This is a genomic window from Mesorhizobium waimense (assembly GCF_003601975.1).
In the GTDB taxonomy this organism is placed as follows: Bacteria; Pseudomonadota; Alphaproteobacteria; order Rhizobiales; family Rhizobiaceae; genus Mesorhizobium; species Mesorhizobium waimense.
This window is the reverse complement of the sequence record NZ_QZWZ01000022.1, coordinates 1-56,952: the sequence shown is the minus strand read 5'-3', so window position 1 is coordinate 56,952 and position 56,952 is coordinate 1. Positions and strand designations below refer to the sequence as shown.

At 63.4% G+C, this 56,952-nt stretch carries 54 protein-coding genes; 25 read left to right on the top strand and 29 right to left on the bottom strand.

Annotation, left to right across the window (positions count from 1 at the left end; genetic code table 11):
- Positions 1–61: 61 nt before the first annotated feature.
- From D3227_RS24855 to D3227_RS24830, 5 genes are all read left to right on the top strand, one after another.
- Positions 62–700, top strand: coding sequence for a TetR/AcrR family transcriptional regulator (locus tag D3227_RS24855; RefSeq protein ID WP_120016914.1), 639 nt, complete (start codon positions 62–64; stop codon positions 698–700).
- 163 nt (positions 701–863) lie between these two features.
- On the top strand, positions 864–3,023 hold the full coding sequence (locus D3227_RS24850; RefSeq protein ID WP_120016913.1) for a transglycosylase domain-containing protein: 2,160 nt from the start codon (positions 864–866) through the stop codon (positions 3,021–3,023).
- Between the two features lie 90 nt (positions 3,024–3,113).
- A complete protein-coding gene (locus tag D3227_RS24845) occupies positions 3,114–3,698 on the top strand; it encodes a DUF1214 domain-containing protein (protein ID WP_120016912.1) in 585 nt (194 codons plus the stop codon).
- Positions 3,691–4,239, top strand: a complete 549-nt coding sequence (locus D3227_RS24840) for a DUF1254 domain-containing protein (protein WP_120016911.1) — start codon at positions 3,691–3,693, stop codon at positions 4,237–4,239. The genes D3227_RS24845 and D3227_RS24840 overlap by 8 nt, the downstream gene beginning before the upstream one ends.
- 394 nt (positions 4,240–4,633) lie before the next feature.
- Entirely contained in the window at positions 4,634–5,653 is a 1,020-nt protein-coding gene (locus D3227_RS24830; protein WP_120016909.1) for a DUF2336 domain-containing protein, read from the top strand.
- Between the two features lie 7 nt (positions 5,654–5,660).
- Here D3227_RS24830 and D3227_RS24825 read toward each other — a convergent pair whose 3' ends face one another.
- From D3227_RS24825 to D3227_RS24815, 3 genes are all read right to left on the bottom strand, one after another.
- Positions 5,661–6,008: a DUF1491 family protein gene (locus D3227_RS24825; RefSeq protein WP_120016908.1), complete on the bottom strand. Its 348-nt coding sequence runs from the start codon at positions 6,006–6,008 to the stop codon at positions 5,661–5,663.
- Between the two features lie 83 nt (positions 6,009–6,091).
- A complete protein-coding gene (locus D3227_RS24820) occupies positions 6,092–6,877 on the bottom strand; it encodes a peptidoglycan-binding domain-containing protein (protein WP_120016907.1) in 786 nt (261 codons plus the stop codon).
- Positions 6,852–8,582, bottom strand: a complete 1,731-nt coding sequence (locus D3227_RS24815; protein ID WP_120016906.1) for a sensor histidine kinase — start codon at positions 8,580–8,582, stop codon at positions 6,852–6,854. Before D3227_RS24815 ends, D3227_RS24820 begins: the two co-directional genes overlap by 26 nt.
- A 532-nt stretch (positions 8,583–9,114) precedes the next feature.
- Between D3227_RS24815 and D3227_RS24810 the strand changes: the two genes are divergently transcribed.
- Positions 9,115–9,498, top strand: coding sequence for a DUF5330 domain-containing protein (locus D3227_RS24810; protein ID WP_120016905.1), 384 nt, complete (start codon positions 9,115–9,117; stop codon positions 9,496–9,498).
- Between the two features lie 117 nt (positions 9,499–9,615).
- On the top strand, positions 9,616–10,044 hold the full coding sequence (locus D3227_RS24805) for a SufE family protein (RefSeq protein ID WP_120016974.1): 429 nt from the start codon (positions 9,616–9,618) through the stop codon (positions 10,042–10,044).
- A gap of 132 nt (positions 10,045–10,176) precedes the next feature.
- Here the strand turns inward: D3227_RS24805 and D3227_RS24800 are convergent, their stop codons facing one another.
- Positions 10,177–10,602, bottom strand: coding sequence for a Ros/MucR family transcriptional regulator (locus D3227_RS24800; RefSeq protein WP_040581861.1), 426 nt, complete (start codon positions 10,600–10,602; stop codon positions 10,177–10,179).
- A 415-nt stretch (positions 10,603–11,017) separates the two neighbouring features.
- Complete coding sequence (locus tag D3227_RS24795) at positions 11,018–11,389, bottom strand: SH3 domain-containing protein (RefSeq protein ID WP_167480825.1); 372 nt, start codon at positions 11,387–11,389, stop codon at positions 11,018–11,020.
- Between the two features lie 111 nt (positions 11,390–11,500).
- Here D3227_RS24795 and D3227_RS24790 point away from each other — a divergent pair, with 111 nt between their 5' ends.
- The 3 genes from D3227_RS24790 (at position 11,501) to D3227_RS24780 (ending at position 14,912) form a co-directional block, all read left to right on the top strand.
- Positions 11,501–13,612, top strand: a complete 2,112-nt coding sequence (locus D3227_RS24790; RefSeq protein ID WP_120016904.1) for a S9 family peptidase — start codon at positions 11,501–11,503, stop codon at positions 13,610–13,612.
- A gap of 81 nt (positions 13,613–13,693) precedes the next feature.
- Positions 13,694–14,320 carry a LysE family translocator gene (locus D3227_RS24785; RefSeq protein WP_120016903.1) on the top strand — a complete coding sequence of 209 codons (627 nt, stop codon included), beginning with the start codon at positions 13,694–13,696 and terminating at the stop codon, positions 14,318–14,320.
- A 202-nt stretch (positions 14,321–14,522) separates the two neighbouring features.
- Positions 14,523–14,912, top strand: a complete 390-nt coding sequence (locus tag D3227_RS24780; protein ID WP_120016972.1) for an SET domain-containing protein — start codon at positions 14,523–14,525, stop codon at positions 14,910–14,912.
- Positions 14,913–14,932: 20 nt separating this feature from the next.
- On the opposite strand, the gene D3227_RS24775 is transcribed toward D3227_RS24780, so the two are convergent.
- A protein-coding gene (locus D3227_RS24775) for an IS5 family transposase (protein WP_425374545.1) occupies positions 14,933–15,690 on the bottom strand; the annotation gives its coding sequence in 2 pieces (ribosomal slippage) (positions 14,933–15,351 and positions 15,351–15,690; 759 coding nt in all).
- Positions 15,691–15,803: 113 nt separating this feature from the next.
- Between D3227_RS24775 and D3227_RS24770 the strand changes: the two genes are divergently transcribed.
- Positions 15,804–16,799, top strand: a complete 996-nt coding sequence (locus tag D3227_RS24770) for an NAD(P)H-dependent flavin oxidoreductase (protein WP_120016901.1) — start codon at positions 15,804–15,806, stop codon at positions 16,797–16,799.
- 53 nt (positions 16,800–16,852) lie between these two features.
- Here D3227_RS24770 and D3227_RS24765 read toward each other — a convergent pair whose 3' ends face one another.
- The 4 genes from D3227_RS24765 to D3227_RS24750 all read right to left on the bottom strand — a co-directional run bounded on the left by D3227_RS24765 (position 16,853) and on the right by D3227_RS24750 (position 20,067).
- Complete coding sequence (locus tag D3227_RS24765; protein WP_120016900.1) at positions 16,853–17,803, bottom strand: c-type cytochrome; 951 nt, start codon at positions 17,801–17,803, stop codon at positions 16,853–16,855.
- Positions 17,804–17,812: 9 nt separating this feature from the next.
- Positions 17,813–18,250: a c-type cytochrome gene (locus D3227_RS24760; protein ID WP_120016899.1), complete on the bottom strand. Its 438-nt coding sequence runs from the start codon at positions 18,248–18,250 to the stop codon at positions 17,813–17,815.
- Between the two features lie 156 nt (positions 18,251–18,406).
- Entirely contained in the window at positions 18,407–19,003 is a 597-nt protein-coding gene (locus D3227_RS24755) for a superoxide dismutase (RefSeq protein WP_120016898.1), read from the bottom strand.
- Positions 19,004–19,188: 185 nt separating this feature from the next.
- Positions 19,189–20,067 carry a branched-chain amino acid aminotransferase gene (locus D3227_RS24750; protein WP_120016971.1) on the bottom strand — a complete coding sequence of 293 codons (879 nt, stop codon included), beginning with the start codon at positions 20,065–20,067 and terminating at the stop codon, positions 19,189–19,191.
- A 151-nt stretch (positions 20,068–20,218) separates the two neighbouring features.
- Here D3227_RS24750 and D3227_RS24745 point away from each other — a divergent pair, with 151 nt between their 5' ends.
- On the top strand, positions 20,219–20,881 hold the full coding sequence (locus D3227_RS24745; RefSeq protein ID WP_120016897.1) for a haloacid dehalogenase type II: 663 nt from the start codon (positions 20,219–20,221) through the stop codon (positions 20,879–20,881).
- Between the two features lie 199 nt (positions 20,882–21,080).
- Positions 21,081–21,884 carry a L,D-transpeptidase gene (locus tag D3227_RS24740; RefSeq protein WP_120016896.1) on the top strand — a complete coding sequence of 268 codons (804 nt, stop codon included), beginning with the start codon at positions 21,081–21,083 and terminating at the stop codon, positions 21,882–21,884.
- A 157-nt stretch (positions 21,885–22,041) separates the two neighbouring features.
- Here the strand turns inward: D3227_RS24740 and D3227_RS24735 are convergent, their stop codons facing one another.
- The 5 genes from D3227_RS24735 to D3227_RS24715 form a co-directional block, all read right to left on the bottom strand.
- On the bottom strand, positions 22,042–22,428 hold the full coding sequence (locus D3227_RS24735) for a RidA family protein (protein ID WP_120016895.1): 387 nt from the start codon (positions 22,426–22,428) through the stop codon (positions 22,042–22,044).
- Between the two features lie 88 nt (positions 22,429–22,516).
- Positions 22,517–23,833: an MFS transporter gene (locus D3227_RS24730; RefSeq protein WP_120016894.1), complete on the bottom strand. Its 1,317-nt coding sequence runs from the start codon at positions 23,831–23,833 to the stop codon at positions 22,517–22,519.
- 36 nt (positions 23,834–23,869) lie between these two features.
- Positions 23,870–24,658: an SDR family oxidoreductase gene (locus D3227_RS24725; protein WP_120016893.1), complete on the bottom strand. Its 789-nt coding sequence runs from the start codon at positions 24,656–24,658 to the stop codon at positions 23,870–23,872.
- 1 nt (position 24,659) lies between these two features.
- Positions 24,660–25,646, bottom strand: a complete 987-nt coding sequence (locus D3227_RS24720) for a D-2-hydroxyacid dehydrogenase family protein (protein WP_245451860.1) — start codon at positions 25,644–25,646, stop codon at positions 24,660–24,662.
- A gap of 16 nt (positions 25,647–25,662) precedes the next feature.
- Positions 25,663–26,409, bottom strand: coding sequence for an RraA family protein (locus D3227_RS24715; protein WP_120016892.1), 747 nt, complete (start codon positions 26,407–26,409; stop codon positions 25,663–25,665).
- A gap of 92 nt (positions 26,410–26,501) precedes the next feature.
- On the opposite strand from D3227_RS24715, the gene D3227_RS24710 reads away from it, so the two are divergent.
- Positions 26,502–27,515 carry a LysR family transcriptional regulator gene (locus D3227_RS24710; protein WP_245451859.1) on the top strand — a complete coding sequence of 338 codons (1,014 nt, stop codon included), beginning with the start codon at positions 26,502–26,504 and terminating at the stop codon, positions 27,513–27,515.
- Positions 27,516–27,592: 77 nt separating this feature from the next.
- On the opposite strand, the gene D3227_RS24705 is transcribed toward D3227_RS24710, so the two are convergent.
- The 8 genes from D3227_RS24705 to D3227_RS24670 all read right to left on the bottom strand — a co-directional run bounded on the left by D3227_RS24705 (position 27,593) and on the right by D3227_RS24670 (position 35,221).
- Positions 27,593–28,600 carry an MBL fold metallo-hydrolase gene (locus D3227_RS24705; RefSeq protein ID WP_245451858.1) on the bottom strand — a complete coding sequence of 336 codons (1,008 nt, stop codon included), beginning with the start codon at positions 28,598–28,600 and terminating at the stop codon, positions 27,593–27,595.
- Positions 28,601–28,855: 255 nt separating this feature from the next.
- Entirely contained in the window at positions 28,856–29,725 is an 870-nt protein-coding gene (locus D3227_RS24700) for an aldose 1-epimerase (protein WP_120016968.1), read from the bottom strand.
- Positions 29,726–29,730: 5 nt separating this feature from the next.
- Entirely contained in the window at positions 29,731–30,486 is a 756-nt protein-coding gene (locus D3227_RS24695) for an SDR family oxidoreductase (RefSeq protein WP_120016890.1), read from the bottom strand.
- Positions 30,487–30,498: 12 nt separating this feature from the next.
- Positions 30,499–31,230: an ATP-binding cassette domain-containing protein gene (locus D3227_RS24690; protein ID WP_120016889.1), complete on the bottom strand. Its 732-nt coding sequence runs from the start codon at positions 31,228–31,230 to the stop codon at positions 30,499–30,501.
- A 3-nt stretch (positions 31,231–31,233) separates the two neighbouring features.
- Positions 31,234–32,211 (bottom strand): ABC transporter permease, encoded by a 978-nt coding sequence (locus D3227_RS24685; protein WP_120016967.1) that lies wholly within the window; start codon positions 32,209–32,211, stop codon positions 31,234–31,236.
- An 86-nt stretch (positions 32,212–32,297) separates the two neighbouring features.
- On the bottom strand, positions 32,298–33,275 hold the full coding sequence (locus tag D3227_RS24680) for a sugar ABC transporter substrate-binding protein (protein ID WP_120016888.1): 978 nt from the start codon (positions 33,273–33,275) through the stop codon (positions 32,298–32,300).
- Positions 33,276–33,297: 22 nt separating this feature from the next.
- The gene (locus D3227_RS24675; protein ID WP_120016887.1) at positions 33,298–34,500 is read right to left on the bottom strand and encodes a mandelate racemase/muconate lactonizing enzyme family protein; all 1,203 of its coding nucleotides are present in this window, start codon (positions 34,498–34,500) and stop codon (positions 33,298–33,300) included.
- 1 nt (position 34,501) lies between these two features.
- Positions 34,502–35,221: a FadR/GntR family transcriptional regulator gene (locus D3227_RS24670; protein WP_120016886.1), complete on the bottom strand. Its 720-nt coding sequence runs from the start codon at positions 35,219–35,221 to the stop codon at positions 34,502–34,504.
- 107 nt (positions 35,222–35,328) lie between these two features.
- On the opposite strand from D3227_RS24670, the gene D3227_RS24665 reads away from it, so the two are divergent.
- Entirely contained in the window at positions 35,329–36,228 is a 900-nt protein-coding gene (locus D3227_RS24665) for an SMP-30/gluconolactonase/LRE family protein (protein ID WP_120016885.1), read from the top strand.
- Positions 36,229–36,276: 48 nt separating this feature from the next.
- Here D3227_RS24665 and D3227_RS24660 read toward each other — a convergent pair whose 3' ends face one another.
- Positions 36,277–37,824 carry a helicase HerA-like C-terminal domain-containing protein gene (locus tag D3227_RS24660; protein ID WP_120016884.1) on the bottom strand — a complete coding sequence of 516 codons (1,548 nt, stop codon included), beginning with the start codon at positions 37,822–37,824 and terminating at the stop codon, positions 36,277–36,279.
- Between the two features lie 244 nt (positions 37,825–38,068).
- Between D3227_RS24660 and D3227_RS24655 the strand changes: the two genes are divergently transcribed.
- From D3227_RS24655 to D3227_RS24645, 3 genes are all read left to right on the top strand, one after another.
- Complete coding sequence (locus D3227_RS24655) at positions 38,069–39,511, top strand: methylmalonyl-CoA mutase subunit beta (protein WP_120016883.1); 1,443 nt, start codon at positions 38,069–38,071, stop codon at positions 39,509–39,511.
- On the top strand, positions 39,508–41,631 hold the full coding sequence (gene scpA / locus D3227_RS24650) for a methylmalonyl-CoA mutase (protein WP_120016882.1): 2,124 nt from the start codon (positions 39,508–39,510) through the stop codon (positions 41,629–41,631). Before D3227_RS24655 ends, scpA begins: the two co-directional genes overlap by 4 nt.
- Before the next feature lie 65 nt (positions 41,632–41,696).
- Positions 41,697–41,921 (top strand): AbrB/MazE/SpoVT family DNA-binding domain-containing protein, encoded by a 225-nt coding sequence (locus D3227_RS24645; RefSeq protein ID WP_120016966.1) that lies wholly within the window; start codon positions 41,697–41,699, stop codon positions 41,919–41,921.
- Positions 41,922–41,936: 15 nt separating this feature from the next.
- Here the strand turns inward: D3227_RS24645 and greA are convergent, their stop codons facing one another.
- The gene (gene greA, locus D3227_RS24640; RefSeq protein WP_120016881.1) at positions 41,937–42,410 is read right to left on the bottom strand and encodes a transcription elongation factor GreA; all 474 of its coding nucleotides are present in this window, start codon (positions 42,408–42,410) and stop codon (positions 41,937–41,939) included.
- Between the two features lie 119 nt (positions 42,411–42,529).
- Between greA and D3227_RS24635 the strand changes: the two genes are divergently transcribed.
- Positions 42,530–43,906 (top strand): TIGR03808 family TAT-translocated repetitive protein, encoded by a 1,377-nt coding sequence (locus tag D3227_RS24635; RefSeq protein ID WP_120016965.1) that lies wholly within the window; start codon positions 42,530–42,532, stop codon positions 43,904–43,906.
- Here D3227_RS24635 and D3227_RS24630 read toward each other — a convergent pair.
- Both D3227_RS24630 and D3227_RS24625 read right to left on the bottom strand, forming a co-directional pair.
- Positions 43,899–44,903, bottom strand: coding sequence for an asparaginase (locus tag D3227_RS24630; protein ID WP_120016880.1), 1,005 nt, complete (start codon positions 44,901–44,903; stop codon positions 43,899–43,901). The two genes, D3227_RS24635 and D3227_RS24630, sit on opposite strands and share 8 nt — an antisense overlap.
- A 28-nt stretch (positions 44,904–44,931) precedes the next feature.
- Positions 44,932–46,098, bottom strand: coding sequence for an acetyl-CoA acetyltransferase (locus tag D3227_RS24625; RefSeq protein ID WP_120016964.1), 1,167 nt, complete (start codon positions 46,096–46,098; stop codon positions 44,932–44,934).
- Positions 46,099–46,298: 200 nt separating this feature from the next.
- Here D3227_RS24625 and betI point away from each other — a divergent pair, with 200 nt between their 5' ends.
- Genes betI through betB form a run of 5 tightly spaced genes read left to right on the top strand, consistent with a single transcriptional unit; the run spans position 46,299 to position 52,575 of the window.
- Positions 46,299–46,889: a choline-binding transcriptional repressor BetI gene (betI, locus tag D3227_RS24620; RefSeq protein WP_120016963.1), complete on the top strand. Its 591-nt coding sequence runs from the start codon at positions 46,299–46,301 to the stop codon at positions 46,887–46,889.
- A complete protein-coding gene (gene betC, locus D3227_RS24615; RefSeq protein WP_281034949.1) occupies positions 46,886–48,418 on the top strand; it encodes a choline-sulfatase in 1,533 nt (510 codons plus the stop codon). Before betI ends, betC begins: the two co-directional genes overlap by 4 nt.
- Positions 48,415–49,416: a threonine/serine dehydratase family protein gene (locus D3227_RS24610; protein ID WP_120016879.1), complete on the top strand. Its 1,002-nt coding sequence runs from the start codon at positions 48,415–48,417 to the stop codon at positions 49,414–49,416. The genes betC and D3227_RS24610 overlap by 4 nt, the downstream gene beginning before the upstream one ends.
- Positions 49,409–51,061 (top strand): choline dehydrogenase, encoded by a 1,653-nt coding sequence (gene betA, locus D3227_RS24605; protein ID WP_120016878.1) that lies wholly within the window; start codon positions 49,409–49,411, stop codon positions 51,059–51,061. Before D3227_RS24610 ends, betA begins: the two co-directional genes overlap by 8 nt.
- 50 nt (positions 51,062–51,111) lie before the next feature.
- Positions 51,112–52,575: a betaine-aldehyde dehydrogenase gene (gene betB, locus D3227_RS24600; RefSeq protein ID WP_120016877.1), complete on the top strand. Its 1,464-nt coding sequence runs from the start codon at positions 51,112–51,114 to the stop codon at positions 52,573–52,575.
- Positions 52,576–52,635: 60 nt separating this feature from the next.
- On the opposite strand, the gene D3227_RS24595 is transcribed toward betB, so the two are convergent.
- Positions 52,636–54,876, bottom strand: coding sequence for a mannose-1-phosphate guanylyltransferase/mannose-6-phosphate isomerase (locus D3227_RS24595; protein ID WP_120016876.1), 2,241 nt, complete (start codon positions 54,874–54,876; stop codon positions 52,636–52,638).
- 48 nt (positions 54,877–54,924) lie between these two features.
- Positions 54,925–55,824: a LysR family transcriptional regulator gene (locus D3227_RS24590; protein WP_120016961.1), complete on the bottom strand. Its 900-nt coding sequence runs from the start codon at positions 55,822–55,824 to the stop codon at positions 54,925–54,927.
- Between the two features lie 98 nt (positions 55,825–55,922).
- On the opposite strand from D3227_RS24590, the gene D3227_RS24585 reads away from it, so the two are divergent.
- On the top strand, positions 55,923–56,810 hold the full coding sequence (locus D3227_RS24585; RefSeq protein ID WP_120016875.1) for an NmrA/HSCARG family protein: 888 nt from the start codon (positions 55,923–55,925) through the stop codon (positions 56,808–56,810).
- Positions 56,811–56,952: the final 142 nt, after the last annotated feature.

Sequence of the window (56,952 nt, the reverse complement as noted above, 5' to 3'; positions counted from 1 at the left end):
GTCTAGACACTAGTGTACAGACTGCTTGCACGCCGCTGCGCGCCATGGCACTTGTGCGGTCATGATCATGATTGCACCCCAGGACGAGCCGACGCCCGGCAACATCAAGGTGACGCGCTGGGACTGGATCAATCTGGCGCTGCAGACGCTGATTTCGGACGGCATCGAAAGCGTGCGCGTGCTGCCGCTCGGCCAAAAGCTCGGCGTCTCGCGCTCGAGCTTCTACTGGTATTTCCAGAGCCGCCAGGACCTGCTCGACCAGTTGCTCGCACACTGGCACGACACCAACACCAAGGCGATCGTCGAACGCGCCCAGCGGCCGGCCGAAAGCATCATCATGGGGGTCATGAATGTCTTCGAATGCTGGGCCGACGAGCGCCTGTTCGATCCCCGGCTGGACTTTGCCATCCGCGAATGGGCGCGCCGCTCCGACGATGTGCGGCGCATGATCGACCAGGCAGACGACGAGCGCCTCGTCGCCATCCGCGACATGTATCGCCGGCACGGCTATGACGAGGAAGACGCCTTCATCCGCGCCCGTGTGCTCTACTACATGCAGATCGGTTACTACGTGCTCGACCTCAAGGAGCCGGTCGAGGCCCGGGTCAGCCACCTCGCCGCCTATCTGCGCAGCTTCACCGGCCAGGAGCCGAGCGAGGCCGACGTGGCGCATTTCATGCGCTTCATCGCGGCGCGGTGATGCCGCCGCGGCAAAGCATTTTCCTTACCATCAACAAACCGCGCGGTGTGGCTTCGCTGCCCTTGTGAGCAGTGCTAAAATGGACGAATAGTCTTCTCCGGGGCGCCGTCCTGAAGTTGCCCGTGTGCGGCTCTCAGGTCACGGCGTGGGGCGGAATTCTGGAATGACCAGTCCTTTGATGCCACGCAAGAGAAGAGGTCCGATCGCAGCGGCGCTGCTGGCGGTGGATGCGTGGCTCGATTCTTCGCTTTATGAGATCGGCTTCAGGGCGCGCCAGTTCTGGGAAGCGGCGACGATCTTTTCCCGGCGGTTCCGTGTCAAAGGCTGGCGGCGCGGCATCATCGAGGTGCTGAGCGAAGGGTTTACGATCGGCGCCGGCGGCATCGTGGTGCTCTTGGCGCTGGCCTTGCCGGCCTTCCAGATCACCACCGGCGACTGGCGCACGCAGGGCGACTTTGCTGTCACCTTCCTCGACCGCTATGGCAACGAGATCGGCCAGCGCGGCATCATCCAGCGCGACTCGGTACCGGTCGACGAGATGCCCGACCATGTCATCAAGGCGGTGCTGGCGACCGAGGACCGGCGTTTCTTCGACCATTACGGCATCGACGTGCTCGGCTTGTCGCGCGCGATCTTCGAGAATGTGCGCGCCAATTCCGTCGTCCAGGGCGGCTCCAGCATCACCCAGCAGCTGGCCAAGAACCTGTTCCTCTCGAATGAGCGCACCTTGCAGCGCAAGATCAAGGAAGCCTTCCTGTCGCTGTGGCTGGAAGCCAATCTGTCGAAGAAGGAGATCCTGCAGCTCTATCTCGACCGCGCCTATATGGGCGGCGGCACCTTCGGCATCGAGGCGGCGGCGGACTTCTATTTCGGCAAGAGCGTCAAGGATTTGAACCTCGCCGAGGCGGCGATGCTGGCCGGCCTGTTCAAGGCGCCGACCAAATACGCACCGCACATCAACCTGCCCGCGGCGCGTGCCCGGGCCAATGTGGTGCTGTCGAACCTTGTCGATTCCGGCTTCATGACCGAAGGCCAGGTGCTGCAGGCAAGGCTGCATCCGGCCGACGTCGTCGATCGCGGCGAACAGAAGAGTCCCGACTATTTCCTCGACTGGGCCTTCGACGAGGTCAAGAAGATCGCCGCCAAGTCCGGCCAGCACTCATTGGTCGCCCACACCACTTTCGACGCCAACATCCAGAAGGCGGCCGAAGAGTCCGTCGAATTCCACCTGCGCCAGTTCGGCAAGGAATACAACGTCACCGAAGGGGCGGTGGTGGTTATCGAGACCAATGGTGCGGTCAGGGCGATCGTCGGCGGCCGCGACTATGGCGCCAGCCAGTTCAACCGCGCCACCAAGGCGCTGCGCCAGACCGGCTCGTCCTTCAAGCCCTATGTCTACGCCACAGCGATGGAGCACGGCTTCACGCCGGACTCGGTGGTATCAGGCGGCGCGATCAGCTGGGGCGGCTGGTCGCCGCACAATTACAATGGCGGCTCGGCCGGCAACGTGACGCTGATCACCGCGATCGCCAAATCGATCAACACCGTGCCGGTGCGACTGGCCAAGGACTATCTCGGCATCGGCCCGATCAAGGCGATGGCCGAGGCGATGGGCGTGGAGTCGCCGCTCGAAGGGCACAAGACCATGGTGCTCGGCACGTCGGGCATGACGGTCATGGACCAGGCGACCGGCTACAGCGTGTTCGCGCAGAACGGTTTCGTCGGTTCGCGGCACGGCATCACGCAGCTCCTCACCCGCACCGGCGAGGTGGTCTACGATTTCGCCAAGGACGCGCCGCCGCCGCACCGCGTGCTGTCGGAACAGGCGCTGAAATACATGAACACCATGCTGGCGGCAGTGCCGGTGATCGGCACGGCACGGCGCGCCCTGCTTCCCAACATCGTCGTCGCCGGCAAGACCGGCACGACGCAATCCTACCGCGATGCCTGGTTTGTCGGCTTCACCGGCAACTACACGGCCGCCGTCTGGCTCGGCAATGACGACTTCACCCCGACCAAGAACATGACGGGCGGCACGCTGCCGGCGATGGTGTGGCAGCGGCTGATGGTCTACGCGCACCAGAACATCGACCTCAAGCCGATCCCCGGCCTCGATCATCCCTTCGTCGATCCCGAAGTCGCGGCCAAGGCCGAGGAGGCGGCAAAGAAGAACGCCGAGCAGGCCGAGGCCGAAGCCGCTGCCGAGCGCCCGCCGGTGCTGTCCAGCCGCACCACGCAGACGCTGCGGGAGATGACCAAGATGTTCCAGGCAGCGCCCGTGCTCGAGCCCCCCAAGGCGCCGGAGACGCTGTCGGCGCTCTGAGCGGCCAATTCAGCCGGACGCCGGCCTTGCCACGAGCCCCTGCCCCGCGATATCCCCGAACGGCAATCCTCTCTCTGTTCCCGGCTCCTGATGCTCAAGAACGCCTTCCTGACGCTCGTCGCGCTTGCCATCGCCATCGGCGGCGGCGGCGGCAGCGTCTGGTATGCGCTGAAGGCACAGGACGGCGTCGGCGCGATCAGGATCGGCCAGTGGACCGCCTTCCCCGAGATCGGCACGCAAGCAGCCGACCCCTATTCGAAGGCACGCGTGGCGCGCGAGGGCGTGCTGGCGCTCGGCCGGGCCGAGGGGCTCTCCTTCATCGCCGAACGCGATGCCGGCGGCGACCAGCTCAGGCGCGAATGCGCCTATACGATCGAAGGCAGCTTTCCCACTGCCCGCTTCTGGACCCTCTATGCCGCCGACCAATCGCTCGGCGTGGTCGACACCGACAAGCCGAGGCTTGCGGCGTTGCAGTCCTATCAGGTGCTGCGCCAGCCCGACAATTCGGTGATCATCACCGTCGGCAACCGCCCGGCCCCCGGCAACTGGCTTCTGACCGACGGCTTCGGACGGATGTATTTCGTGCTCACCTTCTACGACACGCCGATCGCCAGCAGTACCGGCCTTTCCGATGTGACGCTGCCCAGGATCGTGAAAGCCGGCTGCAATGCGTAAGTTGCTGCACACCGTCCTGCTCGGTCTGCTTGGCGCCGGCATCGTGCATATCGTCGTCTTGATGCTGGTGCCGGAGTTTTCCGAACGCGACGCCTGGTCGCGACTGGCGATGGCCTCGGACCTCTACAAGATGACCAGGCTCGACGCCGAGGCCGGCGGTGCGCCGGTGGTGAAATCCGTCGACCCGCTGTTTTATGCAGCGGCCTGCCGCTTCGATCTTGCCGAGGGAATGGTGCGGGTCAAGGCGCCGGGAAACGTGCCGTTCTGGTCGGTCTCGGTCTATGACCGCAGCGGCCACAACCTCTATTCCTTCAACGACCACAGCGCCACCGGCGGCGTGCTCGACACCGTGGTGCTGACGCCGGCTCAGATGATCGACGTGCGCAGGGAACTTCCCGAGGAGCTGCAGGGCGCGATCTTCGTCGAAGCACCGATCGAGGAAGGCATATTCGTTATCCGCTCCTTCGTGCCCGACGACAGCTGGAAGCCTGTCGTCTCACAGTTTCTGGAGCAGAGTTCCTGCCAACTGCAGGACTATTGATTTCGACCGCGGCGCCCTAATGATGCGGAACAGGAGTCCTCGGCGCACCCGGCTTGTCCGGACCGCTTGGCCTCGCATCGCCGGTTAGCGGCGAAGGTTCGTAGCGGACGCCGGGGAAAATGATCACCGCCGCCGGCGTGCCGGTGTTTTGACTTGCTCGATTGGTTGGTGCCGTTCGCGGCACGAAAGACAGTACCATGCCCATGGTTCGCGCATTCCTCTCGGTTGCCCCGGAGCACAACGCAACGCCTCCAAATGTGATTAAGGCGGGCAGAGGGTTAACGGAGCGCTAACGGATCGTCGCTAACTTGATCTTTGTTCTTGGTAATCGCGAAACCGACACAGTCCCGGTCGAGCGTGGTCCAGGTCGTGTCGAGTGTCGGGCGTATCCTCCGTGTCATCTTCGGATTTCAGGCAAATCGCTATTCGGGCTGAAGCGGGAAAGGCCGAAAGGCTGTTCCGCGCCGTGGTGTCGGCATTCTGCTCGCTGACCCGGCCGTCGCGCCGCGAGATCGCCCAGCTCGAAGATCTGACACTGCCGCTGTTCGACGAGGTGTCGGTCGAATCGCGCCGCTATGTCGCCGCAGCCCTTTCCGAATGCGAATATGCGCCCAACGCGCTGGTGCGGCGGCTGGCCGAAGAGCCGGTCGATACCGCCGCTCCCCTGCTCATCCGCTCGCGGGCGCTGAGCGACATCGACCTCATCGCGCTGATCGGACGGCACGGCCTGCCGCATGCGCGCGCCATTGCGCGGCGCAAGGACCTGAACCCGACCATATCGGATCTGATCAAGGCGCTTGAAAAGCCGACGCTGGTCAGGATGCGGCCGCCGCAGACTATCGTGACGGCAATGCCGGCGAAGGAAGTGGCCGCCAATGCCGCGGGCGCGGAAACGCAGGAGCCACCCGGCAATGCCGCCGAGAACGCAAGGCGCCGGCTGCGCGCGATGATGCGCCCCGATGCGGCGGGCAAGGATGCCTGCGTCAACCCGTTCCTCGGCCAGGCGAGCTACGCCAAGCTGCGCGAGACGGCGCTGACCGGCAATGCAGCCTTCTTCCAGACCGCACTTGCCGATGCGCTCGACATCGATTTCCAGACGGCACGGTCGCTCATCGAACAGTCGAGCTATGCCGCGCTGCTTACCGCGCTCAAGGCACTCGATATCAGCGAGGACCGGGCCTTCCTGATCGCGGTCGCCGTCTATCCCAGCGAGTTTCCGCATCCACAGGCAATCCGGCTGTTCCTAGATCGTTACCGGCTGCTGCATCGCGAGGCGGCGCTGGACAGGGTGCGCGGCTGGAAGGCCGAGACATTGTCGCGGGCGATCCGTGACAGCGGCCAGGGCAGTGCAAACTCCGACGCGCGCGAAGCGTTGAACAGTGACGACTCGGCGCCCAGCCACAAGGCGTCCTAATCCAGCCTTATTCCGTCTTGACCGAAAGCAGTTCCTCGATCGGAACGGCGCCGGCCTCGATCTCGACCACCCAGATATCGGTATCGAATTTCTTCTCGCGCTCCAGCCTGGCGTCGAGCACGGTGGCATCGTCGCCCGAGCCGAGCAGGGTGAAGAAACGGTCGTCGGGCCTGGCCGAATCGTAGCTCGTTTGCGGCGCTGGCCCGAACAGGGCGATCTCGCCCAGCCTGCTTCGCGCAAGCACGAAGACGGCGCCAGCCTCGGCGGCACCGCGCTTGACCACCGCGGCAAAGCCACCAGCGCCGAACACCCGGCGCAACAGGGCCGACACCCACAGATCAGTGGTTACACGCATGGGAGGTTTCCGGTCGACATGCGCGGCTCCTTACAGCATCGCGCCGGAAACAGGAACGGTTCGGTCAGCCACTGCCCCAAGGGTCAGTTCGTCAGGCCGATCTCGCGCATCTTGACGTAGACGACCTCGTCGGGCTCGCCGGTTTCGGGCAGGCCGAAAAGCGACTGGAATTCCTTGATCGCCGCCTTGGTGCGGGCGCCGACGACGCCGTCGAGTTGCATGTCGTCATTGCCGAACGCCTTCAGCCCGGCCTGGATCTTGACGATGCGGGCATCGGGCGCCTGCGCCTCTGCATTCGCCGGCGCGGAGGCCGGGATGGGCGTGGGCGTAGAATCAGTGGCGGCCGGGGCGGCAGCGGTGTCCACGGGCCGCGGCGCCGGATGCGGAATGCCTGCTGTCGTCTGCCGGGCGCCCAGCTGGTCGAGCAGCACGGCGTCGATTTCGCCCGAGGCGGCCAGACCGACTTTTTGCTGGTAGGCCTGGATGGCTTTGCGCGTGTTGGGACCGGAAATGCCGTCGACGGTGCCGGAGTAGAAATCGAGGTCCTTCAATATGCCCTGGACCTCTTCGATTGTTGGGTCGCTTTTGACCGGCGCCGGACGCACGATGTTGATGGTGGTTTCGGGCTCGTCTGAGCCTGTGCGCGGAAAGTCCTCGATGCTCCTGGTGGCAAAGAACGCGCCGGCGTGCGGAAACGGCTGGTACCAGAGCGCATTGGCCGAGACGTAAAACAACGTGACCAGGAATGCGGTCGAGCCACCGACCAAGACGGGGTTGCGCGAGATCATGCCGCCGACGGCCATCGCGCCGTCCTCGAAGGCGCTGCCGCGGCGTTTGACCGCCTTAGCCTGTTTTGCGGAGCGAGCCATTCCTGTCCCCCTTCGTCATCACCGCGGGCATCGGCAGCACGCTGCCGTCCTTGCCCTTCGAACGTCCCTTCGGCCCGTTCACCGGCAGGCTGATCGTCACCATGGTGCCCTCGCCCAGCATGCTCTCGATCGACATCGTGCCGTCGTGCAGCGCCACCAGGCCCTTGACCAGCGACAGGCCGAGACCGGTTCCCTCGAAGCGGCGCGAATAGTCGTTCTGGATCTGCATGAACGGCTTGCCGAGATTTTCAAAATCCTCCTCCGCAATGCCGATGCCGGTGTCGCTGACCCAGAAATGCAGCCGCGAGCCGACCCGCTTGGCGCCGACCACGACATCGCCGCCGTCGGGCGTGAACTTGATGGCGTTGGAGACGAGGTTGATCAGGATCTGCTGCACGGCGCGGCGATCGGCATTGATCTCGCCAGAGTCGGGGGCGATCTGCGTCGTAAGGCGGATGCTCTTGGCCTGGGCCTGCAGCTGCATCATCGACCGGCACATGTCGACCGCTTCGACGAAACGGAACGGTTCCGGCTCGGTCGCGTAGGCGCCGGCCTCGATCCTGGAGACATCGAGAATCGAGGTGACGACGCCGAGCAGATGCTGGCCGGAGTCCCTGACCAGGCCGACATATTCCTTCTGGCGCGGATCCTTGAAGGCGCCGAACATCTCATGCAGCAGCATGTCGGAAAAGCCGATGATGGCATTCAAAGGCGTGCGAAGCTCGTGGCTGACCACCGCCAGGAAACGGCCCTTGGCTACTTCGGCGGCCGCGGTCGCCTCTTTTGCCGCGGCAAGCTCTTCGCGCAGCCCGGCGACGTCGTCGTTTTCGCGCAGCAGCAGCGTGAACACATCCTGCTGATGCTCGGCCCGCATCAGATCGAGGCGGAACGGCCTGAAATTGTCGGACGAAGCGCCGTCGCTCGGCAGCCGGACGCGCAGGTCGACCCGGCGCGCCACGGCTCCGTCGCGCATGTCGGCGAGCGCGCTGAGGTAGGCGACACGGTCGGAGAGATGGACGCGCTCGAACAGGCCGGCGCCGAACAAAAGCTCCGGCGGCAACTTCAGAATGCTGCGCGCCTTGGCCGAGGCATCCAGCACCTCGCCATGTCTGGCAACGCGCAGGACAACCGCATCGATCATATGCTCGAGATGGTCGTCGGCAGGGGTCGCATGCCCAGCGTTGGCGGGGTTGCGCAGCGCCGTCAGCCGCACAGCCAACGTCAGCGCCCAGGCCAGCGGCAGCAGCCAGTGCCAAGCCGCGATTTCCGACGGACCGAGCGGCAGGATGGAGCCGGCAAAGGGCTGCAGCAGGATCGCTGCGAGCGCGCACAGCGCACCCCACAGGCCAGCGCGCCGCGATCCGCCGATCCACCAGGCTTCGAACGGCAATGCCACGGCAAGCAGGGCAATCGGCGAGGCCAGGCCGCCTGCGGCCAAGATCGCGCCGGCAAGCGCGAGGCCGCCCATAGCGAGCGCCGCTTGGCCGGCCAAGGCCATCCGGCCCGTCGCGGCGACCAGCAGGGCGGCGAACCAGCACAGGCCGAAGGCAGCGAAGATCGCAACCACTGTGACGGCCGCGCCCAGGCTGGAGGTGACCAGCGTCACCGCGGCGCCTGCGGCAAGGAAGGGGGCTGCCAGCATGACGCCGATGAACCGGCGCTGACGCAAGCGCTCATCCGGTGCGGTGATGGTCGGATGAACCATACGTTCGCAGCCGGCCGCTATCGCGCCAGGCAATTCGACGTATGTGGCCGTAATCGAACTCAACGCACTCGCACCCGGTCGTGAATTGCCCTGCTTTTTGCAGGTCGCTTTTATTGATCTGAAACTCGCATTGAGCGTTTAAGGAATGGATAAGGCAGGACCCGACCGACGCCAGGCCCGCGGCAAATATCGGGACGCCGGCACAGCAAAGCCCGGCGATCTGCCGTCATGGTAAATGGAGCGTTATGCGGATCGGGCGCCACCGTGCCTTCGGCCCAGGCTGCCAGCGTCGCTCCGTGCCCGAGAATACCCATAAAAATCAACCAGATGGATGGTTACTGCTTGATGAACAAAATCGACAACTTTCAAGTTAAATCGATTGCAAAACCAATCGTTTCGAATTTGCCTAAAATTTGAGGAAAATCCTCGGTTTCGGCGCAAGCCGTCCTTTGCGCGGGCGTGTCACTATCCTGCCCATAAAAGAGGTCATGCCAACGGATGCATGATCCGGTCACGACGAGAGGGCATTGAGATGGGCTTTCTTATAAGGGCGGCTTTCTGGTTCTCGCTGGTGCTTCTGGCGCTGCCGCTGAATGTTGGCACCGACGAGGCCGGCCACGAAAGCGTCGGGCCGATCCAGGCCCTGTTTGCGGCGCGCGAAGCGGTCGGCGACATCGCCGGCATTTGCGAGCGCAAACCCGATGTCTGCGAGACCGGCAAGTCCGCCATGCACACGATTACTGCCCGGGCCAAGGAGACCGCCAAGATCGCGGCCGCCATGCTCGACGACCAGCAGCAAACGGGCGGCAAGCAGGCTGCCGGGCTCGATACCACGGTTGCCACCGGCAGTGTGGCCGAGACTATCGTCCTGCCGGCGACAGTCGAGATACCGGTAAGACTGCCGACGACCAACTGAGACCTTTTCCTGCCGCAGATCTTGGCGACACCGCAGGCGCGTCCGACCTCTCGACGCCTGCGGTGTTTTTCTTCTTTTTCCGTGACGCGACAGTGCCGGATGACTATATCCGGTATGATGATGACGACGATCCAGACGATCCGCGACGACTTTTCCCTGCTCGACGAGTGGGAAGACCGTTATCGCTATGTGATCGAATTGGGCGAAGCGCTGCCGCCATTTCCGGATGCCGAGCGTACCTCCGCCAACAAGGTGCCGGGCTGCGTCAGCCAGGTCTGGCTGACCACCGAACAGGGACCGGGCGCCGATCCGGTCATCTCTTTCAAGGGCGATTCCGACGCCCATATCGTGCGCGGCCTGGTCGCCATCATGCTGGCACTATTTTCGGAACGGCCGGCGAGCGAAATCCGGGAAACCGACGCGGAAGCGACGCTGAAAGGCCTCGGCCTCGACGAACATCTGTCGCCGCAGCGCGCCAATGGCCTCCGCTCGATGGTCAAGCGCATCAAGCGCGACGCCGATGCGGCGCTGAAGCAGACCGCCTGACCGGACATAAGCCGGCGTGAGGGCTGTTCGTCTGCCCGGCGGCCGGTTTGCCGTAGATAAAAAATCCATTCAAAGCAAAACGGCGCCCGCAGGCGCCGTCTGTCGTCGAAACGAAATCAGGAAGAGCCGGTATCAGCGGCCCTTGCGCTTGCGGCCGAGACCCATCTTCTTGGCAAGCTGCGAGCGAGCCGCGGCATAGTTGGGAGCAACCATCGGATAGCTTGCGTCCAGGCCCCACTTCTCGCGGTATTCGTCGGGCGTCAGATTGTAGTGGGTCATCAGGTGGCGCTTCAGCGACTTGAATTTCTTGCCGTCCTCGAGACAGACGATGTAGTCGTCATGGACTGAGCGCTTCGGGTTCACCGCAGGCTTCTGCTTGTCGGCGACAGGCGCCTCGGCGGTTCCGCCCACGCGCCCGAGAGCGGCATGGACATCGGCGATAAGGTTCGGCAGTTCGCCGACCGGCACGGGATTGTTGCTGACATAGGCGGCCACCACATCGGCGGTCAGCTCGATCAGCGCATCGCTGTTTCTGGAAGGTGTTTCGACGATATCCATCATATTCAGACCCCAACGAGAGTTGTTTCTAACTGCGCCCTTTTTTGGCAGGGCATCGCGCGAATTTTCGTGCAGGTGAGAGACTCTGCGATTCGCGTCGGGGAATCTTAATGAGCCTACTAACCAAGTAAGTCAATTCGCATATTGCGTTATATTCAGCGATAATAATCAAATATTCGCCGTTCAGCTTCAAACTTTCGTGCGATTTGTAACTTAGCGAGATTTTTCTGGTCAGACCAGCGCCGGCTGACGCGACGTCAGGCCCCCGTTACATCAGCAGCAACAGCTAAAAGGAGCGTAATGCTTCGGCTTTGCTTGACCTGAAACAGGTCGAAAGGTTTCCCGATCCTAATGAAATCATGGGTTGCAGTGCGTTACTGGTGCGCGCGACCTGAGCGGCAGGGAACAGGGCCGGTCAATGGGGCGTGATGTACTTCCCATAGACCCAGCCGGTGACGAAATGGCCGTTCTGTGCCGGGTCATGCCAGATTTCGCACCAGCGATAGCGGATCTTCTGTTCCTGCTTCCAGTTCGGCTGGCCGGCGATATCGAGCAGGTTTATGCCGCCGGTGCATTTGCCAGTCATCTGCAAGACTGTCCCATTGGGGTAGGCAGCCTGCTTCTGCGATTCACCTGATGGATATTTGCGTGCGTTGAGCGTGTCGCCAAACGGCACGTTGGCCACTTGCCAAGCCGCGAACACGGTTGCATGAGACTGACCGGTGAAGGCCAGAACAGTCGAAGCAACGGCGAGAGCCGCAGCGGTACGAAAATAGAATTTCATCATCTCTCCTCCGGCCCATCTCCTGAGAGCCGCCCTCACCCTGCCGTCCTGCCCTTGAACCGGTGCTGATCGGCGTGTTCATTTGCCATTCAAACAACTTCCCAGCGAGACGCAATGACCAGGACACCAGCATTTCCGACCGCCAGCCCGCCGCAGCCCGAGAAACGGCCTGTTTTCGACACGCATCACGGCTTCACCCGTACCGACGACTATGGCTGGCTGCGCGCCGATAACTGGCAGGCGATGTTCAGGGATCCTTCCCTGCTCGACGGCGACATCCGCGCTCATCTCGAAGCCGAGAACGCCTACCAGGCAACGCTGACCGCCGATATGGCCCCGCTGCGGAAGCAACTTTTCACGGAGATGAAAGGGCGCATCAAGGAAGACGACTCCACCGTGCCGATGAAGGATGGCGCTTACGCCTACGGCTCGTCCTTCAAGCTTGGCGGCGAGCAGCCGCGCTATTTCCGCACGCCGCGCGACGGCGGCGACGAGCAGATCCTGCTTGACGGCGACGCGGAAGCCGAGGGCAAGGCCTATTTCAGGCTCGGCGGCGTCGACCATTCGGCCGACCACGGGAAGCTTTTATGGGCGTTCGACGACAAGGGCTCTGAATTCTTCACGCTTCGCGTGCGGGATCTCGCCAGCGGCAAGGAACTGACGGATCAGATCCCCGATACGGGCGGCGGCGGCGTCTGGGATGCGGGGGACAGCGGCTTCTTCTACACAAGGCTCGATTCCAACCATCGCCCGTCCAAGGTGTTGTTCCACGCGCTTGGCGACGGAACCGAAAACGACCGGTTAGTCTATGAGGAAACCGATCCCGGCTTCTTCATGGATGTCGGCGGCACGCGCTCCAACGAGTGGATCCTGATCGGCATCAACGATCACGAGACATCCGAATACCGGCTGATGCGCGCCGGCGATCCGCTTGCCGAGCCGAAGCTAGTGGCGGCGCGCGAGAGCGGCCTGCAATACGATCTCGAGGAAGGCGGCGACGTCTTCTTCATCCTGACCAATGCCGACGGCGCCAAGGACTTCAAGATCATGACGGCGCCGGCTGACGATCCGGTGCGCGCCAACTGGCAAGAGTTGGTGCCGCACGAAGCCGGCCGGCTGATCCTGTCGGTGATCGGCTTCAAGGAGCATATGGTCCGTCTTGAGCGCAAGGAGGGCTTGCCGCGCATCGTCGTGCGCGATCGCAAGAGCGGCGAGGAACATCTCATCTCGTTCGACGAGGAGGCGTTTTCGCTTGGCCTGTCCGGATCCTATGAATACGACACCGAGTTCATGCGCTTTACCTATTCGTCGATGACGACGCCGGCGCAGGTCTTCGACTACAACATGCGCACCCGCGAGCGCGTGTTGCTGAAGACCCAGGAAGTGCCTTCCGGCCACGACCCGGACCACTATGTCACGCGCCGCCTGATGGCACCGGCCGCCGATGGCGAACTGGTGCCGATCTCGCTGATCCATCATCGTGACTCGCCGCTCGACGGCACAGCACCTTGCCTGCTCTATGGCTATGGTTCCTACGGCATCACCGTGCCGGCCGCCTTCAACACCAACTGCCTGTCGCTGGTCGACCGCGGCTTCGTCTATGCGATCGCCCATGTCCGTGGCGGCAAGGACAAGGGCTATGGCTGGTACGACGACGGCAAGCGGCAGCACAAGATGAACACCTTCACCGACTTCATCGCCTGCGCCCGCCATCTCGTCGCCGAGCGCTACACGGCGCATGACCGTATCGTCGCGCAAGGCGGCTCGGCCGGCGGCATGCTGATGGGGGCGGTCGCCAACATGGCGCCGGAGTGTTTTGGCGGCATCGTCGCCGAGGTCCCGTTCGTCGATGTGCTCACCACCATGCTCGACGCGACGCTGCCGCTGACGCCGCCGGAATGGCCGGAGTGGGGCAATCCGATCGCCTCTGCGGAAGACTACCGGACGATCTCAGCCTATTCCCCCTATGACAATATCGCCGCGCTCGACTATCCGCCGATCCTGGCGCTGGCGGGGCTTACCGACCCGCGCGTCACCTATTGGGAGCCGGCCAAATGGGTGGCGCGGCTGCGCGAGCGCAAGAGCGGCGACAATCAGGTGCTGTTCAAGATCAACATGGACTCAGGTCACGCCGGCGCCTCCGGCCGCTTTTCCAGGCTGGAGGAGATCGCCTACACCTATGCCTTCGCGCTCAAGGTGACCGGCAAGGCCGATCTTGCCGGATGAATGCGATGCGATGACCAGTCATTGCCTTCCGTTCCGCAACGTGGCTTTCATTGGTGGCGAAAGTAACGGAGACGCGCAGCGATGATCGACCTCGCCACATTGATTGCCTATGTCGCGGTTGTGCTTGGCTTTGTCTTCGTTCCGGGCCCGGCCACTCTGCTGACGGTGGCGCGGGCGACGAGTTCGGGAACGAAGGTGGGCATCGCGACCGGCGCCGGGATCGCGGCCGGCGACGTGTTTCACACCTTCATGGCGATGGTCGGCATCTCAGCGATCATTGCCACTTCGGCAATGCTGTTCAGCATCATAAAGTATATCGGCGCGGCCTATCTCGTCTATCTCGGCATTCGCGCCATCATCGAGAGAGCGCCGGCCGATCCGGCAGCCGGCGCGCTTGCGATCTCTGCTGGCAAGGCATTTCGGCAGGCCGTGCTGACCGAGATGCTCAACCCAAAGACCGCCCTTTTCTTCCTTGCATTCCTTCCCCAGTTCGTGCGGCCCGAAAACGGATCGGTGATGCTCCAGTTGGCGACATTGGGTGCCATCTTTGTTTTACTCGGCCTCTTCAGCACGGTGATTTTCGCGGTGGGCGCGAGTGGGCTCGGCACTTTCCTACGCCGAAATCCTGCCGTGCAGAAATGGCAGGGCAAGGTTGTTGGCGGCATCTATTGCGCCCTCGGCATCCGTCTGGCGCTGCAGCAGCGCTAGAGCCATGGCAGGCGATGTGCCGGCACGGCTCGTATATCGCCTTGGGTAATGATTTTTTGATTTGCGCATGACCTTTTTCGAAGCTTTGAATCAGCGGCAGGCGCTGCTGATTTTCCGCTCGCAATTGCCATCGCCGCGCGCTACCCAATGCCCGGCTTTTTCAGAGCCGCACCTGCCAGTCACAATCTCGCAAGGGTCCGCCATGCTGCTCGTCGACGTCTATCTCGACAAATCGCCCATCCAGGGCATCGGCGTCTTCGCCAAGAAACACATTCCACGGGGCACGCTGGTCTGGAAGCTCGACCCGCGGTTTGACCGGCTGATCGAAGTCGACACGTATGAGGGGGAGACCGGGCCGGTGAAGGGCTATCTCGACCGCTATTCCTATCCTGATCGGCGCAACCCCGGATACATCGTCTTCGAAGCCGATGACGCGCGCTATATGAACCACGCCGATGAACCGAACTGCGACGTCTCCTCGCCCGAGGAGACTTACGCGTTGCGCGACATCACGCCCGGCGAGGAACTGACCTGCGATTACAACCATTTCTTCGAAACCGGTTTCGACTTCCTGGGCGATCGTCACCCGTAGTCGAAAACCAGGGTCCGGACTCATAACCAGTAGCTGACGATGGCCACGAGGCAGACGGCGGCAAGGAAGTTCGTCGCCGATCGATCGTATCGTGTGGCGACTCGGCGGAAATCCTTGAGGCGTCCGAACATGCGCTCGATGGCGTTGCGATCGCGGTAAAGGAACGGCGAGAAGCAAATTCTCCAGCGCCGGTTGGCCTTGAGTGGGATGTTCGGCATTGCCCCTTTACCCTCGACCTTGTTGCGGATTGCGTTGCTGTCATAGCCCTTGTCGGCATGCACGATCGGGCTCTTGGGCATCTGCTCCAGAAGCAAATCCCCGGCGGTGCAATCGGCGACCTGGTCACCGGTCAAAAGGAAAGCGATCGGGCGGCATAGGCCATCGGTCAGGGCGTGGATTTTCGTGGTTCGCCCACCACGCGATCGGCCGATCGCCTGATTTTGTTCCCCCCTTTGCCGCCTGAGGCGCAGCGATGCGCCTTCACCGCCGAGGAGCCGATGAGCACCTCCGCCGGTGTTCCGCCAGCCGAGACCAGGGCATGGAAGATGTCGACCCAGATGCCCTTGGCTGCCCATCGGACGAAGCGGTTGTAGAGCGTCTTGCGCGGGCCGTAGGCATCCGGTGCGTCGACCCAACGACCGCCTGATTTCAGGACATGCACGATGCCGCTGATTACCCGGCGATCATTAACCCGCCGCTTGCCGCGTGTGTCAGTTGGCAACAGCGCCGCGAGTCGCCCGAACTGCTCCTCGGTCAGCCAGAAGTAATCGCGTTTCATCCTTGTAGTCTCCCTTTGCGGCGAAATCCCCGTTGATTCCGTGCCTCCTTTGGACCACTGTCCCTAAATCGGGCAAAAGGCCGCGCCCGGATGAAGGACTCAGGGGGAGCGCAATGCCCAACGCCTTCACCACTCTCGTCGGCATAGAAATTCCGATTGTCCAGGCGGCCTTGGGTGGAGCTACTTCTCCGCAATTCGCCGCCGCGGTGAGCAATGCAGGCGGTCTCGGGATGCTCGCCCTCGGCTGGAATCCGCCTGAAGCGGTACGCGCAGAAATTCGGGCCACCAAGGCCCTGACCAAACGGCCGTTCGGCGTCAATCTCGTGTTGACTTATCCGCAGGAGGAGCGCCTCGCGATCTGCTTGGAAGAAGGCGTGCCGGTAGTCTCATTTTTCTGGGGCCAGGCAGGTTCGCTGACGGCTGCGGCGCATCGTGGCGGGGCAAAGGTCCTGCATACGGCAGGAGGCGCCGAACAGGCTCGGATATCAGCCGCAGATGGTGCCGACGCAATCGTCGCGCAGGGCTGGGAGGCGGGTGGCCACGTTTACGGTACAGTTGCCACGATGGCGTTGGTTCCGGCGGTTGTTGACCAGGTCGCGCCAGTCCCCGTTCTTGCTGCCGGTGGCATTGCGGATGGACGCGGTCTAGCCGCGGCGATGGCACTTGGTGCCGCGGGCGCTTGGATCGGTACCCGCTTTCTCGCGAGCATCGAAGCTCCAATCCACCCGCGCTATCGCGACCGCATCCTCACAGCCAAGGAGACGGACACAGAATACGGGACTGTTTTCGATGTCGGCTGGCCCGACGCTCCGCACCGTAGCCTCCGCAACAAAACGATTGAAGCTTGGGAGGCAGCCGGACGCCCGCCGGCGGGTAGGCGTCCCCACGAAGGCGCGGTCGTTGCAAAGTCGCCATATGGCGACGTGGTTGCATACCAATCTCATACGCCGGGATCGGGTGACGAGGGCGATATCGACGCCCTTGCCCTATGGTCGGGCCAAGGCGTCAGCCTCGTCCGCCGCGTCCAGCCGGCCGCCGAGATTGTCCGCGAAATCAGCGACGAGGCGCGGGCAATCCTCGCACGGCTTGGGAACGATCCATCTTTCTAAGGCCTGTGTAGGAAGTACCGCCGATCTCAATCGCGAACTTATGGGTCCGGACCCTAGTTCTCTGGCTTCTTGCGTGCGGGATAGCCGTTGGGATGCGACGGGGCCGCCTTGAGATAGGCGGCGATGGCCGCGCGGTCCTCGGGCATCAGTTGGGCCATGTTCCTTTGCACATCGACCATCGCACCGCCCACAGAATCGAAATCCGGCGTGAAGCCGGTTTCGAGATAGTTGGCGATGTCGGCCTCGGACCAGTCGCCGATGCCGCCCTCGCCCGAGGTGATGTTGGGGACGATGCCGCTGCCCTCGGCGGCGGTCGCGCCCGCCAGCCACACGGCCTTCTTCGTTCCCCCCGCAAGATCGCGCGGCGTGTGGCATTCGCCGCAATGGCCGGGTCCCTCGACCAGATAGCGGCCCGCCATCACCGGATCCGGCGTGCCTTCAGGCAACGCGATCACCGGCTGCGGGCTGAGATAGAGCAGCTTCCACAGGCCTATGCCGCGGCGGATGTTGAAGGGAAAGCCGAGCGTATGGCCCGGCGCCTTGCCGGCCACCGCCGGAAGCGTCTTCAGGAAGGCGTAGAGGTCGGCAATATCAGATGGTTTCATGCGGGCGTAAGACGCGTAGGGAAACGCCGGATAGAAGTGCTCGCCGCCCGGCGACACGCCTTTCAGCATGGCGTTGGCCAGGTCTTCCTCGGACCAGGCGCCGATGCCGTCCTTGGCATCCTGCGAAATGTTCGGTGGCACAAAAATGCCGAACGGTGTCTTGAGCTGGAGACCACCGGCCAGTTGCAGACGCGCCTCGCCTTGCGAGCGGGGCTTGGCATGACAGGAGGTGCAGCCTCCGGCATAGAAGATGCGTTTGCCCCTGGCGGCATCGCCGGGGCCGAGCTGCGCCAGGGTTTCAGCGTCGAGCCTGGCCGGCGCCGACAGGAACCACACGGCAACAGCGCCGACGCCGCCAAGAACGAGGGCGGCGCCAATGAGCTTTTTCAGCACGGGCATTGCCCGCCGTCAGCCCTTCTTGATCCTGTAGCCCTGGTGGCAGGTGCCGCAATCCCCGCCGATCGTGTTGAACTGCGCCTTGAGGGCATCGACATCGGCGGGTGCGGCCGCGACCGCCGCCTTGACGTCGGCGACATACTTGTCGTTGCCCGCCTTGAAGCCGGCCGTGTCTTCCCAGATCTTCGGTGAGGCCGTGGTATCGCCCTTGTCGCTGCCGGCTGGAAAGTGGGCATCGATGTCAAGTTTCTCGGCATTCGCCTCTAGCGACTGCAACGCAGTGAGAACGGCGGCAGCGTCGAATGCCTCCTCGCCTTTGACCACTTTCGATAATCCGCCGGCGATCTTTCCACGTTCCTTCATCAGAGCCTGGCGATCCAGTATCGGGTCGGCAAACGCCGCCGAACCGGCAAAGGCGAGCATAGAGATGGCGATGACAAGCTTTCTCATTCAATTGGCTCCATGGTGAAGATAGTTCGAGACAGAACGATAACGGCGTGGATGACCTGAATATTCCCCCTTCCGTGGGTGGCTATTTTGTCGGACGCTGTTTCAAACGCGGAAAAAGAAAAGCCCCGGACGTCCGGGGCTTTTCAAAAACTGCGATCAGGCCTTTACGTAGAGTTCGAGGACATGGTCCCAGTTGATGAGACTGTCTACGAAGGCCTCGAGATATTTCGGCCGGGCATTGCGGTAGTCGATGTAATAGGAGTGCTCCCAGACGTCGACGCCGATGATCGGCGTGGCGCCATGGACCAGCGGGTTCTCGCCGTTCGGCGTCTTCGAGATCGCCAGCTTGCCGTCCTTGACCGAAACCCAGGCCCAGCCCGAGCCGAACTGGGTGGTGCCGGCGGCGATGAAGTCCGCCTTGAACTTGTCGTAGCCGCCAAGATCGCTGTCGAAGGCCTTCTGCAGCGCGCCCGGAAGCTTGGAACCGCCGCCGCCCTTCTTCATCCACTTCCAGAAATGGATGTGGTTATAGTGCTGAGCGGCGTTGTTGAAGAGCCCGGCGTTCTTGCCGAAGGACTGCTTCACCACGTCCTCGACCGACAGGTCGCCCATCCCGGCCTCGGCGGCCAGCTTGTTGCCGTTGTCGACATAGGCCTTGTGGTGCTTGTCGTGGTGGTATTCCAGCGTCTCCTTCGACATGTAAGGCTGGAGCGCCTCGTAGTCGTACGGCAGAGCGGGCAATTCGAAAGCCATGGATGGTACTCCCTCATGGAAAAATCCGGTGTCGATACCGGACTAACATAGGTCTGGAATGATTAGGGACAACTCCGGAATGAAGCGCCGGTTCCCTTTCTAGAGAGGTTCCGGAAAACTGTCACACGGTTTTGCGAACGGACCCTGCGTCAAAACAAACGTGGCGCCGCAAGTCGCCTGGCGACTCAAGCGGCGGACGTCGAATGCGCCCAGTCCCAATAGAGCTCACGCGCCTTCTTGGCCACCGGCCCCGGCTGCAAGTTGCGCTCCTCGATGCGGGTGATCGGCACGACCTTGGAATGGTTGCCGGTCGAGAAGATCTCGTCCGCCTCGAGGAAGTCGCGCACCGACAGCGTCTTTTCCGTGGTCTTGAAACCGTAGTCGCCGAGCAGGTTTATGGTGCGCGAACGGGTGATGCCGGACAGGAACGTGCCATTCGCGGCCGGCGTCAGCACATGGCCGTCCTTGACCAAGAAAATGTTCGAGGTACCGGTCTCGGCGACATTGCCCAGCATGTCCAGCACCAGCGCATTGTCGAAGCCGCGCATCTTGGCTTCGAGGATGGCGCGGCCATTGTTGGGATAAAGGCAGCCGGCCTTGGCATTGGTCGGCATGGTCTCGATGGTCGGCCGCCGGAATGGCGACACGGAGACCGAAAAGCCCGCCGGCGAGATCATTGGCGATTCGTAGAGGCAGAGGCAGAAGCGGGTCGACGCCGGATCGGCCGGCACGCCCATATAGCCGCCATGCTCGGCCCAGTACATCGGCCGGATGTAGACCGCCGTCTTGCCGTCGAACTTCTTCAACCCGTCCCAGGTCAGCCCGACGATCTTGTCGGTGGTCATGGTGGGTTTCAGGCCAAGCGCGATCGCCGACGCATTCACCCGCGCTGCATGAAGCTCGAGGTCGGGGGCGACGCCTTCGAACCAGCGGGCGCCGTCGAAGACGCTGGTGCCAAGCCACATGGCGTGGCTGCGCGGTCCGAGAATGGCGACATTGCCTTCATGCCAGTCGCCGTCGACGAAGGTCCATGTCGCGGATTGCGCCGCAGCTGCCAGTGTCATCGCTTGCTTCCCTGGATGATATTCCGGGGCAGCATAGGAAGATGCTTTGGCGGCTGCCGTCAACCGGCATCGCCGAGAATCGTTCAGGCCAGCATGAGCGGCATGCAATCAATGCTTGCGCCTTTTGCCTGCTCGCCTCAAAACTGTCGCCATGCATCACGCAGCCTATGTTTTCGACGCCTACGGCACGTTGTTCGACGTGCATGCCGCCGTGCGCCGCCATGCCGACCAGATCGGGCCGGACGGCCAGCTGCTGTCCGAAATCTGGCGCGCCAAGCAGCTCGAATATTCCTGGGTCAGGACACTGATGGGCGCCTATGCCGATTTCTGGCAGCTGACCGAGCAGGCGCTCGATTTCGCATTTCGCAAGGTGCCCTCGGCGGACAAGGGGCTGCGGACCAAGCTGCTCGACGCCTATTGGCGCCTCGACTGCTATCCCGAGGTGCCGGCCGTGCTCAAGGCGCTCAAGGCGTCGGGCGCAAAGCTCGCCATCCTCTCCAACGGCTCGCCGGAGATGCTGGAGGCGGCGGTCAAATCCGCCGCGCTCGACCAGGTGCTGGACGACGTCTTTTCCGTCGATCAAGTCAGGCGCTTCAAGACCGACCCGTCGGTCTACGACATGGTGAGCACGGGCTGGCGTCTCTACCCGGCAGCCGTGTCGTTCCAATCCTCCAACCGCTGGGACGTCGCCGGCGCCACCAAATTCGGTTTCCGCACGGTGTGGATCAACCGCGCCAACCAGCCTGACGAATACAAGGATTTCCCACCGGGACTGATCCTGCCCTCGCTCGAAGGCCTGCTGACCGGTGGCTGAGACCGCGCCCGCCCATGGTTTGAGGCGTGTCGCGCGGCCTGTTGCTGTTGGGCAACAGATGCACGGCAGTCACAGCTTTGCCTTTGTTTGTCCACCGTCAGGCCAGAATCGGAACCGCCTATCGCCGCCAACCGTCAGGTGGACCGCACGCTCGCTACATTCACGCTTTCCTGCAAACTAAGACCTAGAAAAGGCAACCATGTTCACACCCGATTCGTCCTCCCTTCGCCTGAGCCGCCGCGGCTTTCTTAATGCCGCCGCGCTCGGCGCAGCCTCGGTCGCGGTTTCCGCCTGTGGCACGGTCGGGCAGCAGCCGGTCGAGCCGCCACCGCCGGCCTATGTCGAGCCGCCCCTGTCCGATTATGCGATGATGTACGGTCCGATCAGCGATGGAGGCTTCGAGGTTCCCGCCATACCGTACCAGAAGATCGACCCACAGTTCCTGCGCCAGATCGTTCCCGACCCGACCGGCCAGAAGCCGGGCACCATCATCGTCGATACGACTGGCCACCACCTCTATCTCGTGCGTGAGGGCGGCCAGGCGATCCGCTACGGCGTCGGCCTTGGCCGCGCCGGCTTCGAATGGGCGGGAGACGCCGTCGTCCAGTGGAAGCAGAAATGGCCGAAATGGACGCCGCCGGACGAAATGGTCGCCCGCCAGCCGGAACTGAAGGAATACAGCGCCGACAATGGCGGCATGCCCGGCGGGCTCAAGAACCCGCTTGGCGCACGCGCGCTTTATCTGTTCCAGGGCAATGTCGACACGCTTTACCGCCTGCACGGCTCGCCGGAATGGAACTCGATCGGCAAGTCGGTATCATCGGGCTGCGTTCGCCTGATCAACCAGGACATCATCGATCTCTACGACCGCGTGCCTTCCAAGACGCCGGTGATCGTTACCGCCAATATCGGTCAGCCGATGGTGGCGACGGCGAACCGCAGGGCGATTCCGATCGACGCCGGCGTGCCTGACGGATCGATCCTGCTCGGGCCGGTGGATTGACCAACTTGGCGATGTTCTGAGCTGCGTAAGGTAAAGGCGGCAAATGTTGCCGCCTTTGGGCCTCGCGTGAGCATCGAACGTGGATCGGTGCGCAGCGCACATCTTCGAGTGTGGCTGACGGACTACCCTGTCAGACGTACACCAGCATGCGCTGAGATCAAGCGACATTCCCGATGACGGCTATGAATTCGGATTGCACCAGAGATGGGCTGTCCGGCGGCAATGGCCGAACGTGCCGGGCCGGACGCGACTGCGGATCGGGAAACATCCGCAGCCATTCCTCGTTCACGGCATTCCTGTCGCTGCTGTCGCGGAGGTAGATTTCCACCTTGATAATGTCCTCCGCGCTGCCGCCGGCGGCCTCGATGATGGCAAGCATATTGGCAAACACATTGGCTGACTGATCGGCCATGCCGGATGGCAGTTCGAGCGTGATCGGGCTCACCCCGTGAACCGCGCCTGAGAACACCATATTGCCGATTCGACAGGCATTGGGAACCGGATGCCTGTGGCTCAGTCCTTTCACTGAAATGCTTTTGCGCATGGTCTGATGATCCTCCGCAAGATCTGATCCGTGGGACAATTCGTGGGGTGCTTCAGCTTGCTGCAAGTGCAAAACCGGAACCGGCCGGCTATCGTCTCGCGCGCACAACGGCGGCCTCGGCGGGCGACGAAGAGACGCCGCTGTCAGGACGCGGCGCAAGAGGCTCATAACCGGGAGTGAGTTGAATTCCACGCGTCTCGGGCAGCATAAGGGTCGCGACAAAGGCAATGCTGTAGCCCAATAGGGCAACCAGGCCGATCGCCTCCGCCAGGGTGATGTACTGCGCCAGTATTCCAATAGTGGATACGGCTGCCGCGCCTGCCGCCTTGCCGAAATTATAGGCGAAACTCTGGCCGCTCGCGCGAATGGCAGAGGGGAACAGCTCGGTGAAGAACGGTCCCAGCGTCGCATAGTTTCCGATCGTGAAGAAGCCGAACGGCGCGCCGAGGACAATCAGCGGCCAGCCGGAGAGCGGCAAAAACATGTAGGCGATGGTGATCAGCCAGGAACACAGCAAAAACAGCTGGAACGTGCGGCGCCGTCCCAGATGATCGGCCAGGTATGCACTCGCCAGAAACCCGAAGAACGAGCCGCCGGTCACCACGAAGACGTAGTACCCGGAAGTGCTCGGCGACAGTTCGCGCACGGTCTTCATGAAGGTGGGCAGCCAGTTGACGATCGCACCGCCGACACCAATCACGCCGAAGGCAAGCAATGAGGACAGGATCGTTATCCGCAAGGTTTCGGGCTGGAATATCGCGCCCAATCCAGGACGGGTCCCGGTCTTCTCGACATGTGCGCGCGTTTTGACGAAAATCTCCGGCTCCTCGAGCTTGCGGCGCAAATAGAGAACCAGAAGGCCGGGGAGAACTCCGATCATCAACAGAACGCGCCATCCATATTCTTGGGGCAGATGCGCCAGAACCAGCCCGGCCAGGATGGCGGCAGCGCTCCATCCAACGCCGAATCCGCTCTGGACGGTGCCCACCGCCTTGCCGCGATGTTCGGCGCGAATGATTTCGCCCATGAGAACCGCGCCGGCGGCCCACTCACCGCCAAAGCCCAGCCCTTGCATGATGCGCAGGACCATCAGCTGCTGGAAGTCGTGCGCAAAACCGGCAAGGAAGGTGAAGGCGCAGAACCACAGGATCGTGAACTGCATGATGCGGGCACGGCCGAAACGGTCGGCGAGATATCCGCAGGCCCATCCTCCAATCGCCGCGGAGAGCAGCGTTGCCGTGGCCAGATAGCCGGCCTGCGCCGTCGTCATCCCCCAGGCCGCAATGAGAATTGGCAGCACGAAGCTGAAGAGCTGCGCGTCCATCGCATCGACCGCCCAGCCGGCGAAGCAGCCCCAGAAGGTGTTCCGCTCCCGCTCCGTCAACTCCCTGTACCAAGCAAACATTTCTTCCTCCCGTAGTTTCCTTGCTGTAAGGCCGCGTCAAACGACCAATGGAGTAAGACCTCCGTCCATGGTCAGCGACGCCCCGGTCACGTAGGAGGATCTTGCGCTGGCGAGAAAAAGCGCGGCGTCGGCCACTTCTTCCGGCTTTGCGTAGCGCCGCAGCGGAATGCGCTTCTCGTTCAGCCGCAGCAGCTCCTCCGGCGTCTTGCCCGTCATTTTGGATTCGACCTCAAGCGACAGCTGCAGACGCTCGGTCATCGTGGCGGCGGGATTGATGACGTTGACCCTGACGCCTGCGTGCCCCCAGGCAGCCGCCAGTCCCGCCGAGGCGAGCATCAGCGCCGCGTTGGCAGCGCCGCCCGGCAAATGCATGGGCGATGCGATCTTGCCGCCGGTGCCAACGATGTTGACGATCGTGCCGGCGCGCCGTGCCACCATCAGGGGCAGGACGTAGTCCGTGACGTTCATGTAGGTGAAGAATTTCGCGTCCATCGCGATACGCCATTTGTCTGGCGTCAGCTCGTCCGGAGGAACTCTCCTGGCGCCGCCGGCTGAATTGACAAGGGACGCGATCGGCCCCACCTGATCCTCGAGTGAGGCGACCATTTCCTTTGCCGCAAGCTCATCCGACAGGTCGGCGGCGAAGGTCGCTACCGATAAATTTTCGGCGGCCAGGGTTGCTTTCGCGTTGTCCAGATTCTGCTGACTGCGCGAGACAATCGCCACACGGGCCCCTTCCCTGCCAAAGGCGCGCGCGCAAGCCAGTCCTATTCCCTTGCTGCCGCCAGTTATCAGGACGACTTTGCCGTCGAGTTCGAGGTTCATTTCAGTGATCCTGTTTTGCGCCGTAGGCGTTGTGCACGTTGATCGGGCTTCCCTCAGCAAACGCCACGATCTGGTCGAACGCGTTGCCGTAGGCGAACTCGTAATTGTCGCGCTCGACGTAACCGAGATGCGGCGTGCATAGTGCGTTGGGGAGCCTGAGCAAGGCGTCGTCCGGATTGGTGAGCGGCTCGCGTTCGAACACGTCGACGGCCGCCTTGCCGGGGCGGCCATTCTTTAGCGCCGCCACCAGAGCCCCCGGCTCAATCAACTCGGCGCGGCTGGTGTTCACAAGCAGCGCGGTTGGCTTCATCAAGGTCAGGTCATCAGGACCAATCACACCGGTGGTCTCGGCATTCAGCCGCAGATGCAAACTGAGGACATCCGACCGCCTGAACAGTGAGTCCTTGTCCGCAGCGGTGTCAAACCCCTCGGACCTGGCGCGAGCCAGCGAGCCCTCGCGGCCCCAGACCAGCACATCCATGCCGAAGGACTTGCCGATGCGCGCGACCATCGAGCCCAGCCGGCCGAAACCATATATGCCCAGGACACGGCCTCTGAGGCCCAGCCCGATGGTCGTCTGCCAATGGCCCTGCCGCAGCGAGGCGCTCTCGAACGGAATGTTGCGCATCGCTGCAAGGATCAGCCCCCAGGTGAATTCCACCGTCGAATAGGACGGACGCGACGTGAGGGCGGACGAAACGACGACGCCATGTCGGTCGCAAGCCGCCAGATCGATATGAGGGATGTGGCCGTTCTGGCTGATGAGCTTCAAGTTGGGCAAGCGGCTGAGCAGATCTTCATCGATCCTGGTGCGCTCACGCATCAGCACAAGGACATCTGCCTCGGACAGACGATTTGCCAGCAGGTCGATGTCGTCAACGATATCGGTCCAGATGGTAATTTCATGGCCTTCCAGCCTGGAAAAGCAGTCCAGTGTCCGCACCACGTCCTGGTAGTCGTTGATGATGGCGATGCGGAGCTTTTTCACTGGATGATCCATCGCCTTATGCATTGCCCGGCAGGTCCGCGACGGCGGTGCCGGCGTCGATTGCTTCGCACTTCGCCCATTCAAAAGCCGACTTTTTCAGCGCCTTCGCGAGGACCTCGGCTGCCCGGGCGATCGGGATGAAGCAGACACCGGTTTCGTCCGCGACGACAATATCGCCGGGAGCAACCCGGATGCCGGCAATCTGGATATCGCCATTGATCTCCACGGTTTCGATCCGCCATTTGCCGGTGACCGGCGTGATCTCGGTGGCCCAAAGCGGGTAGCCGACCCGTCGCGAATGTCCGAGGTCGCGAATGCCTCCGGAGACGATTGCGCCAGCCTCGCCCTGTCTTTTTCCGGTCTGGGCCGAAATTCCGCCCATGTTCGAAACGCCGGCGACGCCGTCGATGACCACCACGTCGCCCGGCAGGGCCAAATTGTGGGCTTCGAACTCCGCCATCCGGTTGATGTGGTTTCGCGCTGTCTCGTAGACATGCTCGCGTTGCAGGATGTTGCGTACCGTCAGCGCTGGACCGACAATCGATGTCGACGGCAGGGTCGGCTTCAGAAGCGACGCGCCAATCGCGCCGGTGATGCCGAGCTCATCCATAATATCGGAAATAACGCTGGTGGCGTCGCCGATCCGCTTGAAGCCGTCGATCAGCTCCTTCGGCGGACGCGGCGTCCGCATCAACCGGATGCGGTCGGCGCTGATCTTGCCGGTAAGTTTCGGCAGCACGTCCGCGAAAGCGAGATCATTCATGGCGTATCCTCTATCTTGGACGGAGCTTCTATCACCGGCTGCGAGGCGCGCGCATTCACTCGCATGTGTTCGGTGGCTCGTTCGAAACAGGATTGCTTGCCGCGGGCAGTGCGTCCAATTTAGAATTAGACACTAGCGTCATTTCCTGGGTGAATAACGTGCGCCTCGATTTGAACCTGATTGCCGTTCTCGAGGCCATCATGCTGGAACGGAACGTGACGCGTGCGGCCGCGAGCCTGGCAATGAGCCAGCCGGCGGTCAGCAATGCGTTGCGTCGAGCCCGCAAGCTGACGAAGGATCAACTCTTCCTGAAGACAGCGACGGGGGTCCAGCCGACGGCACGCATGGTCGCGATGTGGCCCGAACTGCATCGCTCGCTTACGGCGATCCGCGCCTCTTTCGCCCCTGACGACTTCGATCCCGCATCGGATGCGACCAGTTTTCGAATTGCCGTCACCGACAGTCTTGCGATGGAAGGTGTCAGCGCGATCACGCTGAAGTTGCAGGCGGCGTCCCCACGCGCCCGCGTTTCCTTTGCGGTTCATACCCATGAAAGCTCCCTGGAAGGGATCGACCGCGGCACGCTCGACTGCGCCGTCGGCATGTTTGCCTCGCTGCCAAGAGACGTGCATGTGCAAAGCCTGCGGACGGATCGCTATGTCTGCGCCATGCGCAGCGGGCACAAGTTTGCCAGCGGTCTGACTCTCGATCAGTTCACCGCCGCGACGCATGTTCTGGTAACCCCATCCGGTCTGGAACTGGGATTGGTGGATGGCTGGCTCGGCCTGACGGGACGGACAAGGACGATCGCCGTCGTCGTCAATCACTTTGCCGACGCGCTGAGGATCGTCTCACGCAGCGACCTTCTGACCTGCGTGCCGCTTGGCTTCTTAAACGGACCGTGGCGTGCCGTTGCCGAACAGCATGAGTTGATGGTGCGCGATCTGCCCTTCGAGACCGAGAAACTGCTCTACAAGCTGATCTGGCACGAACGATTGCAGTCTCACCCGGCCCACCAATGGTTCCGGTCGCTGGTGGGCGAAGTTTGCGGATCGCCGTTCGACGGCCCGCCGATTGTCGAAACGGCCTCCGCCAGGCAGGCATAGGCTGTCTTGTGAGCGAGATGGACCTCCAGGAGGTCTTTTGCGCGAACTCGCCTCCGCTTTGAGGTGATAAGACCGCCTTACCCGTAATTTAGAGGCACATATGTGTAGGTATTTTCGGCGTCGCGCCGCACGTGGCCCAGCCCAGGAAACGATATGTGCGCACCGCCCACCATGTAGCCGTTTTCGGCCGCATCCGCGAATGCGAGCTCGTGCACGCGTTCGGCCGCGGATGCGTCCCCGTCGTACTGGATTGTGACGGAAGGGTCTTTGAACTGCACTGCGGCGACATGCACGACATCGCCCCACAGCACTACTTTCTCGCCCCTGCTCTCGACCACGTACATGGTGTGTCCGGGCGTGTGGCCATAGGCTGTTTGCGCGCGCACACCGGACACGAGATCGGTGTTGCCTTCGAAAACGGCGAGCTTGCCGGCTCGCATGTATGGCGTGATCGATGCTATCGCCGCCTGAAAGAAGCGCTTCGCCTCAGCCGGAGCAGCGCGCATGTTGTCCTCGCTTAGCCAGTAATCGGTGTCCCGCTTTTCGACACGCACGATTGCGTTGGGAAAAGCTCTCTGGCCCTCGGCCATGAGACCGCCAACGTGATCGGTGTGCAGATGTGTAAGGTAGAGCTCGTCGATCTGTTCCGGCCGATAGCCCGAGGCGCGCAGATTGCTTAGTAGATGGCCCATCGTTGGCCCCAATAGCGAGCCTGCACCGGCGTCGATCAAGACCAGCCTGGCTCCGGTATTGACGAGAAAGGAATTGTGCGAGGTCTCGACGAGGTCGCCGAGGTAGTTGCGTTTCAGGGCTTCCTCGATCCGAGCCGGGTCGCCCTGCAGCAACTTCGTAGCAGGGAGCATATTGCTGCCGTCGGATAGCGCCGTTACTTCAAAATCGCCGACCGCCAGGCGATAAAACCCCGGTGCCTGGCTTTTCACCATGGGCGCATCTGCGAGCAGAGGCGTCGCAAAACTGCAGGCCAGGCAAAAACAGCCGGCGGCCAAGAAGGCGCGACGGGTAGGATTGATGGCATCGCGGCTGGTCAGCTGGGGCTGGACAGAGCCTTCGGTGTCGTCGAACAAGCGATCAAGCGGTATCCGGGGAGCGACCATTTTCGGACCTCTGTTTGGTTTGTCGGGGCGCTGCTGCTGGACTTCCGCCTCGCTGCTCCCTCGCCGAAGCTCTGCACGCCTCGGCAGGGGCTGTTGCGGGCGTACCGTTGCCGAAATGGCCAACCCCGTCCAATTCAGAGTTTAGGGGCAGCATCATAACTCGGTTGAATAACGGCTGCCGATGTTCGGCTGTCCAGCCTGTTTGCCGGTCGACGACGGCTCGCATCAATGTGAACTGATGGAAGTCCAATCCAGCCGGATGCTGGCGCTCATCGTGGCGCCATGTTCAAGCGGCGTCAGGCCTTCGCCGTGATGCGCATTGACGGCATGTGATACGGGCTCGAAGCAGAAGAATCCCGAATCCGGCGACGGGGAATAGAGGATAAAGACGTCCAGTGACGGTGAGGCCAGAAGCGAGATAGTCATCCTGTCCTCGGGCTGGATGATCGCGGCATGGTGGTCCCAGCCGTCGAAGGCGTTGTTCACCCAGCTTCGCGGCAGCACGGAGGCCCTAGAGAAATCCCACCCCGGGTGGTTGGCCACGGGCGCCACGCCGGTTGGTAGATGACGTTCGTCCTCCAGCCAGACCCGCGTAGCCCTCGCCTCAAGCATGGTTCCGGCGCGGCGGCGGAACCACGGGTGAAAGCCGAGGCCGTAGGGCAGACGCATCCCCGCCCGGTTCTCCACCGTGAGCGTTGCATCCAGAGCTCCGTCATTCAGCGCATACGCGATACGTGCCGTGTAGCGATAAGGCCCGATCGCGCCATCGTCGAGCAGCAATTCCGCCTCGGTGGCGGTGCAGCCGGCAAGCCGCCACTCCCTCTGGAAGCCGTCGCCATGGATCGGAAAGGCCTCCCCCGGCACATTCGGCTCGACGGCATGAAAGCGGCCGTTGAACTCGAAGCCGCCGCCTGAAATTCGGTTCGACCAGGGAACCATCACCTGGCAGCCGGAGGTGCCAGTCCCATCGCCAGGCCGCAGCAACGGCACCGGCGCGCCGTCGACCAGCGCCTCGAAGCGGGCGATGGCCGCGCCCTTCTCCGGCGCCAGGACGAGACGGCCGCGTCCGTCGCGCAGCTCAACGAGACCCGTCAACGCCTTCACCAGCCGCCGTCGATGGCGATGTTCTGGCCGCTGATCATGTCGGAGGCCGGCGAAACGAGAAACAGCACGAGATCGGCAGCGTGATACGGCTCGATGCGTTTCTTGAGGCCCTGGTTCTCGAGAATCCAGTCATTGTACTGTTCGAGCCGGTCACCGAAGACGCGTGCCTCCGCCTCCGAAACGATCGCGCCCGGCGACACGGCGTTGACCCTGACGCCATGCGGGCCGAGTTCGCGTGCCAGTGATTTGGTCAACCCCAGCATCGCGCCTTTCGACGCGACATACGGCACATAGCCGTCCCAGCGGCCATTGAGCGTGATCGAGCAGAAATTGACGATCTTGCCATAGGCCTTCGCCTTCATCCCCGGCGCGCAGGCGCGCGTCAGGGCAAAGGCGGCCGAGGAATTGACGCGAACCTGATCCTCATATTCGGCCAGCGAGAACTCCTCGAACGGCCGGTTGATGATAAGGGCAGCATTGTTGATCAAGATATCGATCCCGCCTTCCCTCGCCGCCAGCGCCGCCACAGCCGCCTCGGCCTCGGCAAGCCGGTTGAGATCGCAGCCGACGAAGGAGATGTAGCCCTTGGCCTGCCGGGCGAGTACGGCGACGGTCTCCGGCCCGTCCGCGATGTCGGGGCGGTCGAGCACCAGCACGCGTGCGCCGGCCTGCGCCAGCGTCACCGCCTGGGCCCGGCCGAGCGAACCAAGGCCGCCGGTCAAGAGCACGACGCGATCGCTAAGAACCTTCATCGCCGCCACCTTTTACAGAACGCCGTGGACTTCATCGATTGAGGTGTCCTCGATGCGCTTGTCCAGCACGATCTCGCCGCGCGCCATCGCCACCACGCGGTCACAGCATTCGAAGACATGGTGCATGTTGTGGCTGATGAAGACGCCGGTGACGCCCTGTTCCTTCAGCCCGCGCACGAAGCCGATCACCTTCCTGGTCTCCTTGACCGAAAGGTGGTTGGTCGGCTCATCGAGGATCATCACCTTGGATTTGAAATGCATGGCCCGCGCGATGGCGACGCCCTGCCGCTGGCCGCCGGAGAGCTCGCCGACGAGCGCGTCGGGCGAACGCAAATGCAGGTCGACATTGGCGATGGCTCGAACACTTTCGCTGGCCATCTTCTTCTGGTCGAGGATGCCGACGCCGAGGACGGAAAACCGCGTCGGCTCGCGGCCGATGAACAAGTTCCTGGCGATCGACATGGTCGGCACCATGGAATTGTACTGGTAGATCGTCTCGATGCCGAGATCCATAGCGTCGCGCGGCGTCGCGATGCTGACCGGCCTTCCCTCGACCTGGATTTCGCCCTGGTCGGCGCGGTGGACGCCGGAGAGGATGTTGATCAAGGTGGATTTGCCGGCGCCGTTGTCGCCGACCAGGCCCAGCGCCTCGCCGCGCCTGAAGTCGAGCGTCACCCCCTTCAGTGCATGGACGCCGGAATACCATTTGTGGAGGTTGCGGACGGAGATGATCGCGTCGGCCATCGCTCAGCCCTCCATCTTGATGGCCTTGGCGCGCTTGCGCATCCAAGCATTGGCGACGACGGCGAAAATGGTCAGGAAGCCTATGGCGAACTTGAACCAGTTGGCGTCGACATGGCTGAGGACAAGGCCGTTGTCGATGACGCGGATGAGCGTCGTGCCGATGATGCCGCCCATGACGGTGCCGATGCCGCCGGCGAGCGACGCACCCCCGATGACGGCAGACGCCACTGCCTGCAGTTCCATCCCCTCCCCAATCGAAGGCAAAGGCGAGCCCAGCCGCAGCACCTGCAGCATACCTGCGAAGCCGGACAACATCGAACACAGCATGAAGCAGACGATCTTGACCCTGGCTGTCGGGATGCCCATCGAGGCGGCGGCCGGCAGGAATCCGCCGGTGGCCTTGATCCAATTGCCGAAATTGGTGCGCGACAGCATCAGCGAGGTCAGCACGGCAATGCCGGCAAACCACAGGAACGACATACGGAACATGTTGCCCGGCCCGACGAAGGAGGTGAACAACCAAGTCGGCAGGTCCGCGGGAAGCAGCGGCGGGAAGCCGCCCGAGACGACCACGGTGAGCGAGCGCGCCATGAACAGCATGCCGAGCGTTGTGATGAAGCTCGGTATGGCGAAGCGGATGGTGATGTAGCCATTGACGAAGCCGACCACGGCGCAGACCAGCAGTCCGGCCAGCAAGGCAAGCGGGAAAGGCGCGCCGTGCACCATCAGGATCGCCATCGTCATCGGCATCAGCGCGAATACCGATCCGACGGAGAGGTCGAACTCACCGCTGATCATCAGGATGGTGACACCGATCGCGACGAGGCCCGCCTCCGGCAGGATGCCGAGGATGCCGCGCAGATTGTCCTGGTTGAGGAACACACCATGCGAGCGGATCTGGAACAGGACGATCAGCAGCACCAGCAGGATCAGGCCGGCGAGCTCCGGTTTTTCGAGATAGGTCTTGAACAGGCGCTTCAATTCACGCTCCAGGGCTTCGAACTTCTCTTGCCGCATTGGCGACGCGCGGCGCCGCCGAAGCGAAGCCGCTCATTCGGACCACGCTTTCAGCGCATCCCCTGGGCGGAGAGCGCCATGATCGCGTCGGCCTGGTTCGGCCGCACGATGCCCTGGCCGGTGTCGATGTCGGAAGGTGCCAGGCCGATCTTCTTGTTGAGATAGGCCTCCATCACCGGCATGAAGCCTTGCATGTAAGGCTGCTGGTCGACCAGCGCCTGCACATAGCCTTTCTGCATCTGCTGTAGCACCTCGGGCACCAGGTCGAAGCCGCCGAGCAGGACCTTGCCCGGTGCGACGCCGCGATCCTGCAGTACGCGCGCGACGCCGGCGCACCAGAATCCGGTGTCGAAATAGGCAGTGGTGTCAGGATGGGCGTTGAGATAGGCGCCGACGCGGTCGGAAGTGATGGCGAGGTCGGTGCCGCTGTCGATGCGCTCCCACGATACATCGCGGTCAGCATGGGCGGCCTTGTATTCCTCAAGGAACTGCATCACGCCGGCGCCGCGGCTCTCGGACCAATTCTGGCCGGGTGCCGAGATGCCGACCAGCACTTTGATCGGGCCATCCTTGGGGAAGCTTTCGGAAATGGCCTTGGCGAGCGAATAGCCCGCCGGCTTGAAGCCCTGTCCGACGAAGGCCTGCCGTGCATTGCCCTTGGCGCCTTCGGTATCGTCGACATTGACGGCGATCACCAGCACACCGGCATCGCGCGCCTCCTTGATGACGTCATCGAAGGCATGGTCGTCGACGATCGAGGTCAGCAGCGCGTTGGGCTTGGCGGCAAGGGCGGCGCGCATGTTGGCGACCTGCTGTTCGATCGAGCCCTCGGTCTGGGTGAAGACCATGTTGCAGCTGGCCTCGACCTTGGCGCAGCCGTCGTCAAAGCCCTTCTTGACGGCCTGCCAAAAGGTGTTCGAGGCCGACGAGTGGTGCGTGAAGACGATGTTGAGGCCATCGGCGCGGGCCGTGGTTTGCGCGCCGAAAAGGGCTACGCCGAGCAGAAGCATTGCAGTGAGTTTTTTCATGTTTGTTCCTCCCTTGGATCTCTCAGATATCCGCCTTGTCGGAGACGCGGCGCTGGACGGTGTAGGCCTTGCCAAGATCGGGGTTGAGCGCCAGCCCCAGCCCCGGCCCTGGCGGCACGGTGATCATGCCGTTCTTCACTTCAGGCAGCGCCGTGACCAGGTCGCGGTACCAGGTGCGGTAGAAGGCGCGCACACTTTCCTGGACGAGCGCATTGGGCGCATTGAGCGACAGATGCGTCGAGGCAGCGAGCACGACCGGACCGGTACAGTCATGAGGCGCCACCGGCAGCCGCCACGCCTCAGCCATCGAGGCGATCTTGCGCGCTTCCGAAAGGCCGCCGCACCAGGAAATGTCTAGCATGACGATGCCCGCAGCCCCGGTTTCGAGAAGATCGCGGAAGGCCCAGCGGCTGCCCAGCGTCTCGGAGGCCGAGATCGGCGCGGGGCTGACTGCCTCGTAGCGCTTCAGGTCACCGAGGCTGTCCATTCGGATCGGGTCCTCGTGCCAATAGGTGGCAAAGGGTTTCAGCGCGCCGGCGATCTTCATGGCCGGCAGGAGCTGCCACATCGAATGGAACTCGACCATGATGTCGATCCTGTCGCCTACGGCCTGACGAATCTTCTCAAAAGGCTGCAGCGCGGACTTCAAGTCTGCCGTCGAGATGTCGTTGCCACGCGTCTTTTCGGCGGCGTGGTCGAACGGCCAGATCTTCATGGCGGTGATACCGTCATCGAGCAGTTCCTCGGCCAATTCGCCGGCACGGGTGAGGAAGCCGTTCAGATCGTCATAGTCGCGTCCGGCGCCGATGCCGTAATTGCCTGTCGTCTGGCCCTTGGCGTCCTTGATGTATTCGGTGCCGGCGCAAGTATTGTAGGTGCGGATGGAGCGACGGCTGAAGCCGCCAAGCAACTGGGCGACGGGCTGGCCGGTGGCCTTGCCGAAAATGTCCCATAGCGCGATGTCGAAGGCGGAATTGCCGCGCACCTCGGCGCCGCTGGAGCGGAAGCCGAGATAGCCGACCAGATCGGCGGCCAGGAGGTCGATCTGAAGCGGATCGCGGCCGATCACCCTCGGCGCGACATACTCGTGCAGATATTCCTCGACGGTGCGCGACAAGTAGAACGTCTCGCCAAGCCCGGTGATGCCCTCGTCGGTATGGACCTCGACCCAAAGAAGGTTGGGCCGCTCCTCGATACGAATGGTCTCGATCGCGGTGATCTTCATGTCAGGCAATTCCCGCATCGAGCAGCGCCTTGACGCTCTTGTCGAAATGCAGCGCCATGTGCTCGGCCGCCAGCCGTGGATCGCCTATGAGGATCGCCTCGGCTATGTCCTCGTGCCCCTTGATCATCTTCAGCTGGTCTTCGTCGGAGGAGCGGGTCCGCCAGCCGATGACCCAAGTGCGGCGTGTGACCCCGCTGAAGGCGGTGACGATCAGCGAGAAGACCGGGTTGTGCGAAGCAGCCGCGATCGCCTCGTGAAAGGCGATGTCGTACTCCATGACGATCTCAGGGTTCTTGAAATTCTCGCGCATCAGCCTGGCGGACTGTGCGATCGCGGCGGCTTCCGCATCGGTGCGACGCAAGGCGGCGAGCGCCACGGTGCGCATCTCGATCGTGCGCCTGACATCATAGACCTGATGGACACTGATCTGCTGTGTGGTGATGCCGTGCTCGATCACCATCGACATGGCGCCGGTGTCGAGCTTGGCGACAGTGGCGCGGCGCCCGGCGCTCATGTCGATCAGGCGCATTGCCGAAAGCGATCGGAACGCCTCCCGCACGACGGTTCGCGAGACATTGAGCTGACGCGTCATGGCCGCTTCGCTGGGCAGCGGATCGCCCGGTGCAAGCCCCTCCGAGCGGATGTGCTGAGTGATCGCCTGGATCGCCGTACTCACGAGGCCGGGGCTCGGCTCACCCGCTATCTCCGTCGGATCCTGCATATCGCTCCCTTGAAACCTATATGACAGGTTGCTATTCAATTGCTCATAATTCAGACGAAAGATATATGTCAAGCGAGTTTTTGGATGCTCTAGCCTGGAGGTTCCGCATGGACGATATGAGCGCCGGCCTGGTCTTCGATGCGCGCGACGTCGTGGGCGAGAGCCTGATCTGGGACGATCGCCGCAGCCGGCTGGTCTGGATCGACATTATCGGCCGCAGGATCCACAGGTTGCATCCGCTGACTTTGGCTCACGAATCCTGGGAGACGCCCGATCTGGTCACGTCGATCGGCCTGCGCGCCGACGGCGGTGCCATTGTCGGCCTCAGGAACGAGATTGCCTTGTGGGACTTCGGCGGGCCGTTCCGAACGATCACGACAATCGAGCCGGATAGGCCCGGCATACGGCTGAATGAGGGTGTCGTCGCGCCCGACGGTTCGTTCTGGGTCGGCACAATGGCCAACAATATTGGACTGGACGACGCGCATATCGCCATCACGCAGGATGTCGGGCAGCTGTTTCGAGTTGGCCCCAACGGCGACGTGACGAGCTTGTCCGAAGACCGTTTTGGCATCACCAACACCATGGTCTGGACGCAGGACGGGCGCTTCGTGACTGCAGACACGATGAAAAACGCGATCTACAGCTATGCGAGGAACGGCGACTCTTCGCGGCTCGACGACCGGCGGCTGCTTTTCTGCGGCTTCCAGCGAGGCCTGCCCGACGGCTCCTGCATGGACGCCGAAGGCTATATTTGGAACTGCCGGGTCGTAGGCGGCAGCTGCCTTGCGCGCATCGCGCCCGACGGCCGGCTGGACCGGATCGTCGAGCTGCCCTGCTCCTGGCCGACGAGCTGCGCCTTCGGCGGCGCCGATCTCGACACGCTGTTCGTCACCTCCGCGCGCTTCACGATGAGCGCGGAGCACCTTGAGGCACACCAGCACGAGGGCGGGCTTTTTGCGCTACGACCGGGGGAACGAGGCGAATTGAACAACCGCTTCGGTTAAGCCGTCCGCGATGCAGCCGCGGGGGCGATAGGAGCATTTCGATACTCTTTATCGCCCCCTCGCGAGGCTCCCTAGAATCCCGCGCACGATCGCCCGTCCGACCGACGAACCCACCGATCGCACCACCGATTTGATCGCGGCTTCGGCCACGGTCTGGCGGTTGGACGGCCTTGGCGCCGGCGCGCGCCGGCCGCTCTGCTGTGGTGCGGGATCGTCATTGCCGAAGCCGGGAATGGTCCAGCGCGAGCGGCCATTATCGGCCTGCTGCGCCTGTTCTTCCGCGTCCTGCGCTTCCTTGGCCTTCTTCTGCAGCATCTCGAAGGCCGATACGCGATCGACGGTCTGGTCGTACTGGCCGGAGACCGGGCTCTCGCCGATCAGCTGGCGGCGCTCGTCGGGCGTGATCGGACCGAGCCTGGACGATGGCGGGCGGACCAGCGTCCGTTGCACCATGGACGGCACGCCCTTGGTCTCCAGCGTCGAGACCAGCGCCTCGCCGGTACCAAGCTGAGTGATCGCCGTGGCGCAGTCGAAGTCGGGATTGGGCCGGAACGTGTCGGCGGCGGTCCTGACCGCTTTCTGCTCGCGCGGCGTATAGGCGCGCAGCGCGTGCTGGACGCGGTTGCCGAGCTGGGCGAGCACGGTTTCGGGGATATCGAGCGGATTCTGGGTGACGAAATAGACGCCGACACCCTTCGAGCGGATTAGGCGGACTACCTGCTCGACGCGGTCGACCAGCACCTTCGGCGCGTCCTCGAACAGGAGATGCGCCTCGTCGAAGAAGAAGACCAGCTTCGGCCTTTCGGGATCGCCGACTTCGGGCAGTTCCTCGAACAGTTCCGACATCAGCCAGAGCAGGAACGTGGCGTAGAGCCTGGGATTCATCATCAGCTTGTCGGCGGCCAGAACGCTGATGGCGCCGCGCCCGTCACGCGTGGTGCGCATGATGTCGGCGATGTGCAGCGCCGGCTCGCCGAAGAAATTCGCCGCCCCCTGCTGCTCAAGCACCAGAAGCGTGCGCTGGATGGCACCGACCGACGGCTTGGTCACATTGCCGTAGCGGGAGCCGATCTCGTCGGCTCGCTCGGCGATGTTGGCAAGCAGCGCCTGCAGGTCCTTGAGGTCGAGCAGCAGCAGGCCCTCCTCGTCGGCGATGCGGAAGGCGATGTTCATGATGCCTTCCTGCGCCTCGGAAAGGTTCATCAGCCGTGACAGCAGCAATGGCCCCATTTCCGAGATGGTGGCACGGATCGGATGGCCCTGCTCGCCGAAGAGGTCCCAGAATATGACCGGGAACTCCTGGAAGTCATAAGGGACGAGCTTGACCTGCTCGGCCCGTTTGACGAGGAAATCCTGCGCCGTGCCCATCATGGCGATACCGGACAGGTCGCCCTTGATGTCGGCGCAGAAGACCGGGACGCCGGCGTTGGAGAAGCCTTCCGCCAGGATCTGCAGGCTGACCGTCTTGCCGGTGCCGGTCGCGCCGGTGATCAGGCCATGGCGATTGCCGTATTGCAGCAGAAGCTGCTCGGCGCGCTGATAGCTGTCGTCGGACTTGCGGCTGGCGCCGATGAAAATGCTCTTGTCGTCAGCCATATGTCCGGTCTCCGCAAACCTGGTCAGTTAGAAGCAAAGGGCCTCGCCGGAGGTATAGTGACGCCGTTCACCAGCGACAATGGTCATCGTCGAAATCGACCTTTTGGAGCTTGCGGATTTTACGCATGTTTGGCAATCGGTTAGTGGTTCGCCCAGTGGCCCGATGCATGCCGCATTGTGATATCGGGCGGGGAACCGTAGACTGGCGGCCCGGCTGATACGGCCGACAGAACGAGGAGAGCGGATGGGCGCCGGTGCCTTGATCCAGGATGCTGAACTTCCGAATCCCGACCGGGAGCGGTGGCTGGCGCTTGCGCAAAAGGCGCTTGCCGGCGGATCCTTCGAGGACAAGCTCGTTTCCCACACCGATGACGGCATCCGCATCGAGCCGCTCTACGAGCGTTCGATTACGGCGGAACCATTGGTGCGGGCAAACCCCAAATCGGCATGGATCGTCAGCCAGCGCATCGACGATCCAGATATCGGCCGCGCCAAGGCACAGGCTCTGGAAGACGTCGCGCAAGGCGCGAGCGGACTGTCACTGGTCTTCGAAGGCGCGCCGAATGCCTTCGGCTACGGTCTGCCGAGGACGGCCGAGGCACTGGAAACGGTTTTGGACGGCGTGCCGCTCAACCGCGTGCAGATCCGCATCGACGCCCATCCCTGGAGCCGTGCCGTGGCCGACTGGCTGGTGGCGTTCCTTGGCAAGCGGCGCTCCGACCCGGCAAAGCTCAATCTGTCCTTCGGCATCGATCCGGCGGCGATCTTCGCCGGCACCGGCCGGCTGCGCATGTCGATCGAAGCGCTGCAGGCCTCGATGCCGCAATCGCTGGCGCATTTCTTCTCGATGGGCGTGCCGGGCGTGCTGCTCGAAGCGGACGGGCGCGTCTTCCACAATGCCGGCGCCACTGAGGCGCAGGAACTCGGCACCATGCTGGCTTCGGCGGTCTCCTATCTCAGGATGTTCGAGCAGGCGCGCCAGCCGCTGGTCTATGCCGCCCCCCATATCGGCTTCGCGCTCAGCGTCGACCAGGACCAATTCCTGTCGATGGCCAAGGTCCGCGCCTTGCGCAGGCTGTGGGCCCGAATCCAGGAAGCCTGCTCGATTCCGGCCTCGACGGCCAGCATCCATGCCGAGACGTCCTACCGCATGATGACCGCGGCCGACCTGGAGACGAACATATTGCGCAACGCGATCGCCGGTTTCGCCGCGGCCGCCGGGGGCGTTGATTCGATCTCCGTCCTGCCGCACACGATCGCGCATGGACTGCCGGCAGGCTTTGCCCGTCGTGTCGCTCGCAACACGCAGCTGATCATGGCCAATGAAAGCCATATTGACCATGTCGCTGACCCGGCCAGTGGCTCGGGCGCCGTCGAAGCGCTGACCGCCGATTTGTGCGCGGCCGCCTGGGAGGAATTCCAGCGGATCGAGGCGGAGGGCGGGGTGCTTAACAGCCTGCAGCAGGGATACATCCAGAATCGCGTCCAGACCGCGTCCGCGAAGCGCAATGCCGCATACCGGGCAGGCGAGCGTGCGATCGTCGGCACGACACTGTTCCGGTCCGGCGCCGAGCGGCCGGTCGAGACGCTGCCGGCCGAGCGGCGGCCCGCCTTGACCGAAGGCGTGGCGGTTTGCGAACCGCTGTTTCCGGTCCGCATCGACCAGTCGATCGGAGCCGGATCATGATCCCGGATTTCAGCCAGATCGGCTGGTCGGCGCCACGGCGCATGCCGGCCGAGGTCAAGGGCCAGCGGCTGACGCCGGAGGGCATTGCGGTCAAGCATCTCTACAATCAGGGCGATCTCAAGGGATTGCCGCATCTCGACACCTATCCGGGCCTGCCGCCCTTCGTGCGCGGCCCCTACCCGACCATGTATGTCCAGCAGCCATGGACGATCCGCCAATACGCCGGCTTCTCGACGGCCGAGGAATCAAACGCCTTCTACCGGCGCAACCTTGCCGCCGGCCAGAAAGGCCTGTCGGTCGCTTTCGACCTCGCCACCCATCGCGGCTATGACAGCGACCATCCGCGCGTTGCCGGCGATGTCGGCATGGCGGGCGTCGCCATCGATTCCATCCTCGACATGCGCCAGCTGTTCGACGGCATTCCGCTCGACGAAATGACGGTGTCGATGACCATGAACGGCGCGGTGCTGCCGATCATGGCTCTTTACATCGTTGCAGCGGAAGAACAGGGCGTTGCGCCGAAGGATCTCGCGGGAACCATTCAGAACGACATTCTGAAAGAGTTCATGGTGCGCAACACCTACATCTATCCGCCCAAGCCCTCGATGCGGATCGTCTCGGACATTTTTTCCTACACGTCTCAGCATATGCCGAAGTTCAATTCGATCTCGATCTCCGGCTACCATATGCAGGAGGCGGGGGCGACCGCCGACCTCGAGCTCGCCTACACGATTGCCGACGGCATCGAGTATGCCCGCGCAGGCGTCGCTGCCGGCCTCGACATCGACCGCTTCGCGCCGCGGCTTTCCTTCTTCTGGGCCGTCGGCATGGACTTCTTCATGGAGGTCGCCAAGCTCAGGGCTGCGCGGCTTTTGTGGTCGAGCCTGATGAAGAAGAACTTTTCGCCCAAGGACGAGCGCTCGCTGTCGCTGCGCACCCATTGCCAGACCTCGGGCTGGTCGCTGACGGCGCAGGACCCCTACAACAACATCACCCGCACCATGATCGAGGCGATGGCGGCGACTCAAGGCCATACGCAGTCGCTGCACACCAACTCCTTCGACGAGGCGATGGCGCTGCCGACCGACCACTCGGCACGCATCGCCCGCAACACGCAGCTCATCCTGCAGAAGGAATCCGGCACCACGCGCGTCGTCGACCCGTGGGGCGGCTCGGCCTTTGTCGAACGGCTGACGCATGATCTGGCGGCGCGCGCGCTCGCCCATATCGAGGAGGTCGAGAGCCTCGGCGGCATGGCCGCCGCGATCGAGAAAGGCATCCCAAAACTGCGCATCGAGGAGGCCGCCGCCCGCACCCAGGCACGCATAGATTCCGGCGAGCAGACCCTGGTCGGCGTCAACGCACATCGCCCGGAGAAGGATATGGAGGTCGATGTGCTGAAGATCGACAATGCCGAGGTCAAGGCTCGGCAATTGTCGAAGCTGCAGCGGCTGAAAGGGACGCGCGATGTCGGCGCGGTCGAGAGCGCGCTGGATGCACTCACCCACGCAGCGGAGAGCGGCGAAAACCTGCTCGAATTCGCCATCCGCGCCGCGCGCGCCAATGCCACGGTCGGCGAAATTTCACTGGCGCTGGAAAAGGTCTTCGGGCGCCATGTCGCCTCGGTGCAGACGATTTCCGGCGTCTATCGCAACGCACTTGGCGACAATGCGGCTGTCGACCGGCTGCAGGATAAGATCGCGACCTTCGAGGAAAAATCCGGCGCCAAGCCGCGTATCCTGGTGGCCAAGATGGGCCAGGATGGCCACGATCGCGGCCAGAAGGTCATCGCCACCGCTTTTGCCGATCTGGGCTTCGACGTCACCGTCGGGCCGATGTTCCAGACGCCTGAAGAGATCGCAAAACTCGCGGTTCAGCATGACGTGCATATCATCGGCGCCTCGTCGCTGGCGGCCGGCCATCTGACGCTCATTCCCGAACTCAAGGGCGCGTTGAAGAAGCTCGGCCGCGGCGACATGCTGATCGTCGCCGGCGGTGTCATCCCGACACAGGACTACGACGCCGTGCTCAAAGCGGGTGCGGCGGAAATCTTCCCGCCGGGCACAGTCATCCCGGAAGCGGCGAACCGGCTGATGGATCGGCTGCTGGCGGTCGAGTGAAACATCGCTGAATTGCTAAAATAGGTTGTGCCACAATGAGGAATGCAACCAAGGGCGTGACTGCCGTGAAGACTATCATCCACAAGCTCGACGACGGATCAGAAGCCGTGATCTTGCCACGGGAACTGCTCGACAGCTTGAATCTGCAAGTGGGCGATCAGCTCCAGATCATCGAAACTGATGATGGTGTCATTCCAAGACCAGTGGACGATGGCTTCGAACGGCAGATGAGTGCCGCTCGTGATGTCATGGATAAACACCAGGTCGCACTGCAAAAGCTCGCAAAGTAGACGCCGACTGATTGTTCAGCTGTCCGACAGCTTGACGATTTCCCATTCCTTGCCGTTGACGCTTGCCACGTCACCGACCTTCTTGCCGAACAGCGCCACCGCCATCGGCGAGACGTGGGAAATGCTGCCCTTTGAGGGATCGGCCTCGTCCTCGCCGACGATCTTCCAGTGCACCTTCCTGCCGTCATCGCCTTCCAGCGTGACGCCCATGCCGAAACGAACCAGGTCACTGCCCGGCTCCGGCACGGATAGCTCGGCGCTTTCGCGCCTGGCAGTCCAGTAGCGCAGATCGCGCGACATCAGCGCGATTCGCTCGCGGTCGGCCCTTTTCTCGGCCTTTGCCAGTTCATCGCGCAGTTCCGCCAATTCAGAGTCGATCAGCGCGAGACCGCGCTCCGTCACCAGGTTGCGGTGCTGGCTGACCGGCCGCTCGCCAATGCCGGCGATGGCGTTTTCGCTGTCTTCCTCGCGGGTGAAGGCCCTGCTCATAAGCCAAACTTAGGCGTGTAGCAGTGACTTCACAAGCCATTGCCTGCGTTCCGGCCGGATCGGAACCGGACTGGCACGATTCCTGCGATGTGAGCGGCAAACGCCTGGAATCTGTGCCGATGTTGAACAGACGAACACTTCTCACGGGAACCGCCGGCTTTGCCGTCATCGGCTTGGCGCTGGGTAGGGCCTCGGCAAAAGTCCTGCCCGGCATCGAGAAGGCCTCGATGCGCGGCTCGATCAACGCCACCGAGCTTGGCGTGCAGCCCGGTGCGGTCGACGACCAAAGCAAGGCCTTCGCCAAGCTGCTGCGTGACGCCGCCAAGCGCGACATGCCGGTGTTCCTGCCGCCGGGAACCTATGTCGTGTCGAACCTCACGCTTCCGGCCCGTATCAGGCTCTCCGGTGTGCCTGGCGCAACGCGGATCGTCTATGGCGGTAACGGCCACCTGATGATGGCCGAGCAGGCCGAGCATATCGAGCTCAGCGGGCTGGTGTTCGACGGTGCCAACCGCTGGATGGCGGATTATACGCAAGGGCTGCTCGACCTGCGCCGCGTCGGCCACCTCGTCATCGACAATTGCCAGGTCACCGGTAGCGGCAAGAACGGTCTGGCGCTGGAGCATGTGACCGGCCGCATCGAGCGTTCGGACATATCGGGCGCGGCGGATGCAGGCATCTATTCGGTCGAGGCCGGCGGCCTGGAAATCTCCGGCAATACTGTGTCCGACTGCGGCAATGGCGGCATCCTCGTGCATCGCTGGCAGCAAGCGGAGGACGGCACCATCGTCAGCGGAAACCGCGTCCAGCGCATCCAGGCCCGCAGCGGCGGCACAGGCCAAAACGGCAACGGCATCAACGCCTTTCGCGCCGGCAATGTCGCCATTTCGGGCAACATCGTCTCGGATTGCGCCTTCTCGGCGATCCGCGCCAACAGTTCGAGCAATCTGCAGGTTAGCGGCAACACCTGCTCGCGGTCGGGTGAGACAGCGCTCTATTCCGAATTCTCCTTCGAAGGCGCGATCATCGGCAACAACATCGTCGATGGCGCCGCCAACGGCATCTCGATCGTCAATTTCAACGAAGGCGGTCGCATGGGGGTGTGCTCCAACAACATCGTGCGCAACCTCTCGACCACTGGCCCCTACCCTGCCGACGCGCCCGGCTTCGGCGTCGGCATCAGCGTTGAGGCCGACACCACGGTATCGGGCAATGTCGTGGAAAACGCGCCGCTCTACGGTATGCAGATCGGCTGGGGAGCTTATCTGCGCAATGTCGTGGCGACGGGAAACATCATCCGCAAGGCGGGAACCGGCATCGTCGTGTCCGTCGTAGAGGGCGCTGGAACGGCAGTCATCTCGGACAATGTCATCGACGACGCGAAAAATGGCGCCATCATCGGTCAGCGCTGGGCTGAGCCGGCGACCGGCGACCTCGCCTCTTCAGGCGACCCCGGCTACGCGCATCTCACCGTCGAGCGCAACCACGTCAGCTGAGCGCAGCCGTGGGACGGAGCGAACCCACCTTTGCGCCGATGCGGCTTCCGATCGCCGGACTGGCCTGTTCGGTTAGCTTTGCCGCCAGCGCCTCATCGGCTCGCAGCAGCTTCGCCAGCACGGCAGCGGTCATGGCTTCGGCGGCACGGCCGGCGCCGTCGTCGCATTTGAGCGCAATACCCAGGCCAAGCTCCGGAACGGCGGCGCAATAGACGCCTTCGGCGCCGGTCTTGACGAATATCCGGCCCGGTGCCGCCTGCATCAGCGCGACATCGGCCCTGCCGGTGCCGGCGACGAGGAAGGGCTCGGCCATGCAGGCGGCAAACAGCCGCTTCGCCGCCTTGGTGCGTACGGGTTCGAAACCAGCGCCGGTCGCCATGCGGGCAAAGCCCAGCGCGAAGCTTTTCAGTGGCACGGCATAGGTCGGGATCGAGCAGCCGTCGGTGCCGCAATGATCGACATCATGGGCCGCACCCGTCACCGCCTGCATGGCGTCGCGGACCATCTCCTGAAAGGCATGCCCCGCCTTGACGTAGCCGCGATGCGCGGTGCCGGTGTGCACGCAGGTGCAAAGGAAGCCGGCATGCTTGCCGGAGCAGTTGTTGTGCAGCGGGTTCGGCACGCCGCCGGTACGGGCAAGTGCCACCGTCGCGTCATGATCCATCGGCCAGTGCGCGCCGCATTCGAGCGCGGTCCGATCAAGGCCGGCTTTGGCCAACATCGCGTCAGCCAGTTCGGCATGCGCAGGCTCTCCGGAATGCGAGGCGCAGGCGAGTGCCAGTTCCCGGTCGCCGAATCCGTAGGCATCGGCCGCGCCGCTTTCGACCAGCGGCAGCGCCTGGATCGCCTTGACCGCCGAGCGCGGAAACACCGGGCGCGCCGTGTCGCCGAGCTCCAGCAACGGCTTGCCATCGGCATCGAACACGGCGACCGCACCGCGATGGCCGCTCTCGACCACCGCGCCGCGCAAAACCTCGACCAGAACCGGATTTGTCATGAAATCACCCGCGAAATGCGGGCCGCTTCTACCTGATCCGATCGAGAATGGAAACGTAGTTGGCGACCGCGGCACCGCCCATGTTGAAAATGCCGCCGAGCTTGGCGCCCGGCACCTGGATGCCGCCGGCCTCGCCGGCAAGCTGCATGGCGGTCAACACATGCATCGACACGCCGGTGGCGCCGATCGGGTGGCCCTTGGCCTTCAGCCCGCCGGAGGGATTGACCGGCAGCCGGCCGTCCTTGGCCGTCGTGCCGTCCAGGGCCAGTTTCGCGCCCTCGCCAGGCTTGGCCAGGCCCATCGCTTCATATTCGATCAGTTCGGCGATGGTGAAGCAGTCATGCGTCTCGACGAAGGAGAGGTCGTCCAGCGTGACGCCGGCCTTTTTCAGCGCCTGGTTCCACGCCTGCTCGCAGCCCTCGAAGGCAAGGATGTCGCGCTTCGACATCGGCAGGAAATCCTGCACATGCTCGTTGGCGCGGAAGGCGACGGCGCGGCGCATCTTGAGCGCTGTCGAAGTGTCGGCCAGGACCAGAGCGGCCGCACCGTCGGATACCAGCGAACAGTCGGTGCGCTTCAGCGGGCCGGCGACGAAGGGATTCTTCTCGCTCTCCTGGCGGCAGAACTCGTAGCCGAAATCCTTGCGCATCTGCGCATAGGGATTGTCGACGCCGTTCTTGTGGTTCTTGGCGGCGATCATGGCGAGTGCGTCCGACTGGTCGCCATAGCGCTGGAAATAGGCCTGTGCGATCTTGCCGAAGACGCCGGCGAAACCGGCCGGCGTCTCGCCGTCCTCCGGCAGGTAGGATGCCTTCAGCAGGTTCTTGCCGATCTCCGGTCCGGGCGTCGTCGTCATCTGCTCGGCACCGACCACCAGCACGATGCGGGCCGCATTGGCGTCGATGGCGCGGATGCCTTGCCTGACCGCGGCCGAGCCGGTGGCGCAGGCGTTTTCGACCCGCGTCGCCGGCTTGAAGCGCAGCCGATCGTCGGCCTGCAGCACAAGGCTTGCGGTGAAATCCTGGGCGCAGAAGCCGGCGTTGAAATGGCCGAGCACGATCTCGTCGACATCGTCCGGCCCGATGCCGGCATGGTCGAGCGCGTCGACGGCAACCTTGGTGATCAGGCCCTCCAGCGTCTCGCCTTCGAGCTTGCCGAAGCGCGAATGCGCCCAGCCGACGATGCATGCGGTCATGGCGGTCTCCATCCTCGGCGCCAGCCTAGCACGTTGGCAGCGGCGCACTGTTCAAGCATTGTTCAAGTGTGAACCATTTCTACTGATCCGTGAAGGGCCGGAACCGAACAATCGCTTGGTGCAGCGCACACTCTGTGTCGATTTTTTGTTGATTGATCCGTCAATAAAAAATAATCATGCTGCAAGAAACGGGAACAAGAATGCCGAAAATCGGAATGGAGCCATTGCGCCGCAGGGCGCTCATCGACGCGACGATCTCGGCGATCGGCGAGCGCGGCTCTCTTGATGTGACCATGTCGGAGATCGCCGGCCGTGCAGGCGTGTCGTCGGCACTTGCCCATCACTATTTCGGTGTCAAGGACGAGCTTTTGCTGGCGACGATGCGGCACATATTGGCCGAACTGACCGCCGACACTTTGCGCGCCCTGGGTTCGGCCAAAACCTCACGCGAGCGTGTTTCGGCGGTGGTGGCCGTCAACTTCTCCGATCTGCAGTTCCAGCCGGAAACCATCGCCGCCTGGCTCGCCTTCTATGTCGAGGCGCAGAAATCGTCGGCACTTCGCCGGCTGCTCAAGGTCTACGCGCGGCGGCTGCATTCCAACCTGTTGAGCGGACTGACCGGCATCCTGCCGCGCAACGAAGCCGACCGCGTCGCCGAAGCGACAGCGGCGCTGATCGACGGGCTCTACATCAGGCGCGCGCTGAAGGACGGCGTGCCCGATGCCGCGACGGCGATAGCGCTGGTCGAGGACTATCTCGAAACGAAACTCGGTGGGCGGCAGAAGCAGTGACAAGCGAGAAGAAGCCAAATTTCCTGATCGTCATGGTCGATCAGCTCAACGGCACGCTGTTCCCCGATGGACCGGGCGACTTCCTGCATGTGCCGCACCTCAAGGCGCTTGCCGCCCGCTCGGCGCGCTTCAAGAACAACTATACGGCCTCGCCGCTCTGCGCGCCGGGCCGCGCCTCGTTCATGAGCGGGCAATTGCCGTCGCGCACCGGGGTCTATGACAATGCCGCCGAATTCGCGTCTTCCATCCCGACCTTCGCCCATCATCTACGCGCCGCCGGCTATTACACCTGCCTGTCGGGCAAGATGCATTTCGTCGGGCCGGACCAGTTGCACGGTTTCGAGGAGCGCTTGACCACCGACATCTATCCGGCTGATTTCGGCTGGACTCCAGACTACCGCAAGCCCGGCGAGCGCATCGACTGGTGGTACCATAATATGGGCTCGGTGACCGGCGCCGGCGTCGCCGAGACCACCAACCAGATGGAATATGACGACGAGGTTGTCTTCCTGGCCACGCAGAAGCTCTATCAGCTTTCGCGTGAGCAGGATGATGCGAACCATCGGCCCTGGTGCCTCACCGTTTCGCTCTCGCATCCGCACGACCCTTACGTCGCGCGCAAGCAATACTGGGATCTCTACGAACACTGCCAGGCGCTCGATCCGGAGACCGGATTCATCGCGCATGGCGAGCAGGATGCGCATTCGCAGCGGCTCTATCACGCCTCCGATTACTCGTCCTTTGACATCACCCGCGAGCAGGTGCGTCGCGCCCGGCGCGGCTATTTCGCCAACATTTCCTATGTCGACGACAAGCTCGGCGAGCTTCTGGACGTCCTCAAGCGCACGCGCATGCTCGACGACACCGTCATCCTGTTCTGCTCGGACCATGGCGATATGCTCGGCGAGCGTGGCCTGTGGTTCAAGATGAGCTTCTTCGAAGGCTCGGTGCAGGTGCCGCTGATGATTGCCGGCAAGGGCGTGCCGGCCGGACTGATCAAAGCGCCGGTCTCCAACCTCGACGTAACGCCGACGCTGTGCGACCTCGCCGGCATCGACATCGGCGCCATCGCTCCGTGGACCGACGGCCAGTCGCTGCTGCCGCTTACCAAGGGCGGGCAGCGCACCGCGCCTGTGCTGATCGAGTATGCGGCGGAAGGGTCATACGCGCCACTGGTGGCGATCCGCGACGGCCGCTACAAGTTCGTCCATTGCGAGCTCGATCCGCCGCAATTGTTCGATCTCAATGCCGATCCGCTCGAGCGAAACAACCTCGCCGACGATCCGGCTAATGCGGCCCTGGTGGCGGCATTCATGGAGAAGGTCCGGGCGCGCTGGGACATGGCCGGCTTCGACGCCGCCGTGCGCGAAAGCCAGGCGCGCCGCTGGGTCGTCTATCCGGCGCTACGCAACGGCGCCTATTACCCCTGGGATTTCCAGCCGCTGCAAAAGGCATCGGAGCGCTACATGCGCAACCACATGAACCTCGACAACCTCGAAGAGAACAAAAGGTATCCGAGAGGCGAATGATGACAATTCTCGTCCCCTCCCTCGATCACCTCAGGCAGGCCTACGCGGTCACCTCCAAGGCGACGCAGATCACGCCGCTGCTGGAGTCGGAAGCACTTGCGCGCGAGACGGGCGCCGCCCGCGTCTTCATCAAACCGGAATCGCTGCAATGGGCAGGCTCCTTCAAGGTGCGCGGCGCCTACTGGCGGCTGAAACGGCTTTCGGCGGACGCGGCAAGCAAAGGCGTCGTCGCCTATTCCTCCGGCAATTTCGCGCAAGGGCTGGCGGCAGCCGGCCAGGCGCTCGGCATTCCCGTCACCATCGTCATGCCGATCGACGCGCCGGCCGCCAAGCGCGATGCGACGGCGGGCTATGGCGCGCGCGTCGTGCTGACCGACCATGGCGATCGCGCACGCGAAGAGGTCGCTGCCGCCAAGGCGCGCGAGATCGCCGAGACGGAGAGCCTCACGCTGCTGCATCCGTTCGACGATCCCGAGATCGTCGCCGGCCAGGCCGGCGCCGGTCTCGAAGCGCTCAACCAACTGGCTGATAAGGGCGCCAGCGCCGATCTGCTGTTCTGCTCGGTCGGTGGCGGCGGGCTGATCGGCGGTGTGTCGCTCGCCTTCCACTATCTGTCGCCGGCGACCGAGATCATCGGCGTCGAGCCGGAAGGTTTCAACGGCATGGGCTCGTCATTGGCACGTGGCGCCATCGAGACCATGCCGATCGGACCGAAGTCGATCTGCGACGGGCTGATGTCGCGGCGGCCGGGCGACGCGCCGTTCGCGGCGGTCAAGACCGCCGGCGTTCGTGGCATCACGGTCGACGATCAATCGGTGCGCAGCGCGATGCGGATCGCCTTCGAACGGATGAAGCTGGTGCTGGAGCCGTCTGGCGCGGCATCGCTCGCAGCACTGCTCGGCGGCAAGATGGATGTGACGGGCAAAACCGTCCTTGTGGTGGCAACCGGCGGCAACGTTTCGCTCGCCGATTTCATGGCGCATATGAACCATGCTTGAAGCAGATTTCGTCATCATCGGCTCCGGCTCGGCCGGCTCGGCCATGGCCTACCGGCTGTCGGAAGACGGCAAGAATTCGGTGATCGTCATCGAGTTCGGCGGCACCGATCTCGGGCCGCTGATCCAGATGCCGTCGGCGCTGTCGATCCCGCTCAATATGAGCCTCTACGACTGGGGCTTTGCCAGCGAGCCGGAGCCGCATCTCGGCGGCCGCGTGCTGGCGACGCCGCGCGGCAAGGTCATCGGCGGCTCATCCTCGATCAACGGCATGGTCTATGTGCGCGGCCATGCGCGCGACTTCGACCACTGGGCCGAAGAGGGCGCGACCGGCTGGGGCTTCGCCGACGTGCTTCCCTACTTCAAGCGCATGGAAAACTCGGACGGTGGCGAAGACGGCTGGCGTGGCAAGAGCGGCCCGCTGCACGTGCAGCGCGGGCCGCGTCGCAATCCACTCTACGGTGCCTTCGTCGAGGCCGGCCGCCAGGCCGGTTTCGAGCTGACCGACGACTACAATGGCGCCAAGCAGGAAGGCTTCGGGCCGATGGAGCAGACGATCCGCGGCGGCCGCCGCTGGTCGGCAGCGAGCGCTTATCTGAAGCCGGCGCTGAAACGCAAGAATGTTAGCCTGCTCAAGGGTTTCGCGCGTCGGGTGATCATCGAGAATCAACGTGCCATCGGCGTCGAGATCGAAGCTCACAAGCAGATTCAAGTCGTTAAGGCACGACGCGAGGTGATCGTCGCCGCGTCGTCGATCAACTCGCCCAAGATCCTGATGCTGTCTGGCATCGGCCCGGGCGCGCATCTTCAGGAAAACGGTATCCAGGTCGTGGCCGACAGGCCCGGTGTCGGCCGCAACCTGCAGGATCATATGGAGCTCTACATCCAGCAGGAATCGACCAAGCCGATCACGCTGAATTCGGTGCTGAACCCGTTCTCGAAGGCGCTCATCGGCGCGCAATGGCTGTTCTTCAAGACTGGCCTCGGCGCGACCAACCATTTCGAGGCGGCCGCCTTCGTGCGCTCGCAGGCCGGTGTCGACTATCCCGATATCCAGTACCATTTCATCCCGGCGGCAGTGCGTTATGACGGCAAGGCGGCGGCGACGTCGCACGGCTTCCAGGCGCATGTCGGGCCGATGCGATCGAAGTCGCGCGGTTCCATCACACTGCGCTCGCCGGACCCGAAATCGAAGCCGGTGATCCGCTTCAACTACATGTCGCATCCAGACGACTGGACCGAGTTCCGCCACTGCATCCGGCTGACGCGCGAGATTTTCGGCCAGAAGGCTTTTGACGGCTTCCGTGGCAAGGAGATTTCGCCCGGCAGCCATGTGCAGTCGGATGAGGATCTCGACGCCTTCATCCGCGACCACGCCGAGAGCGCCTACCATCCCTGCGGCACCTGCAAGATGGGTCGTGCCGATGATCAATCAAGCGTCGTCGATCCGGAATGTCGCGTCATCGGCGTCGAGGGATTGCGCGTCGCCGACTCCTCGATCTTCCCGCGCGTCACCAACGGCAACCTCAATGCGCCATCGATCATGACCGGTGAGAAGGCAGCCGACCACATTCTCGGCCGCACGCCGCTGGCGTCGTCCAACCAGGAACCATGGATCAATCCGCGCTGGCAGGTGTCGGACAGATAGAGCATTGTCGGGCGGACTGAACGATCCGCATGTAAAATTGGAGAACAGCCATGCGCGCCCAGCCAACGGCATCACACTATGTCAACGGCCGCTACCTGGACGACGAGCGCGGTGCTGCGTTGCCGGTCATCTATCCGGCCACCGGCGAGACCATCGCGACCTTGCATTCGGCGACACCGAACGTGCTGGAACTGGCCATCGAGGCCGCGCGGGCGGCACAGCCCGCCTGGGCGCGGCTGAAGCCAGTCGAGCGCGGACGCATCCTGCGCCGCGCCGCCGACATTCTGCGCGCCCGCAATGCCGATCTCGCCCGCATCGAGACGCTCGATACCGGCAAGGCGATCCAGGAGACGCTGGTGGCCGACGCACCGTCGGCGGCAGACTGCCTGGAATATTTCGGCAGCGCGGTCGCCGCCTTCAACGGCGAGGCCGTCGATCTGGGCGGGCCCTTCGCCTATACGCGCCGCGAGGCGCTCGGCGTCTGCGTCGGCATCGGCGCTTGGAATTATCCGATCCAGATCGCCGGCTGGAAATCCGCGCCGGCGCTGGCCATGGGCAATGCCATGGTGTTCAAGCCGTCGGAGAACACACCGCTGTCGGCACTGGCGCTGGCCGAGATCTACACCGAGGCCGGCCTGCCCGACGGGCTGTTCAACGTCGTGCAAGGCTATGGCGATGTCGGCGCCGGCCTCGTCGGCCACGATGTCGTCGCCAAGGTCTCGGTGACCGGCTCGGTGCCAACCGGCCGCAAGGTGCTGTCGCTCGCCGGCTCGAAGATGAAGCATGCGACGATGGAGCTCGGTGGCAAGTCGCCGCTGATCGTCTTTGACGACGCCGATCTCGAAAATGCCATCGGCGGCGCCATGCTCGGCAATTTCTATTCGACCGGCCAGATCTGCTCCAACGGCACGCGCGTCTTCGTGCAGAGCGGCATCCACGACCGCTTCGTCGAAAGGCTGGTCGAACGGACCAAGAAGATCCGCATCGGCGATCCGCTCGATCCCGAAACGCAGATGGGGCCGCTGGTCAACAAGGCGCAGCACGAGAAGGTCGTCTCCTATATCGAGATCGGCAAGCAGGACGGAGCGACGCTCGCCTGCGGCGGCAACGTGCCGTCGCTGCAAGGTTTCCAGGGCGGCTTCTTCGTCGAGCCGACTGTGTTCACCGGCGTCACCGACACCATGCGCATCGCCCGAGAGGAGATCTTCGGCCCGGTGATGAGCGTGCTGAAGTTCGACGGCGAGGACGAGGTGATCGACCGCGCCAACGACACCGAATTCGGCCTTGCGGCGGGCGTGTTCACGCGCGACCTGCCTCGCGCGCACCGCGTCATCGCCGAATTGCAGGCCGGCACCTGCTGGATCAACGCCTACAATCTGACGCCGATCGAAATTCCCTTCGGCGGCTTCAAGCAGTCGGGTATCGGGCGGGAGAATTCGCTGGCGGCGCTGGCGCTCTACTCGCAACTGAAGGCGGTCTATGTCGAGACCGGGGATGTGACGAGCCCTTACTGATTGGCGAAAGCCGGCGTGACGGCCGATCTCCCCCGCAAGGGGGGAGGCAGCTTCAGCCTCTCAGCTACCCTTCTCCACCGTCTCATCCAGATACTGCGTCAGCGCGCAGACGAGGTGATAGAAGATGCTGGCCGGGACGTCCGATGCCAGCGAGCGGCCGCGTTCGTCGATGCGGTCGATCCAGAGGCCGAGCGGCGCCGGGTCTATGTGCCAGCGGAACAGGCGGCCGACGCGGGCTTCGATCTCGGGCTTGAGGTCCGGCCCGCCTGAGCCATCCAGCGCGATCGCCGCCTTGACGGCCTCGGCCTGCGGCCAGCTGCGCGACACAAGGTCGAGCGGCAGGCCCTGTCTGGAGACGGCGCCGTAGGAGAGACCGGTGGCGCGGTTGAGGCCGTTGGCGATCGCCGAGGCATAGAGTTTTCGAGCAAAGCCGCTCAGCTCTGTCTGGCCGCTGCGGTCGGCGAAATCGACCAGCAGCGAGGCCCATTCGAAATGATGGCCAGGCTCGGTCCAGGCGCCCTTCTCGCCGGCCACCGGCTTCCAGCCGGCGTCGAAATATTCGCCCAGCGTCCAGCTTTCCGGGTCGAAGAAATGGCTGCGGAAAAGGTCGATGATACGTGCAGCGCGGCGCAGATAGGCGCGCTCGCCGGTCGCCTGATGCCAGGCGAGGAAGGCCTCGAGCAGATGCATATGCGGGTTGGAGCGCCGCTCGCCCTCGCCGCTCGAGGTTTCCAGGAAGCCAGTCATGCGCTCATCCTCGAGATGGGCATCGAGGAAGGCGAAGGTTTCCTCGCCGAGCAGCAAGGCATCGGGGTTGCCCGACATATGGGCGTGCGCCAGTGCCAGCAGAACGCAGGAATGATCGTAGGCGTCCTCGACGGGGTCGGCGACCGAACCGTCGACATTCAGCGTACGCACCCAGCCGCCGCTGTCGGTGCGGCCCTTGCCGGCCATGAAGTCGATGCCGTGGCTGATCAGCCGATCGGCCGGGCCGGTCCAGCCGCGCGCCTTGGCGACGGCGAAGGCATAGACCTGCCTGGCCTGCGTGCGCATGCGCTTCGGCTTGAGCAGCGGCGCGGTATCGAAGCCGAGCGCCTCGTGGAAGCCGCCATGGCGCTCGTCGACGCCTGATGTCGACCACAGCGGCAAGGTTTCCTCGAACAGCCAGTGACGAACGCGCCGCCGCCAGGCGCCGCTCTCGATGACGCGGTCATGCGCCGGCGTGAAGCGGGTCTCCAGCCGGCCCGACTTTTCCAGCTGTTCGACGATCTTCTTGACGTGCTGGCTGTGGCTGACCGGGGCGACGAAGGTCGCGTCGGCAGTGGAGACGATGGCGACATCCTTCATGCCGATGGCCGACAAAAGCCGGCCTTCGCTGCGGATATAGGAGTTCTCGCAATCGATGGCGACGACATCGCCGACGATCACATTGCCCTGACCGTCCGAAGGGCCGACATCGAGCAGCGACTGCCAGGAGCCGAGGTCGTTCCAGCGAAAGCCGGCCTGCACCATGGCGATGTCCTTGGCCCGCTCCATGATGGCGTAGTCAATCGAGGTCGAGGGAATGGCCGCGTAGAACTCCAGCGGCATATAGAGGCCGGAGAGGTCCGATGTCGCCGCTTTGTAAGCCGTTTCGGTCGCCTGCCAGATATCCGGCTGGAACGCCGCGAAGGCATCGCGCATGGCGCCAGCGCGAAACAGGAAGATGCCGGTGTTCCAGTAGAAGTTTCCAGCCTCGAGATAGCTCTGCGCGGTCGCAAGATCGGGCTTTTCGACGAAGCGCGAGACGTCGAAGATGCCGGCCTCGTCGCCTGATACCTCGATATAGCCGTAGCCGGTCTCGGGCTGACTGGGCTTGATGCCGAATACCACCAGCCGGCCGTCGCCGGCCGCCGCAGCGCCCGCCTCGATGCTCTCCCAGAACTGCCGCGTGGTCGAAATCTCATGATCGGACGGCACCACCAGCACCAGGCTGTCGCCGAATTCCGACAGCGTGCGCAAAGTGGCCAGCGCGACGGCTGCGGCTGTGTTGCGGCCGGTCGGTTCGAACAGCGGGCCGCCGCCGGCAAGGTCGAGGCCGGCGAGATCGGCATGAACACGCTCGGCGTGGCGCTCGGCGGCGATCAGGAAGATCGGCGTCTCGCCATCGGGCCTCGCCGTCAGCCGGCGCAAGGTCTTGGCCAGCATCGAGCCGTCTCCGGAGAGATCGTGAAACTGCTTGGGATTGTCCTCGCGCGACAGCGGCCAGAGCCGCGAGCCGACGCCGCCGCTCATGACAAAACTGACGATCCGCTCGCTCATTCAGGTCTCGCGCTCAAGGTTGTGGCCGACTGCTTATTACACATGCCTTTAAGCTGTGTTTAGCTGATTGGAAATGCGCTCGGCCGCCAGCTCGATGAAAGCCCTGACCAGCGGCGAAAGGTGGCGGCTGCTCGGATAGAGGACGTGCAGGCCGCCGGCCGGCGTCGTATGGTCCTTGAGAACACGCTTCATCCGTCCTTCGCTGATGAGCGCCTCGGCCATGCCGTGCGGCAATTGGGCGATGCCGAAGCCCGCAAGCGCGGCCGCAACGACTGCCTGCATCTCGTTGGCGGCGAAGCGCCCGCCTACTGCGACCGTCACCTGACCGTCTGGCCCCTCCAGCACCCAATGAGCGCCGGCAGCCGAAGAGCCCGCGATGACACAGTCGTGGCCGGCAAGATCCGCGGGTGCTTCCGGCACTCCATGGCACGCGAGATAGTCGGGGCTGGCGCAGAGCAGCCTGTGGGTCGAGCCGAGCTTGCGGGCGATCAGCGTCGAATCTTGAAGGACGCCAGTGCGGAAAGCGAGGTCGATCCCGTCCTCGACCAGATTGAGCCTGTCGTCGGTCAAGCGGAGCTCGACCTTGGCCTTTGGATACATTGTCAGAAACTCGACCACGGCGCCGGTGAGGAAATAGCCACCGAAGCCGACGGGCGCCGAAATGCAAATCGTGCCGGAAGGTTCGGCCCTTGCTTCCGCGAGGCGCAGATTTGCTTGCTCGAGCGTCCGCAACGCCTGGCTGCTCTGCTCATAGTAGAGGCGCCCGGCATCCGTCAGGTTAAGGCTTCGTGTCGTGCGCTGCAGAAGGCGGACCCCTACCTCGCGCTCGAGCGCGGCTATGCGACGGCTGACCGTTGTCTTGGGCATGGCGAGCAGGCGAGCGGCGGCGGTGAAGCTGCCAGCTTCGACGACGCGAGCGAACACGACGATATCGTTGAGATCGAGCATTGTATCCATATTTGGGACAAAGTTTTTCAATTATAGGCAATTATGCATCAATATGGCAGTCCCTAAATTTGCTCCACCACAACGAAGGAGCAGACAAGATGACCAGCAAACGAAGCATTTTGGTGACCGGCGCCACCGGCCAGCAAGGCGGCGCGGTTGCGCGCGCCCTGCTGTCGAGAGGACATCGCGTCAAGGCACTGACACGCAGGTCGGACAGCGAGGCTGCACGGCAGCTGGCATCGGCGGGCGCCGAAGTCGTGGCGGGCGATCTCGCCGACACAGCCTCAGTCGTGAGGGCCGCCGGAGACGTCGAGACCATGTTCCTGATGGGCAATAGCTATGAGGCTGGTATGGAAGAGGAGACGCGCCAGGGGATGATCGCCGCCGATGCGGCCAAGGCCGCCGGCGTCGGCCACCTGATCTATTCGTCGGTTGCCGACGCCGACAAGAAAACTGGCATCCCGCATTTCGAAAGCAAGTATCTCGTTGAGCAACACATCGTCGGACTCGGCGTCCCTTACACGATCAGCGCGCCAGTCGCCTTCATGGAGAATGTCGTCGCGCCGTGGTCGCTCGGCGCGCTCAGCCAGGGCATTCATGCCTTCGCGATGCCCCCGAAGCGCGTCCTCCAGTTGGTCACGCTGTTGGACATCGGCGCCTTTGTCGCCGCTTTGGTCGAGCGTCGCGAGCGCGTGTTTGGCAAACGCTTCGATTTCGCCGGAGACGAGTTGTCCGGCGAGGAGCAGGCGAAGATCCTGTCGCAAGCCACGGGCCGCCCGATCAGCTACCAGGAAATCCCGATCGCAGCGGCCCGCCAGCAGAGCGAGGATGCAGCTTTGATGTTCGAATGGTTCGACCGCGTCGGTTACGACGTCGACATCGCGGCCTTGCGCAAGGAATTCCCGGAGGTCCGCTGGCACAATTTTGCTGACTGGGCACGCGAATTCGACTGGAGCGCTCTTGGGCAGGCAACGCCCGCCGCCTGACCACTCTGCGGAACCTAGAAAGTCTGGTTGTAGGCGCCGACTTCGGGGCTGCGGCGCAGCACGGCGTCGACGGCCTCGAACATCTGCCGCCGCCGCTCCGACGATACAGGGCTTTCTACCACCACGACCAGCTCAGGCTTGT

Coding starts and splice junctions, on each gene's coding strand:
- D3227_RS24855 (WP_120016914.1), top strand. CDS start 62: ATGATCATGATTGCACCCCAGGACGAGCCGACGCCCGGCAACATCAAG.
- D3227_RS24850 (WP_120016913.1), top strand. CDS start 864: ATGACCAGTCCTTTGATGCCACGCAAGAGAAGAGGTCCGATCGCAGCG.
- D3227_RS24845 (WP_120016912.1), top strand. CDS start 3,114: ATGCTCAAGAACGCCTTCCTGACGCTCGTCGCGCTTGCCATCGCCATC.
- D3227_RS24840 (WP_120016911.1), top strand. CDS start 3,691: ATGCGTAAGTTGCTGCACACCGTCCTGCTCGGTCTGCTTGGCGCCGGC.
- D3227_RS24825 (WP_120016908.1), bottom strand. CDS start 6,008: ATGCGTGTAACCACTGATCTGTGGGTGTCGGCCCTGTTGCGCCGGGTG.
- D3227_RS24820 (WP_120016907.1), bottom strand. CDS start 6,877: ATGGCTCGCTCCGCAAAACAGGCTAAGGCGGTCAAACGCCGCGGCAGC.
- D3227_RS24815 (WP_120016906.1), bottom strand. CDS start 8,582: ATGGTTCATCCGACCATCACCGCACCGGATGAGCGCTTGCGTCAGCGC.
- D3227_RS24810 (WP_120016905.1), top strand. CDS start 9,115: ATGGGCTTTCTTATAAGGGCGGCTTTCTGGTTCTCGCTGGTGCTTCTG.
- D3227_RS24805 (WP_120016974.1), top strand. CDS start 9,616: ATGATGACGACGATCCAGACGATCCGCGACGACTTTTCCCTGCTCGAC.
- D3227_RS24800 (WP_040581861.1), bottom strand. CDS start 10,602: ATGGATATCGTCGAAACACCTTCCAGAAACAGCGATGCGCTGATCGAG.
- D3227_RS24795 (WP_167480825.1), bottom strand. CDS start 11,389: ATGATGAAATTCTATTTTCGTACCGCTGCGGCTCTCGCCGTTGCTTCG.
- D3227_RS24790 (WP_120016904.1), top strand. CDS start 11,501: ATGACCAGGACACCAGCATTTCCGACCGCCAGCCCGCCGCAGCCCGAG.
- D3227_RS24785 (WP_120016903.1), top strand. CDS start 13,694: ATGATCGACCTCGCCACATTGATTGCCTATGTCGCGGTTGTGCTTGGC.
- D3227_RS24780 (WP_120016972.1), top strand. CDS start 14,523: ATGCTGCTCGTCGACGTCTATCTCGACAAATCGCCCATCCAGGGCATC.
- D3227_RS24770 (WP_120016901.1), top strand. CDS start 15,804: ATGCCCAACGCCTTCACCACTCTCGTCGGCATAGAAATTCCGATTGTC.
- D3227_RS24765 (WP_120016900.1), bottom strand. CDS start 17,803: ATGCCCGTGCTGAAAAAGCTCATTGGCGCCGCCCTCGTTCTTGGCGGC.
- D3227_RS24760 (WP_120016899.1), bottom strand. CDS start 18,250: ATGAGAAAGCTTGTCATCGCCATCTCTATGCTCGCCTTTGCCGGTTCG.
- D3227_RS24755 (WP_120016898.1), bottom strand. CDS start 19,003: ATGGCTTTCGAATTGCCCGCTCTGCCGTACGACTACGAGGCGCTCCAG.
- D3227_RS24750 (WP_120016971.1), bottom strand. CDS start 20,067: ATGACACTGGCAGCTGCGGCGCAATCCGCGACATGGACCTTCGTCGAC.
- D3227_RS24745 (WP_120016897.1), top strand. CDS start 20,219: ATGCATCACGCAGCCTATGTTTTCGACGCCTACGGCACGTTGTTCGAC.
- D3227_RS24740 (WP_120016896.1), top strand. CDS start 21,081: ATGTTCACACCCGATTCGTCCTCCCTTCGCCTGAGCCGCCGCGGCTTT.
- D3227_RS24735 (WP_120016895.1), bottom strand. CDS start 22,428: ATGCGCAAAAGCATTTCAGTGAAAGGACTGAGCCACAGGCATCCGGTT.
- D3227_RS24730 (WP_120016894.1), bottom strand. CDS start 23,833: ATGTTTGCTTGGTACAGGGAGTTGACGGAGCGGGAGCGGAACACCTTC.
- D3227_RS24725 (WP_120016893.1), bottom strand. CDS start 24,658: ATGAACCTCGAACTCGACGGCAAAGTCGTCCTGATAACTGGCGGCAGC.
- D3227_RS24715 (WP_120016892.1), bottom strand. CDS start 26,409: ATGAATGATCTCGCTTTCGCGGACGTGCTGCCGAAACTTACCGGCAAG.
- D3227_RS24695 (WP_120016890.1), bottom strand. CDS start 30,486: ATGAAGGTTCTTAGCGATCGCGTCGTGCTCTTGACCGGCGGCCTTGGT.
- D3227_RS24690 (WP_120016889.1), bottom strand. CDS start 31,230: ATGGCCGACGCGATCATCTCCGTCCGCAACCTCCACAAATGGTATTCC.
- D3227_RS24680 (WP_120016888.1), bottom strand. CDS start 33,275: ATGAAAAAACTCACTGCAATGCTTCTGCTCGGCGTAGCCCTTTTCGGC.
- D3227_RS24675 (WP_120016887.1), bottom strand. CDS start 34,500: ATGAAGATCACCGCGATCGAGACCATTCGTATCGAGGAGCGGCCCAAC.
- D3227_RS24670 (WP_120016886.1), bottom strand. CDS start 35,221: ATGCAGGATCCGACGGAGATAGCGGGTGAGCCGAGCCCCGGCCTCGTG.
- D3227_RS24665 (WP_120016885.1), top strand. CDS start 35,329: ATGGACGATATGAGCGCCGGCCTGGTCTTCGATGCGCGCGACGTCGTG.
- D3227_RS24660 (WP_120016884.1), bottom strand. CDS start 37,824: ATGGCTGACGACAAGAGCATTTTCATCGGCGCCAGCCGCAAGTCCGAC.
- D3227_RS24655 (WP_120016883.1), top strand. CDS start 38,069: ATGGGCGCCGGTGCCTTGATCCAGGATGCTGAACTTCCGAATCCCGAC.
- scpA (WP_120016882.1), top strand. CDS start 39,508: ATGATCCCGGATTTCAGCCAGATCGGCTGGTCGGCGCCACGGCGCATG.
- greA (WP_120016881.1), bottom strand. CDS start 42,410: ATGAGCAGGGCCTTCACCCGCGAGGAAGACAGCGAAAACGCCATCGCC.
- D3227_RS24635 (WP_120016965.1), top strand. CDS start 42,530: ATGTTGAACAGACGAACACTTCTCACGGGAACCGCCGGCTTTGCCGTC.
- D3227_RS24630 (WP_120016880.1), bottom strand. CDS start 44,903: ATGACAAATCCGGTTCTGGTCGAGGTTTTGCGCGGCGCGGTGGTCGAG.
- D3227_RS24625 (WP_120016964.1), bottom strand. CDS start 46,098: ATGACCGCATGCATCGTCGGCTGGGCGCATTCGCGCTTCGGCAAGCTC.
- betI (WP_120016963.1), top strand. CDS start 46,299: ATGCCGAAAATCGGAATGGAGCCATTGCGCCGCAGGGCGCTCATCGAC.
- D3227_RS24610 (WP_120016879.1), top strand. CDS start 48,415: ATGATGACAATTCTCGTCCCCTCCCTCGATCACCTCAGGCAGGCCTAC.
- betA (WP_120016878.1), top strand. CDS start 49,409: ATGCTTGAAGCAGATTTCGTCATCATCGGCTCCGGCTCGGCCGGCTCG.
- betB (WP_120016877.1), top strand. CDS start 51,112: ATGCGCGCCCAGCCAACGGCATCACACTATGTCAACGGCCGCTACCTG.
- D3227_RS24595 (WP_120016876.1), bottom strand. CDS start 54,876: ATGAGCGAGCGGATCGTCAGTTTTGTCATGAGCGGCGGCGTCGGCTCG.
- D3227_RS24590 (WP_120016961.1), bottom strand. CDS start 55,824: ATGCTCGATCTCAACGATATCGTCGTGTTCGCTCGCGTCGTCGAAGCT.
- D3227_RS24585 (WP_120016875.1), top strand. CDS start 55,923: ATGACCAGCAAACGAAGCATTTTGGTGACCGGCGCCACCGGCCAGCAA.